We start from the raw sequence: 57,135 nt of genomic DNA, 5'->3' as shown, positions 1-57,135 counted from the left end.
GTCCGGTTCGACGGGGGGAAGGGGCGCGCTCAGGAGTCCTTGGGCTCCACCCGGGCGACCACCACGTGCGGGCGGCCCGGGTGCTCGGCGGTGAAGGCCCGGTACAGCGCCTCGTGGTCGCGGCCGTCCACCGTCGCGGTGGACCAGCCCTCGGCCGCGAAGCGCTGGGCGATGCCGCCCTGCCAGCCGTGCGTGGCCGAGGAGTTGTCGATCACCACGACGTGCAGCCGGTCCAGCCCGTACGCCCCGGCGAAGGCGACCGCCTCGTGGTTGGAGCCCTCGTCGAACTCGGCGTCGCCGACCAGCACCCACACCGCGGGCTCGGCCAGGCCCTGCGCCCGCAGCCCGAGCGCCGTGCCGACGCCCAGCGGCAGACCGTGCCCCAGCGAGCCGGAGGCGATCTCCACCCCGGGCACCAGCGTGCGGTCCGGGTGGTGCCCGAGCGGTGAGTCGTAGCCGCCGAAGCTCGGCAGCACCTCGGGGTCGAGGAAGCCCTTGGCCGCCAGCACCGCGTAGTACGCCATCGGGCCGTGCCCCTTGGAGAGCAGGAAACGGTCCCGGTCCTGCGCCTCGGCGGTGGCCGGGGTGACGTCGAGGACCCGGTCGTACAGCACCCAGAGCGCGTCCAGGGTGGAGGTGGCGGCGGGGCCGTGCTTCTCGTCGCCGGTCATCAGGCCCATCAGGGCCGGCAGGTCCTCGAAACGGGCCTGCGGACGGGCCTCGGTCACGGTTTCCGCGGTTGCGTTCGTCGTCATGGCCACGATCCTGCAACTTAAAGCCGACTTGAGGTCAAGCGGCTACAGTGGATGCCCATGACCGCCCTCACCGACGGCCGCCGCGCCCCCGGCCCGCACCACGGCGACCTGCTCACCATCGGCCAACTCGCCCACCGCAGCGGCCTCGCCGCCTCCGCGCTGCGCTACTACGAGAGCCTCGGCCTGATCCACGCCACCCGCACCACCGGCGGTCAACGCCGCTACACCCGCGGCACCCTGCGCCGGATCGCCTTCGTCCGCGCCGCCCAGCGGGTCGGCCTCTCCCTGGACGAGGCGAAGGTCGCCCTCGACCGCCTCCCCGAACGCCCCGCCCCCAGCGGCACCGAATGGGACCGGGTCGCCGAGTCCTGGCAGAGCCGGATCGACGAACAGATCGCCGAACTCGAACTGCTGAAGCGCAAGTTGTCCGGCTGCATCGGCTGCGGCTGCCTCTCACTGTCCCGCTGCGCCCTCTACAACGCCGGCGACCGCGCCGCCGAGGCCGGCCCCGGCGCCCGCTACCTGCTCACCCGCGACCCGGCCGAGGGGCCCGAACCCGTCTCCCCCGACGCCGACGACCTCGGAGCCGAGTGAGCGGGAAAACGGCTTGGCGCGGCGGCGCCGGCCCGCTTACCGTGCGCCCATGCTGCCCCTGGTGGAGACGGACGAGGAATGGGACGCGGTCGTCCCCGACGAATCGGTGATGCGCCCCGGCGCCGAGGCCCTCTGCGCCCGGCTCGGCGTCGGCGGCCTGCCGCTGGAGCGCTTCGCGGAGGGCTCCGTCCCGGTCTACGCGGTCGGCGACGCGCACGTCCTCAAGCTGTTCCCGGCCGCGAGCGCCGCGGACGGCCTGGTCGAGGAGCGCGTCCTCGACCGGCTGCGGGGCGCACTGCCGATCCCCACCCCCGAGCTCCGGGCCGCCGGCGCCTACGTCAACGGCTGGCGCTACGTGCTGATGTCCCGGCTGCCCGGCGAGGGCCTCGCACCCGCCTGGCCGCGCGTCCCGCAGCCCGACCGGGAGCGGATCGCCCACGACTGCGGCGAGGCGCTCGCCGCCCTGCACGCCCTCGACCCCGAGCCGCTCGCCGACGCCCTCGGCCCCGGCGACTGGTCCGCCTTCCTGGCCCGCCAGCAGGCCGGCGCCGTCGCCCGCCAGCGCGGACGCGGCCTGCCGGAGGCCTGGTCGGAGCAGATCCCCGACTTCCTGGCCACCGCCCCGCTCCCCCGGGCCCCCCGACGCGCCCTGCTGCACACCGAGTTCATGCGCGAGCACCTGCTCACCGACCCGGCCGACGGCTGGCGCCTCACCGGCCTGTTCGACTTCGAGCCCGCGATGATCGGCGACCCCGCCTACGACCTCGTCGCCGTCGGCCTCTTCACCACCCGCGCCGACCCCCACCTCCTCGGACACCTGCTGCGCGGCTACGGCCGCGACGTCGACCCCCGCCTGCTGATGGCGTACACCCTGCTCCACGTCTACAGCAATCTCCCCTGGTACCTGCGGGAGTTGAAGCCCTCGGCCGGCACCCTGGACGCCCTCGCCGAGGAGTGGTTCGGAGTCGTCTAGGGCCGGACCGAGAGCGCCCACAGACTGACGACTCCCCAGCCGATCACCGTGACCGCCGCGCACACCCACGCGACCACGGCCGCCCGGCGGCCGCACTCGGGGCCGCGGGCCCGCTGGAACCCGGCGATCAGGCCGGCGACCGCGGTGATCGGCAGGGCGAGGAAGGCCAGGTAGAGCGGCCAGGCCCCGGTCAGCAACAGGAACAGGACGCCGACCAGCGCGCACGGTACCGAGACCGCCGCGACCCCCATCCCGGCGGCCGCGCAGGCGACCCGGAAGTGCTTCCGGCTGCGGAAGAAGGGCGGTACGGCGCAGGCGGCGGCACAGAGCAGCCCGGCCGCGTACAGGGACACCCCGGCCGCGCCGTACCCGTCCAGCACGGCGACCACCGGCAGCAGGAAGGCCGCACCGCCCAGCCCGGACAGCCATCGGGCGCTCACCGGCACCGCTTCCACGGATCCCTCACCCCTCACATTTGAACGCGTTCGAACCTAGCACGCGGGAGCACCCCGACCGCAGGGCGTTCTTGATCGAAGCGTTACTCCGCACCCCTCAGCGACCCCCTCCGCCGCTGCGCGGAAGCACCCCTCCCCGGCCCGCGACGGGGGCGCCGCCGCACCCCCGACCGCCCCCGGACCACCCGTGCCCGCCCCCACCACCAGGGCCCCAACCTCCCTTCCCCCAGCGCCTCTTGGGGCGCGCGCAACGACCTCGCGGTCACCCGCCGGCCCGCCTACGCTCGACCGCATGAACCGCACCGTCCGCACCACCGAGGACGTCCTCGGCCTCCTCGACCGCCTCTTCCCGCCGACCGAACCCTTCTGGGACGGCTTCTACGCGGACCGGTCCGCCGACCGCCCCTTCTTCACCCCCGCACCGGACGAGAACCTGGTCTCCTACCTCGACCGGGGCCTGATCACCCCCGGCCGCGCCCTCGACCTCGGCTGCGGGCCCGGGCGGAACGCCCTCCACCTGGCGGCCGCCGGGTTCGAGGTGGACGCCGTCGACCTCTCCGCCACCGCCGTCGCCTGGGCCGAGGAGCGCGCCCGCGAGGCGGGCCTCGCCGCCGGGCCGCGCTTCCACCGGGCGGACATCTTCGAGGTCGAACTCCCGCACGCCCGCTACGACCTGGTCTACGACTCCGGCTGCCTGCACCACCTCCCGCCGCACCGCAGGATCAGCTACCTCGCGCTGCTCGACCGCGTCCTCGCGCCCGGCGGGCACTTCGCCGTCACCGCGTTCGCCGCCGGGGCGATGGGGTCCGAGCGGCCGGACGAGGAGCTGTACCGGCTCGGCGTCCTGGAGGGCGGACTGGCGTACTCGCCCGAGGAACTCCGCTCGCTGTTCCGCGAGCTGACCCCGCTGGAGCTCCGCCCGATGGCCGCCCAGGCTCCCGGCTCCGCGCTCTTCGGCCTCCCCTTCCTCCTCACAGCCCTCTTCCGGCGAACCGCCGCTCTTTAACCGGCCTCTCATCCGGCGCGCCTAGCCTCCGGCCCCATGAACGTCTCGCTGCTCGACGGCTGGTTCCCCTGGACGGTCCGGGCGGCGGCCCTGGCGCTCCTCCTGGTCACGGTGGCCCGGCGGGACCGCGCGTGGCGGGTCAGGTGGGGGCCGGTCGCGCTCGGGACGGCCCTGGTGGTCACCGCCGTCGCCGCCGGGGCGGTGGTGGCGCTGAGCGGGATCACCGACCCGATCCCGTACGGCGTGTGGCTGTGGAGCGGGGTCGCGGTCGCGGCGCTCTGCGTGCTCGGGTTCGGCTGGCGCGGCGCGCGGTGGTGGCGGCGGGCACTGGCGGCGCCGACCGTCCTGCTGGCGCTCTTCTGCGCGGCGAACAGCGTGAACATCGCCACCGGCTACTACCCGACCCTGGGGGACGCGGTCGGCGAGCTCGGCGGACAGCCGCTGCCGGACCAGATCACGCTCGCCGAACTCGCCTCCGTCCACGGGAAGACGAAGACCGGCCGCATCGTCCAGGTCGACATACCGGACACCGGCGGCGGCTTCCCCCACCGCCAGGAGCTGGTCTACCTGCCGCCCGCCTGGTTCCGCAGCCAGAACCGGCCCAAGCTCCCGGTGCTGGAGATGATCGGCGGCGAGTTCGCCGCACCGGACAACTGGATCCGCTCCGGCAACGCCGTGAAGACGGCCGACGCGTTCGCCGCCCAGCACAACGGCTTCGCGCCGATCCTGGTCTTCGTGGACGCCACCGGCGGCTTCCGGGTGGACACCGAGTGCGTGGACGGCCCGCACGGCCACGCCGAGTCCCACCTGGTCAAGGACGTCCCGCCGTTCGTCCAGAAGACCTTCAACGCCGCCACCGACCCGCACAAGTGGGGCGTGGCCGGCTGGTCGATGGGCGGCACCTGCGCCTTCGACCTCACCGTCGAACACCCGGGTGTGTTCACCCACTTCGGCGACTTCTCCGGCGACAAGGGCCCCTTCATCGGCGACAAGGACCACACCGTCCAGGAGCTGTACGGCGGCGACGCCGCGGCCTGGGCGGCCCACGACCCGCTGACCGTGCTCGCCCACCACCCCAAGTACCAGGGCGTCTCCGGCTTCTTCGGCCAGGGCGACGAGGAGCACGGCCAGATCGAGTCCGCCAAAGCCCTGGAGGCGGCCGCCCGGAAGGACGGCATCCGCACCGTCTCCGCCGTCGGCTCCGGCAAGCACACCTGGCAGACCGGCGCCGCGACCTTCGCCCAGGCCCTCCCCTGGCTCTCCCAGCAGCTCGGCGTGCCGGGCACCCGTCCCTAGACCCTCTCGGCGGCGTCCCGGCCGCGCCCGTCGAGGGGAAGCCTTGGTGTCCGCGTCCGCCCGTGCCCCGTCCGCCGCTGGGCCCGAGGGCGTCGTACGGGCCCGTAACACCGCACTCCAGCAGCGCGGATGCGCCGTCCCGAAGGGCGCACGAGGACGGCCGCGCGCCCAGGAGATCCCGGCGCGCCGTCATAGCTCCCGCCGCGCCCGCACACATGTTCGCCACCTGCGCCCTGCAACCGCGCGGGGCGCCCGAGCGTCCGCCGGAATCCCGCTTTGCTCCCGGCCGCCCCTTGGCATAGGTTTCGACCGCCGTCGACGCAGCACCGGCGCTGACCGCCCCTCAGACCCGAGGAGGGCGGCGGCGACCAGGAGCCGGACGGCAGCACGTCAACGGGGGAGGAACAGCCATGCCGAGCGCCCGCGACCACGGGTCGCCCGGGCGGCGGGGACGGACGGGCGGTACCGCGCACCCGCGGCCCGCGGCCGGAGCGCGCCCGACCCCGATCCACGCCACCGGACACTTGAGGAATCGTCAGTTGCGCAGCACCCGACTGGTCACCGCCACCGCCGCAGCCCTCGTCTGCCTGGGCGCCCTCAGCGCCTGCGGACCGGACGACAGCGGCCAGGACGCCGGCAAGACCGCCGCCCCCGCACCGTCCGCCACCGCGGCCGCTCCGGCCGGCACCGGATCCGGCGCCCCCGCCACCGGTGCCCCCAAGCCCGCCGGCACCGGCGGCGCCGACGCCGCCAAGGGCATCCCGGCCAAGGCCTGGATGGACACCAAGAGCATCCCGATGGACGAGACCTACCACTACCCGCCGCTGGCGGCCAACGCCAAGCCGGGCAGCGGTCCGGTCCAGTTCAAGGGCATGGAGCTGTGCCACGCCCCGATCGCCAAGGACGACGAGTACGCGTTCGCCGGCACCGCCTCCGCGAAGGCCTCGGTCGGCTTCGGCGGCGACCGCTGGACGGCCCAGCAGACCCTGCTCTTCGTCGGCGACCCGACCCACAGCAGCGGCACCAAGCAGACCACCAACATGGTCGACTCGCGGCTGACCGACGCGCTCAAGGGCTGCGCCAAGACCGCGCCCGGCGCGACCGTCAAGGTCAACAGCGCCGCGGACGCGCCGTACTTCGCCGCCGTCCTGACCGTTCCGCAGGCCGACGGCTCCACCGTCACCCTGCACGAGTACGCCGTCACCGACGGCGGGACGGTCAGCGAGCTGTCCGTCTGGGCCACCACCAAGGCCGGCGCCCAGCCCAAGGACGCCTGGAAGGCCCCCGAGGACAAGTACGTCGGCACCGGCATGACGGCGCCGATGTGCGAGGCCCTCCCGGGCTGCGGCTGATCCCGGGGCGCTCCGGGTGAGCGCCCGCACCCCACAGACGGCCGTCCGGCCCGTCCGGCACAGGGGACCGGACGGGCCGGACGGCTCCTGCACGCCCGCGCCCGGTGAACCGGCTTCACCGCGCGCGTGCGTCAGCCTGCGTCCGCGAGCGTAAGCCTGCGTCCGAGTGCGTCGGAGCGTCAGGTCGCCCGCGCACCGCGGGCGGCTACAGCCCCAGAACGCTGAGCGCCGTGGTCCAGTCGCCGGCGATCGCGGCGCGGGCGTCGTCCAGGCCGACCTGGCCGCGGCACACCGCGTTCTTGAGCTTGGTCTCGACGGAGTCCTTGCTCTGCGCAGGCTGGCTGCCGTAGCGCGGCTCGGGCCACAGGTTGGCCGGGTCGCGCGGGGCGCCGCCGAGCTCCAGCGGGACGAGGTGGTCCTCCTCGTAGTCCGCCGTGCTGGTGTCCGCGTAGCCGTACGCGGCGATCTGCCGGACCTTCAGCGGATTGGTGTAGCTGGTCGGCGGACGGACGGTGGCGGTCCAGCCGGAGACGCAGATGGTCTGCCCGATGGTGTCCTGGGTGACGTCCGGGTTGTACGCACCGGGGGTGCACGACGGATCGGGGAGCGGCAGGTAGTCCTGCGAACAACTCGCGGTGATCGCCGCGGACTTCGCGGTGACGTCGGTCGCCGGGGCGGCGGCCTGGGCGGTGCCGGTGGCCAGGCCGGCCGCGGCGAGGGTGGCCGCCGCCGCGACGACGGTCAGGCGCTGACGGAGCATCATGGGGAAGTTCTCCTGGGTCGGCCCGGTCGGTCACCGGGCGACTGTGCTCATGACACCACCGCGCACGCGACGACCGTCAGGCGCGGGACGTGAACGGTCGATGACTCCGCCTTCACAACCACCGCCCACCCGACCCCGGCCGCCCGCCGACCTCCTGACCCGCTCTCGGGGCGCCGCCGGTCAGACCGGATCCGTCCCGCCCGCCAGCAGCCGTGCCAGCAGCGCCGCCGGCCCCTCCGGGAGGCTGCCGTGCACCAGCTCGGTGCGGTGCACCAGCCGGGGCGCGGCGATCGGCGCGGACGCGACCCCGGGCGCCCCGGCCAGGACCGGCTCGGGCAGCAGCGTCAGCCCGTGCCCGGCGGCGACCAGGGCCAGCAGTCCGTGCAGATCGGTGCCCTGGTAGCGGGTGGCGGGCCGGAAGCCGTCGACCCCGGCGGCCGCGCGCAGCCGGGCCGCCGGCGGGGTGAGGTCGGGGGCGTCCAGCCAGCGGGCGGCGGAGAGGTCGGCGAGCGCGAGGCCGCCGCGGCCCGCCAGCGGGTGGCCGAGCGGCAGCGCGACGGCGACCGGCCGCTCGTCCACCGCGACGGTGCGCAGCGGACCGACGTCGGGCAGCGGCAGCGGGTCGCTGGGCGCGGCCAGTCCGTCGATCAGGGCGAGGTCGACCTCCCCGGTGGCGACCTGCGCGGGCAGCACGTCCTGGGCGAGCACCCGGACCACCGGTTCCACCCGCGGGTACGCCCGGCGCACCTCGCCGAGCGCGCGCCCCAAGTCCGCGCCGACCGCCAGTGGTGTGGCACCGAGAACCAGCCGGGCGCTCGGGGCGCCGACCAGGCGCGCGACGTCGGCGCGCGCCGCCTCCAGCCGGACCAGCAGGGGCGCCGCGTGCTCCAGCAGCCGCCGGCCGGCGTCGGTCGGGCCGACCGGACGGCGGACCAGCAGTGCCGTCCCGAGGTCCGCCTCCAGCGCGGCGATCTGCTGGGAGACGGCGGACTGGGTGTAGCCGAGCTCCCGCGCCGCGTCCGAGAAGGAGGCGACGCGGGCGACGGTGACGAAGGTGCGCAGCTGCTGGGGATCCACGGCGGTCATCAACCGATCTGATCGAGAGGTAAGAAATCATCGTTGGCGCTGATCTCGGGTGCGGGGTCAGGATAGCCGCATGACCTACCTGACCCCGCGGATCGCCCTGGTCGGCGACCGCTCCCCCGCCGTCCGCTCGCACGCCCGGATCCCCGGCCTGCTCGACGCCCTCGCCGAGCACGACCGGCTCGTCCTGGACGCCTACTGGATCCCGACCGAGGACGCCGAAGCCCCCGGCGCCCTGGCCGGCTTCGACGCGATCTGGCTGCTGCCCGGCAGCCCGTACCGCAGCGAGGCGGGCGCCCTGGCGGCCGTCCGGACCGCCCGCGAGCGCGGCATCCCCTTCCTCGGCACCTGCGCCGGGTTCCAGCACGCGGTGCTGGAGTACGCCCGCGAGGTCTGCGGCCTCGCCGACGCCGTCCACGCCGAGCAGGACCCGGACCGGGACGAGCAGGTGATCGCCCCGTTGAGCTGCTCACTGGTCGGCCACGAGGGCGCCGTCACCGTCACCCCGGGCACCCTCGCCGAGCGCGTCCTCGGCACCACCCGCACCCTGGAGCGCTACCACTGCGCGTACGGCCTCCACCCGGCCTACCTGGACCGGCTGCGCGCCGGCGGCCTGCGGTTCAGCGGCGCGGACGAGTCCGGCGAGGTGCGGATCCTGGAGCTGCCGGAGCACCCCTTCTTCCTCGCCTCGCTGTTCCAGCCCGAGCTGTCCGGCGACGGCACCCGGGCGCACGCCATGATCCGCGCGCTGGCCGCCGCCGCCGTGGCCCACGCCGAGGCCCACGCCGAGGCCCACGCACCGGCCGTCACCGTCTGACCGGCCGTCGCACCCCGGCCGCGGGCGCCGCCCCTCACATCGGCAGCGACCGCAGCCGCACCGGCCCCTCCGGCCACCCGGCCCCCGCCGTCAGCGGCACCCACATGGTGCACAGCGGCATCACCGCCAGCCGCCCCTCCGGCTGTTCCACCGTCACCTCCTCCACCACCTCGCGGAAGCCGAGGCCCCGGTAGAACGCGGCCAGCGGCGGACGGCAGAACAGCAGCGCGTGCCGGTGGCCGAGCGTGCGCGCGTGGTCCAGGGCGGTCCCGACCACGGCCTGCGCGAGGCCGCCGCCGCGCCGGTCGGGGGCGACGCAGACCCCACCGACGCCCATCACCACCAGGTCGGTGCCGCCCGCGGTGAGCGGCAGCGGCAGCAGCCCGGTGTGGGCGACCAGCCGTCCGTCGGCGGCCCGGATCCCGAAGTGGATCTCCTTGGGCAGGAAGGTCAGCCCGGTGTACCGGACCCCGTACGGGTCCTCCCCGGGGCCGAGGATCTCCTCCTGTTCGGCACGGGCGTACCGCGCCAGCCGCTCGACGACCAGCGGCCCGGCCGGGTGCTGCTCCGACTGAAAACGATCATCCATTCCGCCATGCTCTCCCCACCGGCGGCGTTTCGACAGCCCCTTCCCGGCCACTCGGAGCCTGCCCTGCCCGCCGGAAGGCGAGGCCCGGCGAGCCCCGCGGACACGCGGCGGGACGTCGGTGGATCCGACGTCCCGCCGCACACGACCGGGTCAGGAGGCGGCCGCGCGCTCCGCCAGCTCCGCCCACACCTCGTCGACCCGGGCCGACAGCTCCGCCAGCCCCCGGCCGTTGTCGATCACCAGGTCGGCGATCGCCAGCCGGTCCGCCCGCGAGGCCTGCGCGTCCATCCGGGCCCGGGCCTCCTCCTCGGCCATTCCGCGCAGCCGCACCAGCCGGTCCAGCCGCACCTCGTCGGCCGCGTCGACCACCACGATCAGGTCGAACAGCGGCGCCAGCCCGTTCTCGGCCAGCAGCGGCACGTCGTGCACCACCACCGCGTCGGGCGCGGCCGCCGCCTCCAGCTCGGCGGAGCGGGCCCGGACCAGCGGGTGGACGATCGCGTTCAGCGCCTTCAGCCGCTCCGGATCGGCGAACACGACGGCCCCGAGGGCCGGGCGGTCCAGCGTGCCGTCCTCCCGCAGCACCTCCGGGCCGAACTCGGCGACCACGGCCGCCAGGCCGTCCGTCCCGGGGGCCACCACCTCACGGGCGATCAGGTCGGAGTCCACGATCACCGCGCCGTGCGCGGCGAACAGCCGGGACACCTCGCTCTTGCCCGCGCCGATGCCACCCGTCAGTCCGATCTTCAGCATGGCGTCAGGCTACCGGCGCGCGACCGGGCCCGTCAGCACCGGTCGACGCCCGAGCCCCTCCATCGGTCGGCGCCCGGCCCGTCACCACCCGTCAGCCCAGGTCGAGGCTCTCGCGCTCGCCCAGCGTGTGCAGGGCGGCACCCCCCGGCCCCTCGGTGCCGACCAGCCGGGTGTGCACGGCGAGCCCGATCGGGCTGAGCACCGCGTCGTGCACCGGCACCGCCTGGCGCGGGCCCGCCTCGCGGACGTAGTCGACCAGCTCGGACACCTTGGTCCAGGGCGCGCCGATCGGCAGCAGCAGCGTCTCGACGGTGTGCGGCGGCACGGTCAGCGCGTCACCGGGGTGGAAGAGCCGGCCGTCGAAGAGGAAGCCGATGTTGCGCACCCGCGGGATGTCCGGGTGGATCACCGCGTGCCACTCGCCGTGCACCGAGACACCGAGCCCACCGGACCCGCCGAGCTCGAAGGCGTCCCCCTCCCCGACCACCGACACCCGCTGGGCGACGCCCTCCAGCTGGGCGGCGACAGCGCTGTTGGTCCACACCCGCAGCGCCGGGTCGGCCTCCAGCACGGCGCGCAGCCGGGACTCCTCGAAGTGGTCCATGTGCTCGTGGGTGATCAGGACGGCGTCCGCCCCGGCCAGGGCGGCGGGGTCGGTGAAGGCCCCGGGGTCGACGACGACGGTGGTGTCCCCGTGCTCGACGCGGACGCAGGCGTGACCGAACTTGGTGATTCGCATGCCGAAACCCTACAGCAAAGCTGTACAGCAATGCTGTAGGAATTCCGGATAGACTGCTCCCATGCCCAGCGAAGCCCCGCACCCCGACACCCTGGAACTCGCCGCCGACCTGCGCACCGCCCTCGGCGGACTGGTCCGCGCCCTGCGCGACGGCGACGACCTGCCGCCGAACCAGGCCGCGGTGCTCGGCCTGCTGGTCCGCGACGAGTGCTCCTACACCGTCGCCGAACTCGCCGACCGCCGGAACGTCCGGCACCAGTCGATGGCCCGCACCGTCGCCCTGATGGCCGAGGCCGGCCTGGTCGCCCAGCAGCCCCACCCCACCGACGGCCGCAAGCAGCTCGTCGCCGCCACCGGGGCCGGCCGCACCGCCCTGCTCGACCAGCGCGCCCGCCGCGAGCACCACATCGCCACCGCGATCGAGGCCCGGCTCACCCCCGTCGAACGGGACCGGCTCCGGGACGCCGTCGCCCTGCTAGACCGGCTGCGCTGAACCGACCAGGCCCGGGCCCACCGGCTCACCGGCGCCCGACTCGCGCACCGGCGCCCCGGCCACGGGCCCATGGCCTGCCGCCCCGGCCGCCGACTCGACCGCCGGCCGCTGCCCCGGGAGCACCGCCGCCCTGATCTCCGGCAGATCCACGTGCTCGCTCAGCCCGAACCGCTTGTGCAGCCGCTTGAGCGGCGCGGGCGCCCACCAGTTGAACTCGCCGAACAGGCTCATCGCGGCCGGCACCAGCAGACAGCGCACCAGGGTGGCGTCCACCGCCACGGCGACGGCCAGCGCGATGCCCATCTGCTTGACCATCAGCATGTCCCCGAGCGCGAACCCGGCGAAGACGATCACCATCAGCAGCGCCGCCGAGGTGATGATCCGACCGCTGCGCTGGACACCGAGCTCCACCGCCTTGGTACAGCTGTACCCGCGCGAGTGCAGCTCCTTGATCCGGGCGAGCAGGAACACCTCGTAGTCCATCGACAGCCCGAAGGCGAAGGCGAAGACCAGCACCGGGATGAAGGTCTCCAGCCCGCCGGTGGGACTGAACCCGAGGAGCCCGCTGAAGTACCCGTCCTGGAACACCAGGGTGAGCGCGCCGAGCGAGGCGCCCAGCGAGAGCAGGTTCATCAGCAGCGCCTTGACCGGCATCACCACCGAGCCGGTCATCAGGAACAGCAGCACCAGCGTCCCGGCCGCGACCAGTCCGAGCGCCCACGGCCCGCGCGACACCAGCTCGTCCTGGAAGTCCACGACCGAGGCCGCGCCGCCGGTGACGTAGGTCCTCAGTCCGCCGCGGTCCGCCCGCAGCTCCTCCACCACGTGCTTCGCCTGCCCGCCCTGCGGGTCCCCGTGCACCAGCACGTCGATCGTGGAGACGGCGTCGTTCACCGGGCTCACCGCCCGGACCCCGCTCACCCCGGGCAGTTTGGCGACCACCTCGTCCGCGTACGCCTGGGCGACCTGGGCCCCGCCCTCGACCACCACGGTGATCGGCGCGGCCGAGGCCTGCGGGAAGCGCTGGTCGACGGTCTCGGCGACCTGCCGCCCGGCCGAGGAGGCGGGCAGCACGGCCGCACCGGAGCTGCGCATCTCGGCGTGCAGGAACGGCGCCCCGGCCGCCATCAGCAGCGCCACGCAGGCGAGCGCGACCGCCACCGCCCGCTTGCGGACCCTCCGGACGGTCCGGCTGAAGAAGCCCTCGTCCGGTACGGGCGCGGCGGGCGCCTTGATCCGCGAGCCGGCGAAGCCGAGCAGGGCGGGGATCAGGGTCAGCGCGGCGGCGACGGCGATCACCACGACGCTCACCCCGGCCGCGGCCACCGCGCCGAGCACCGGGCTGGTGAAGACGAAGAGACCGGACAGCGCGACGGCCACGGTCAGTCCGGAGAAGGCCACGGTGCGGCCCGCGGTCGCCGCGGTGCGCTCGACGGCGGCGGCGATGTCAGCGCCGTGGCCGCGTTCCTCGCGGAAACGATTCACCATGAGCAGCGCGTAGTCGATCGAGAGGCCGAGCCCCAGCACCGTGGCGATCGGCAGCACGCTGGTGTCGATGTCCATGATCCGGCTGAACCCGAACATGGCCAGCAGCGCGCCGCCCACCGAGGCGACCGCCCCGATCACCGGCAGCGAGGCCGCCGCGAGCCCGCCGAAGACCAGCACCATGACGACCAGCGTGAGCGGCAGCGTCACCATCTCGCCGAAGCGGGTGTCCCGCTCGGTCTGCTTCTTGACCTCCTGCTGCAGCACCAGGTCCCCGCCGACGGTCACGTGCGCCCCGCCCGCGCCGTTCAGCGCGGTGAGCCGCTCGGTGACGGCGTCGGTCTGCGCCTGCGTGGAGGTGTCGGCCATCCGTACGGTGACCAGGCTCGCCGCGCCGTCGGCGGACCGCAGCGCGGCCGGCGCCGGGCCGGTGCCGTAGGCGTCGAGGGCGGAGGAGACCCCGGGCAGTCCGGCGATCTCGGCGGTGGCCTTCTCGACGGCGGCCTTGACCGCCGGATCGTCCACCGGCCTGCCGTCCACCACGGCGGTGACGGTGCCCTTGGCCGGGTCGGCCGCGGCGACCACCGCGCTGCCCCGGTCGGCCTCGGCGGAGGCGGAGGAGGCTCCGGCCACCGAGCCCTCGAAGACCCGGCCGCCGATCAGGACGCCGACGACCAGGACGACGGCCCAGAAGCCGAGCACCCAGCGACGGTGGCGGAAGCAGAACCGGCCGAGGGCCGCGAGCCGGCCGCCGACCACGGCGGCGGGGGCGTCAGCGGAGGAGGGGTTGCGCATGAAGGAGCCTTTCGGGCAGCTCCACTCAATGTAGGCGCAACCCGAACTTCGGCCTATAGAAGGGCAATGAGCCTCATCTCACATTTCCCTTCACATAAAGAACACATCAGTTGTAAGGCGCATAAATCAGCGCGGAAAACCAAATGGGCCCCATCCGGGAATTCCCGGATGGGGCCCACCTGCTAGCTATCGGCTAGCGGGAAGCGAGAGCCTCAGCTCTGGCCACCGGCCAGCTTCTCGCGCAGGGCGGCCAGGGCCTCGTCGGAGGCCAGGGCGCCGGAGCCCTCGTCGCTGGAGGACGAGTAGGAACCACCGGCGGCGGCGGCGACGGCGTCGCCACCCTCCTCGGCGGCCTGGGCGTCGGCCTCACGGCTCTTGATGACCTGGGCCTGGTGCTGCTCGAAGCGGGCCTGCGCCTCGGCGTACTGGCGCTCCCACTCCTCACGCTGCTTCTCGAAGCCGGGCAGCCAGTCGTTCGCCTCGGGGTCGAAGCCCTCCGGGTAGATGTAGTTGCCCTGGTCGTCGTACGAGGCGGCCATGCCGTACAGGGTCGGGTCGAACTCGACCTCGGCCGGGTTGGCACCCAGGGCCTCGTTGGCCTGCTTGAGCGACAGGCTGATGCGACGACGCTCCAGGTCGATGTCGATGACCTTGACGAAGATCTCGTCGCCGACCTGGACGACCTGCTCCGGGATCTCCACGTGGCGCTCGGCCAGCTCGGAGATGTGGACCAGACCCTCGATGCCCTCGTCCACGCGGACGAACGCACCGAACGGAACCAGCTTGGTGACCTTACCCGGGACGACCTGGCCGATCTGGTGGGTACGGGCGAACTGCTGCCACGGGTCCTCCTGGGTCGCCTTCAGCGACAGGGAGACGCGCTCGCGGTCCATGTCCACGTCGAGAACCTCGACGGTGACCTCCTGGCCGACCTCGACGACCTCGGACGGGTGGTCGATGTGCTTCCAGGACAGCTCGGAGACGTGCACCAGGCCGTCGACGCCACCCAGGTCCACGAAGGCACCGAAGTTGACGATCGAGGAGACGACGCCGGAGCGCACCTGGCCCTTCTGCAGGGTGGTGAGGAAGGTCTGGCGGACCTCGCTCTGGGTCTGCTCCAGCCAGGCACGGCGGGACAGGACCACGTTGTTGCGGTTCTTGTCCAGCTCGATGATCTTGGCCTCGAGCTCCTTGCCCACGTAGGGCTGGAGGTCGCGGACGCGGCGCATCTCGACGAGCGAGGCGGGGAGGAAGCCGCGGAGGCCGATGTCGAGGATGAGACCACCCTTGACGACCTCGATGACGGTACCGGTGACGATGCCGTCCTCTTCCTTGATCTTCTCGATCGTGCCCCAGGCACGCTCGTACTGAGCGCGCTTCTTGGACAGGATGAGACGACCCTCCTTGTCCTCCTTCTGGAGAACCAGGGCCTCGATGTTGTCACCGACGGCGACGACCTCGTGCGGGTCAACGTCGTGCTTGATCGAGAGCTCGCGGGACGGGATGACGCCCTCGGTCTTGTAACCGATGTCGAGGAGCACCTCGTCACGGTCGACCTTCACGATGACGCCCTCGACGATGTCGCCATCGTTGAAGTACTTGATGGTCTCGTCGATCGCGGCGAGGAACGCGTCCGCGTCGCCGATGTCGTTGACCGCGACCTGCGGGGTGGTGCTGAGGGAGGAGTCGGTGGGGCTCGTCATTAGGAAAAGGGCTCCGGTACGGACATGAAAGTCGTAGGTAATGCCACGCGGAGGGCCCGTATCGCTCCCACCGAAAGCCGGACAGCCAAGAACACGGCGCACCGGTGATCCCGTGAACAACGAGAACCGGCGTCCGTCTTGCGACCGTGGGGTCTTCGACAGATGCGAGCGCGACCTGCTCCGTCCGAGGCGCGCAGGCCCGCAGCGCAACTTGTAGCATACGGGGACGGCCAGGCACGGTCAACGCCAGAAGAGGCAAGACGGTGGAGCCCGGTACGGATCAGGCCATATCCTCCGATTGCGCACCTCTCGGTGGCGCCCGAAGGAGCCCTTCCCCGGATGCCACCGCCAGGATCCGGCCCCTCACGGGCCCGGTTCGCGGCAGCGGCGCTTCCGCACTCCATACCCTACGCGATGGGCATTGTCACCGTGGCCACCACCCCCCACCCGTCCCTGCACGATCTTGACACCTCCCCGGCGCAGGTCGAGGAGGAGGACGGCGACGACGCCGTGCGGCGCGAGGCCGGGGCCGGGGAGAGCAGCCGGGCCAGCCGGCACTGGTGGGACCGCAACGCCGACGAGTACCAGGACGAGCACGGCGAGTTCCTCGGCGACGACCGCTTCACCTGGTGCCCCGAGGGCCTCGACGAGGCCGACGCCCGCCTGCTCGGCGAGGTCGCCGGCAAGGACGTCCTGGAGCTCGGCGCCGGCGCCGCCCAGTGCTCGCGCTGGCTGGCCGGCCGCGGCGCCCGGCCCGTCGCCCTGGACATCTCCCACCGCCAGCTCCAGCACTCCCGCCGGATCGACCTCGGCCGCGGCACCCCGCCCGTCCCGGTGGTCCAGGCCGACGCAGCCGTGCTGCCCTTCGCCGACGGCTCCTTCGACCTCGCCTGCTCCGCCTACGGCGCCGTCCCGTTCAGCGCCGACACCGGGGCGCTGATGCGCGAGGTGCACCGGGTGCTGCGGCCCGGCGGGCGCTGGGTGTTCTCGGTGACCCACCCGATCCGCTGGGCCTTCCCCGACGAGCCCGGCGTCGAGGGCCTCACCGCGATGTCCTCCTACTTCGACCGCACCCCGTACGTCGAGGAGGACGAACAGGGCCGCGCCACCTACGTCGAGCACCACCGCACCCTCGGCGACCGGGTCCGCGAACTCGTCGCCGCGGGCTTCCGGCTGGTGGACCTGGTGGAGCCCGAGTGGCCCGCCGCGCTGGAGCAGGAGTGGGGCGGCTGGTCCCCGCTGCGGGGGCGGCTGATCCCCGGCACGGCGATCTTCGTCACCGAGCGGGGCTGAGCCGCTCCATGAACCCGGCCTGGCGCGACCTGCCCGTCCGCACCGCCCTGCCCGCGCTGCACGACGCGCTGGACGGGCCCGGCACCGCCGTCCTCGCCGCCCCGCCCGGCACCGGCAAGACCACGCTCGTCCCGCTCGCCCTGGCGGGGCTGCTCGATCCCGGGCGTCCGGTGCGGCGGGTGCTGGTCGCCGAGCCGCGCCGGCTCGCCGTCCGGGCCGCCGCCCGGCGGATGGCCTGGCTGCTCGGCGAGTCCGTGGGCGGCCGGGTCGGCTACACCGTGCGCGGGGACCGCCGGGTCGGCCCGGACACCGTGGTGGAGGTCGTCACCACCGGGGTGCTGCTCCAACGGCTGCAGCGCGACCAGGAGTTGCCCGGGGTGGACGTGGTCGTGCTGGACGAGTGCCACGAACGGCACCTGGACGCCGACACCGCGCTCGCCTTCCTGCTGGACGTCCGCGCCGCGCTGCGACCCGAGCTGCGGCTGGTCTGCGCCTCGGCCACCTCCGACACCGAGGCCTGGGCCGAACTCCTCGACGGTGCCCCGGTGGTGGAGGCGCACGGGGTCTCCCACCCGGTGGACGTGGTGTGGGCGCCGCCGCCGCGCGCCGTCCGCCCCGCGCACGGCACCCGGGTCGACCCGGCCCTGCTCGACCACGTGGCCGCGACCGTGCGGCGGGCCCTGGACGAGCGGGCGGGCGACGTGCTCTGCTTCCTCCCCGGCGTCGGCGAGATCACCCGGGTGGCGGGGCAGTTGGGCTCCGTCGGCGCCGAGGTCCTGCAGCTGCACGGCCGCGCCCCGCAGGCCGTACAGGACGCCGCGCTGTCCGTCGGGGAGGGCCGCCGGGTGGTGCTCGCCACCGCCGTCGCCGAGTCCTCGCTGACCGTGCCCGGCGTACGGGTCGTGGTCGACGCCGGGCTCGCCCGCGAACCCCGCACCGACCACGCCCGGGGACTGGCCGGACTGGTCACCGTCCGCGCCTCGCTGGCCGCCGCCCGCCAGCGCGCCGGACGGGCCGGGCGCGAGGCCCCCGGCACCGTCTACCGCTGCTGGAACGAGGCCGAGGACGCCCGCGCGACCCGCTTCCCCACCCCCGAGATCGCCCTCGCCGACCTCACCCCGTTCGCCCTCCAGGCCGCCTGCTGGGGCGACCCGGACGCCACCGGCCTCGCCCTGCCCGACCGGCCCCCGGCGGGGGCGATGGCCGCCGCCCGGCAGACCCTCCGGGCCCTCGGCGCGGTGGACGCCGACGGCCGGGCCACCCCGCGCGGCGTCCGCCTCGCCCGCACCGGACTGCACCCCCGGCTCGCCCGCGCCCTGGTCGACGGCGCTCCCGCCGTCGGTGCGCGGCGCGCGGCCGAGGTGGTCGCGCTGCTCTCCGAGGAGCCGCCGCGGGCGCTGGGCGACGACCTCGGCGCGGTCTGGCGCGGTGTGAAGGATTCCCGCGACCCCTACGCCGGACGCTGGCGCGAGGAGGTCCGCCGGCTGCAGCGCGCCGCCGGCGACGAACCCGCCACCGCCCTGCCCGACTCCACCGCCGTCGGTCTCGTCGTCGCCCTCGCCTTCCCGGAGCGGATCGCCCGCGCCCGCGTCGACAAGCCCGCCCCCGGCGAGCGCAGCCCCTACCTGATGGCCTCCGGCACCGCCGCCGAACTCGCCCCCGACACCCGGCTCGGCGCGCTGCCCTGGCTCGCCGTCGCGGTCGCCGACCGACCGGCCGGCTCCCCCTCCGCCCGCGTCCTGCACGCCGCGGCGCTGGACGAGGCCACCGCCCTGCTCGCCGGCGCACCACTGCTGACCGGGCGCGAAGAGGTCCACTGGGACACCCGGCGCGGCGACGTCGTCTCCCGCCGGGTCGACTCCCTCGGCGCCGTCGAACTCTCCGAGAAGCCCCTCGACCGCCCCGACCCCGCCCTCGTCCGGGCGGCCCTCCTCGAAGGCCTCGGCCGCGAGGGCGTGAGCACCCTCCTGACCTTCCCGTCCACCCTCCGCGAACGCCTGGCCTTCCTGCACACCGCCATCGGCGCTCCGTGGCCCGACGTCAGCGACGAGGCCCTCCTCGACCGCGCCGAGGAGTGGCTGGAACCCGAACTCTCCCGCGCCCGGCGCCGCGCCGACCTCGCCCGCATCGACACGACCGCCGCCCTCCAGCGCCTCCTCCCCTGGACGAGCGGCGAGGCGGGCCGCCTCGACGAACTCGCCCCCGAACGCATCACCGTCCCCAGCGGCTCGAAGATACGCGTCGACTACACCACCGAACGCCCGGTGCTGGCCGTCAAGTTGCAGGAGCTCTTCGGCTGGACGGCGACCCCCACCCTGGCCGGAGGCCGCGTCCCGCTGACCATCCACCTCCTCTCCCCCGCCGGCCGCCCCGCCGCCGTCACCGGCGACCTCGAGGGCTTCTGGCGCAACGGCTACCACGCCGTCCGCGCCGACCTCAGGGGCCGCTACCCCCGCCACCCCTGGCCCGAGGACCCGACCACGGCGGAACCCACCAAGCGCGCCAACGCGCGGAAGTGACGGGTGCTCAGGCTGTCAGCGCGGTGATGCTGGTCCAGTCCGGGTTCAGACCGCCCTCGGCCAGCTCGGCGAAGATCCCCTCGGTGTCGATCCGCCCGGTCGAGATCACCCCGTCGCCCGCACGGTAGAACAGCAACTCCCGCCCCACCGGCACGATGTGCGTCCAGGCCGGTGCCAGACCGCCCTCGGCCAGCTCGGCGAAGATCCCGTCCGTGTCGATCCGCCCGGTCGAGATCACCCCGTCGCCCGCACGGTAGAACAACAGCTCCCGCCCCACCGGCACGATGTGCGTCCAGGCCGGCGCCAGACCGCCCTCGGCCAGCTCGGCGAAGATGCCGGCGACGCTGAGGTTGCCCGTGGAAATCACCCCGTCACCGGCACGGTAGAACAGCAACTCCCGCCCCACCGGCACGATGCGCGTCCAGTTCGGGGCCAACTGGCCCTCGGCCAGCTCGGCGAAGATCCCGTCCGTGTCGATCCGCCCGGTCGAGATCACCCCGTCGCCCGCACGGTAGAACAGCAACTCCCGCCCCACCGGCACGATGTGCGTCCAGGCCGGTGCCAGACCGCCCTCGGCCAGCTCGGCGAAGATCCCGTTCGTGTCGATCCGCCCGGTCGAGATCACCCCGTCGCCCGCACGGTAGAACAACAGCTCCCGCCCCACCGGCACGATGTGCGTCCAGTTCGGGGCGAGCTTTCCGTCGGCCAAGTCGGCGAAGATGCCGTCAGTGCCGAGCCTTCCTGTCGCTATCAGGCCGTCGCCGGCCCGGTAGAAGAGCATTTCCCTGGACATGCGTCCTCCTCGGTCTCAGGGACCGGGACCGTCGCGTCTCGGGCACGCGCGGTCACCGTCGGGTCGATCCCGTGTCGACCAGCTCCCTCCACGCTACGCGCACGAACCTCCGGCTGTCACCGGTGCTTCGTCCAGTCCTCCGAGGCCTTTGAAGGGTCAACTTCGGTACCGGCCAGGCGATGACGCAGAGCTTCCACGGTGACGTTCAGCAGCCGCCCGCGTTCGCCGAGCCCGATCCCCCGGAGATCCACGGCGAGGAGGACGCCGACGAGGGCTTGGGCCGCACGCCGCGCTTGGTGGTCAGCTCGACCTTGACGCCGGCGGGGCCGAGCAGCGCGGTCAGGGCCTTCCGCAGGCGCTCCGCGTCGGTGCCGGCAGGCGGCTTCCAGTCCACCTGCTCGCCGGTGAAGTCGAACCGTCCGACGAGCGTCTCCTCGACCGGCACGGGATCGCCCTCGTAGGGCTCCGTGATGCTGCGCTCCAACCGAACGGCGGGCAGCCGCGTCAGCGGGCACCACTCATCGGGGCGCCCGCCCCGGACCAACCGGAAGCGCTCCGCCGCCTCGGGCGGAGCGAACTCGATCCGGTGGACGGTGCTCACTTCCGTCCAGGCCAGCAGCGGGACGGCGAGCAGGTACTCGACCCCCACGATCACCCCGACCACCGTGACGACGGTGCCCCCGCTCGCGTCGAGGAGCCACAGGAAGAACGCCGTCAGGAAGGTCGGCGCGAAGAGGACCACCGGCGCCATCAGCGCGTTCCTGACGGCCGTCAGGCAGTACCACAGCACAGTGCGCCGCGTGCCGCCGCCCGTGCGCAGGACGATGTCGGTCGAGGCGGGGCCGGTGCGCAGGAGGTCGTTCAGAGCCATGCCGGGAGCGTAGGACCGCCGGACGGGACCGACCAGAGTCCCGACGCGGTCAACCTGACCGACGCGCACGAGTTTTGACCCGAAATCAGATCGACGAGCCGGTCCCGGCCTCGGTGAGGATGACCTCCTGCCCGTTCGAGCCCGCCTGGGAGCGTGTCATCGGACACGAGCGGTACGTCGCCCGACCGGTCAGGCCGCACGGGAAGTCGGCCCCGCCGACTTCCCGTGCGGCCCGGGCACCGCCGGGCCGGCGGGCCTGATCGCTACGCGTCCGCCGCAGGAGAGGCCCACCAGGTCGAGGGCGACGCGACGGCGTAGCCCAGCGACTCGTAGAGCGGCCTGCCCAGTTTGGAGGCGGTGAGCGTGGCCGGCAGCTCCGCCAGGTGCGCGAGGGCGCCGAGCATGACGGCCCGGCCCACGCCGCGCGAGCGGAAGGCCGAGGAGGTGCTGATCCAGTAGTGGCTGCCGACGCCGTCGGCCAGGACGCTGACGCCGGCGCCCGCGGCCTCGCCGTCGATCGAGGCGATGAACACGTCCACGCCCGGCTGTTCGATCAGCGCCGTCGGGAAGAGCTCGCCGGGGCGGTGGGGCTGGAAGCCGTCCAGCTCGAAGCCCTCGATCACGACCCGCTCGGCCGCCTGGAGGTCCTCGGGCCGCTCCACCCGGATCACCTCCAGCGCCGGTTCCTCGACGGGCCCGGGCAGGCGCAGCATGACCGGCATCTGCCAGTTGCGCAGGCCCAGGTGGCTCAGGTCGGTCGCGCTGAACGGGTCCTCGACGTAGGCCGTCCCCTTGGCCCCGCGGACCAGCTCGCCCACCTCGGCCAGTTCGCCCGGGTCGAGGTCCGGCTCCTGGATCAGGACCCGCAGGCCCGCACGGTCGTCGCCGTCGACCGCGACGAATCCGCGGCGCCGGATCACCGTGTGGCCCCGGCTCAGGCCGGTCGCGGTCCAGAAGGCGGCGGAGTTGCGGGCCTGGCGCGTGGGCGCCTCGGCGAGCGAGACGGGCTGGTCGGTCGATGTGGCTCCTGTTGTCATTGGGCCTACGGTAGTACGACATTGACCCGTCGTAGGGGCCGGTTCCCCGCGATCCGGCCGGGCCGCCCGGGGCTGCGGACGACGGCGGGCCCGGACGCTCCACGCGTCCGGGCCCGCCGGGTACCGCACGCCGCGTCAGTGCGCGGCGGCCTCCCAGTTCGCGCCGACGCCGACCGAGACGTCCAGCGGGGCGCGCAGCGGGTAGGCGCCCGCCATCTGCTCGCGGACGACCGCCTCGACCCGCTCGCGCTCGCCGGGGGCCAGCTCCAGGACGATTTCGTCGTGGACCTGGAGCAGCATCCGCGAGGTGAGGCCGGCCGCGCGCAGCGCCTCGTCCACCCGGAGCATGGCGATCTTGACGATGTCGGCGGCCGAGCCCTGGATCGGGGCGTTGAGGGCCATCCGCTCGGCCATCTCGCGGCGCTGGCGGTTGTCGCTGTTGAGGTCCGGCAGGTAGCGGCGGCGGCCGAGCAGGGTCTCGGTGTACCCCGTCGCGCGGGCCTCGTCGACGACCCGGCGCAGGTAGTCCCGCACGCCGCCGAAGCGCTCGAAGTAGGTGTCCATCAGGCCCTGCGCCTCGGCCGGCTTGATGCCGAGCTGCTGGGAGAGCCCGTACGCGGACAGCCCGTACGCCAGGCCGTAGGACATCGCCTTGATCTTGCGGCGCATCTCGGCGTCCACGGCGGCGCCCGGGACCTCGAAGACCTGGGAGGCGACGGTGGTGTGCAGGTCCTCCCCGGAGGCGAAGGCCTCGATCAGCGCCTCGTCCTCGGAGAGGTGCGCCATGATCCGCAGTTCGATCTGCGAGTAGTCGGCGGTGAGCAGCGACTCGTAGCCCTCGCCGACGATGAAGGCGCGGCGGATGGCACGGCCCTCCTCGGTGCGGACCGGGATGTTCTGCAGGTTCGGGTCCTGCGAGGAGAGCCGGCCGGTGGCGGCGACCATCTGGTTGAAGGTGGTGTGGATCCGGCCCTGCGGCGAGACGGTCTTGAGCAGGCCCTCGACGGTGGTGCGCAGCTTGGCCTGGTCGCGGTGGCGCAGCAGGATGACCGGCAGCTCGTTGTCGGTCTGGGTGGCCAGCCAGGTCAGCGCGTCGGCGTCGGTGGTGTAGCCGGTCTTGATCTTCTTGGTCTTGGGGAGGGCGAGCTCGCCGAAGAGGATCTCCTGGAGCTGCTTGGGCGAGCCGAGGTTGAACTCGTGACCGGCGGCGGCGTGCGCCTCCTCGACGCAGCGCTGGATCTCGGCGGCGAACCGCGTCTCCAGCGTGGTGAGCCAGGGGCGGTCGGCGGCGATGCCGTAGCGCTCCATGCGGGCGAGCAGGGCGGCGATGGGCAGCTCCATGTCGCGCATCAGCTCGGTGGCGCCGACCTCGGCGAGCCGGGTGTCGAAGTGCGCGGCGAGGTCGAGCACGGCGCGGGCCTGGAGCATCAGCGCCTGGGCGTGCGCCGTCGGGTCCTCCTCCGGCGCGTCGAAGGCGAGTTGGCCGCTCTCGGCGGCGGGGGCCGGGGCGAGCGAGCGGGCCAGGTACTCCTCGGCGAGCACCTCCAGGGTGAAGGTGCGGCGGCCGGGCTTCTCCAGGTAGGCGGCGAGGGCGGTGTCGGCGACGACGCCCTCGACGGTCCAGCCGCGCTCGGCGAAGGCGCGCATGACCTGCTTGGCGATGTGCAGGGCCTTGGGGGCGGCCGGGTCGGCGAGCCAGTCGGCGAAGGCCCGCTCGTCCTCCTCGGCGAGCAGCGCCGGGTCGAACCAGGCCGCCGACTCCCCGGCGGCGAGCGCCACTTCGGTGACCTCGCCGGAGCCGAGCGCCCACTGGTAGACGGCGGCCAGCGCGACGGTGGTCTTGCCGTCGGAGGCGTGCTCGCGCAGCCAGGAGGCCAGCGTGCCCGGGTCGGTGAGCAGTTCGCCGTCGACCTCGACGCCGGGGGCGAGTTCGGCGGCCTCCTCCTCGCCGGCGGACGGGTCGATGCCGAAGACCCGGTCGCGGAAGTTGGCGTTGCGGAACTCCAGCGACTCCATCAGGGTGCCGACGGCGGCCTTGTCGAACGGCGTGCGGGCCAGGTCGGCGACGCCGAGCGGGAGTTCGACGTCGCGGACCAGCTCGGTCAGCACCCGGTTGCGCTTGACCGAGTCGAGGTGGTCGCGCAGCTTCTCGCCGATCTTGCCCTTCACCTCGTCGGCGCGGGAGACGAGTTCGTCGAAGGAGCCGAACTGGTTGACCCACTTGGCGGCCGTCTTCTCGCCGACGCCGGGGATGCCGGGCAGGTTGTCGGACGGGTCCCCGCGCAGCGCGGCGAGGTCCGGGTACTGGCGCGGGGTGACGCCGTACTTCTCGGTGACCTTCTCCGGGGTGAAGCGGGTGAGCTCGGAGACGCCCTTGGTCGGGTACAGGACGGTGACGTGGTCGGTGACCAGCTGCAGCGAGTCGCGGTCGCCGGTGACGATGTCGACGTCGTAGCCGGCCGCCTCGGCGGCGGTGGCCAGGGTGGCGATGATGTCGTCGGCCTCGAAGCCCTCGACCGTGAGCCGGGGGATGTTCATGGCGTCGAGCAGTTCGCCGATCAGGCCGACCTGGCTCCTGAACTCGTCCGGCGTCTTGGCCCGGTTGGCCTTGTAGTCGGGGAACTCGACGGAGCGGAACGTCTGCCGGGAGAGGTCGAAGGCGACGGCGAGGTGGGTGGGCTGCTCGTCGCGGACGGTGTTGGCGAGCATCGACGCGAAGCCGTAGACCGCGTTGGTGGGCTGCCCGGTGGAGGTGTTGAAGTTCTCCACGGGCAGGGCGTAGAAGGCCCGGTAGGCCATCGAGTGCCCGTCGAGCAGCATCAGCCGGGGCCGCGCACCGGCTCCGCCGCCACCCGTCGCGCCCTTGTCCGTACTCTGCGTAGCCACGTCAACGTCCGTTCCTGCCGATTCCACTTCCGGCCACCGATCCTATGGCCCGGCACCGACAAAAGGGGCGCCGCGCCGGTTCGGCGGCCGCTGCTACCTGCGAGTAGGACGGTCGTACGATCACAGGCGGCACATCCCCGAGCGGCAGGAGCTCCCCATGACCGATGCGGTCCCCGACACCGCCCCCGTCCTCGACGTCCCGCAGGAGGTGCTGGACCACTTCGCCAAGCTCGGCGTCACCCCCGAGACCTTCTCCGGCGGGCACCTCGGCGAGAAGCTCGGCATCCGGATCGTCGAGGCCTCCGGCGACCGCGTGGTCGGCACCATGCCGGTGGAGGGCAACCAGCAGCCGTACGGCCTGCTGCACGGCGGCGCGTCCGCGGCGCTGGCCGAGACGCTGGGCTCGATCGGCGCGATGCTGCACGCCGGCCCCGGCCGGTACGCGGTCGGCGTGGACCTCAACGCGACCCACCACCGCTCGGCGACCTCCGGGCTGGTCACCGGGGTGGCGACGGCCGTGTTCAAGGGCCGCACCGCCGCCACCTACGAGATCGCGATCACCGACGACACCGGCCGCCGGATCACCAGCTGCCGGCTGACCTGCATGCTGCGCGACCTCTAGGACGGGCCGGGCCGGACACGCTCCGGAGTCCGGCAGCGTCCGCCGGACCGCCCTAACGGGCCGACACCTGCGGCGAGTTCACAAGACGCCCCATCAAATCCCTTGTCCGCCCCCTTGTTTGACCACCGACCGCCCTGGGCAGGCGTTGGTCGAACAAGGGGGCGTTCGCATGCCCGGGCGCGCCGATGACATCCCGCGCCTGTAACGCTGCGTAACAGACAGGAAATCCACGCACCCGACACTTCCGGGGCCCTTCGCCACCCCGGGTTCACTTCACCGCGCCCGGATCGTCCGCAATACGGACGTGCAAGGCCGAAACCCGGGAATCGGACTCGGCTGTCCGATTATCGGCAACGCCAGCTGCAACCTGCATTTCTGGGCCTTACATCCTCCTACCAGCGGGTAAACACCCGAAAGCGGCGGATCGATCGAACCGAAACGACCACATGCTGAGACAACTGCTCCGTGTGCTCATAACAAGAGAATCACAGCATGCCCGCAGCACTGCCCGAGCCGCCCCACGACATCTAGAGTCACGGCCAGTCACCGCGCCAACCGTAGGGCCCGGCCCTCCGCGCACTCCGGCTCCCGCCACTCCGGCGCGGGCGCCTCCTGAACCGAAGGGGACCCTCGTGCGTCATCGTTCTGCCATTGTCGTGAGCATTGCCGTGATCGGCGCCCTCAGCCTCAGCGCCTGCGGCTCCCGCGGTGCGAAGACCGGCGACACCGCCGGCGGCAAGGACAACAGCGGCTCCACCACCGTCGTCATCGGCGTCGACGCCCCGCTCACCGGCGACCTCTCCGCCCTCGGCCTCGGCATCCGCAACTCCGTCGACCTCGCCGTCAAGAAGGCCAACGAGACCAACGAGGTCCCCGGCGTCAAGTTCGAGATCAAGGCCCTCGACGACACCGGCAAGCCCGCCCCCGGCCAGCAGAACGCCACCCAGCTGGTCGGCGACCCCAAGGTCCTCGGCGTGGTCGGCCCGCTCAACTCCAGCGTCGCGCAGTCGATGCAGCAGATCTTCGACGACGCCAACCTGGCCGAGATCTCCCCCGCCAACACCGGCGTCGCCCTCAGCCAGGGCGAGAAGTGGGCCAGCGGCGAGAAGAAGCGCCCCTTCAAGTCCTACTTCCGCACCGCCACCACCGACGCCATCCAGGGCCCGTTCGCCGCCCAGTTCCTCTACAACGACGCCAAGAAGACCAAGGTCTTCCTCATCGACGACCAGAAGACCTACGGCGCCGGCCTCGCCGCCACCTTCAAGGGCGAGTTCACCAAGCAGGGCGGCACCATCGTCGGCGAGGAGCACGTCAACCCCGACGACCGCGACTTCGCCGCCATCGTCACCAAGGTCAAGAGCTCCGGCGCCGAGGCCGTCTACTACGGCGGCGAGTACCCCGCCGCCGGACCGCTCTCCCTCCAGCTCAAGGACGCCGGCGTCAGCATCCCGCTGATGGGCGGCGACGGCATGCAGAGCGGCGACTACATCAAGCTCAACCCCAAGAGCCAGGGCGACTACGCCACCGCCGTCGGCCTGCCCGTCGAGACCCTCGACACCGCCAAGAAGTACATCGCCGACTACAAGGCGGCCGGCTACAAGGACGCCTACGAGACCTACGGCGGCTACTCCTACGACAGCGCCTGGGCCATCATCCAGGGCGTCAAGCAGGCCGTGAAGGACAACAACGGCAAGGTCCCGAACCGCGCCGCCGTCCGCGACGCCGTCCAGAAGGTCACCTTCGACGGCGTCACCGGCAAGGTCTCCTTCGACGAGTTCGGCGACACCACCAACAAGCAGCTCACCGTCTACGCCGTCAAGGACGGCAAGTGGGCCGTCGAGAAGTCCGGCACCTTCAAGGGCTGACCCTCCGTCAGCACCGGTCCGGCAGCACCACCACAGCGCGCGGGGGCGCCACGAGTGCCCCCGCGCGCCCCCACATCCACCACCCACGCGGACACCCCCGAACGCACTACGGAGGCCCAGCGGTGCACGACCTACCGCAGCAGCTGGCCAACGGCCTGATCCTCGGCGCCCTCTACGGGCTCGTCGCGATCGGCTACACGATGGTCTACGGCATCGTCCAGCTCATCAACTTCGCCCACGGCGAGATCGTCATGGTCGGCGGCTTCGGCGCCCTGACCGCCTACCTCGCCCTCCCCGGCGGCACCACCCTCTGGCTGGCCCTACCGCTGATGCTGATCGCCGGCGTCCTGGTCTCCACCCTCACCGCCGTCGCCGCCGAGCGGTTCGCCTACCGCCCCCTGCGCAACGCGCCCCGCCTCGCCCCGCTGATCACCGCGATCGGTCTGTCCATCCTCCTGCAGCAGCTGGTCTTCTCCTTCTACCCCGACGCCAAGAAGGCCCGGGTCTTCCCCAAGATCCCCGGCGACCCCTTCAGCCTCGGCTCCGTCTCCATCCAGCGCAGCGACCTCTTCCTGATCATCGCCGCCCCGCTGTGCATGCTCGCCCTCGGCTGGTTCGTCACCCGCACCCGCTCCGGCCGCGCCATGCAGGCCACCAGCCAGGACCCCGACACCGCCAAGCTCATGGGCATCGACACCGACCGCATCATCGTCATGGCCTTCGCCATCGGCGCCGCGTTCGCCGCCGTCGCCGCCGTCGCCTACGGCCTGCGCAGCGGCCAGATCGACTTCCGGATGGGCTTCATCCTCGGCCTCAAGGCCTTCACCGCCGCCGTCCTCGGCGGCATCGGCAACATCTACGGCGCCATGCTCGGCGGCCTGGCCCTCGGCCTCGCCGAAGCCCTCGCCACCGGCTACATCCAGCACCTGCCCGGCATGCACCTCTTCGGAGGCGGCGCCTGGAAGGACGTCTGGGCCTTCGTTCTCCTCATCCTCGTGCTCCTCGTCCGGCCCCAGGGCCTGCTCGGCGAGCGCGTCGCGGACAGGGCGTGACCACCATGACCACCACGACCACCGAGACCACCCCGGTCATCCCCCTGCCGGCCCGCGCCGCCGCCGCCCTCACCGGCCTCGGCGCGCTCGCCACCGCCGCCTCGGCCGCCATGTCCTGGACCTGGACCTCCGACTTCCCCGGCGACCTCACCTACTACGGCTCCCCGGCCGGCCTCCAGTGGCTCGCCCTCGCCGCCGGCCTCCTCACCCTCGTCCTGCTGCTCGCCGGCCAGGGCGTCCCCGGCCTGCGCTGGGCCGCCCCCTCCGGCAGCAACAACGCCGTCCTGTACGCCGCCACCGCCGCCCTCGCCGTCAGCGCCTACTCCGTCGCCTCCATCGCCGTCGAACTCGACGGCCTCGTCAACCTCGAACCCGGCGGCTGGGTCCTCGCCGCCGGCGGCCTGCTCACCGTCCTCGGCGCCCTCGGCCTCCCCCTCGACCGCCGCACCGCCGTCCCGCTGCGCATCGTCGACAAGCGGCTCTTCCTGCTCGTCCCGGCCGCCCCGCTGGTCTGGCTCGGCGCCCACGCCATCCCCGACGACAAGCCCGTCGCCCCCGTCATGACCGCCCTCGCCGGCGGCGTGGCCATCGCCACCGGCGCCGTCCTCCTCCTCCAGCTCGGCCACCTCGCCAACACCTGGCTGCGCCTCGGCACCGTCGAGCGCCCGCCGACCGCGCCGCGCGCCCTGCCCTCCTGGGTCGAGGTCCTGCTGATCGTCCTCGCCTTCGGGCTCGGCCTCTTCGCGATCACCTTCGGCATCGACACCGAGTACGGCGAACTCTTCATCTGCTACCTGCTGTTCGCCGCCCCCACCGTCGCCGCCCTCACCCGCTCCGGCCTGATCGCCCGGCTGCGCGCGCTGACCGTCAAGCACCGCCCGGTCACCACCGGCGCCGCCTTCGCCGCCGCCGCCAGCTTCCCCTTCACCCAGAGCAGCGACCAGTACACCTCGGTCGCCACCAACATCCTGATCTTCGCCACCGTCGCCCTCGGCCTCAACATCGTCGTCGGCCTGGCCGGCCTGCTCGACCTCGGGTACGTCGCCTTCCTCGGCGTCGGCGCCTACGCCGCCGCCCTGGTCTCCGGCTCCCCCGCCTCGCCCATCCACGTCCAGTTCCCGTTCTGGGCCGCGATGCTCACCGGCGCCGTCGTCTCCATGGTGTTCGGCGTCCTGATCGGCGCCCCCACCCTGCGGCTGCGCGGCGACTACCTCGCCATCGTCACCCTCGGCTTCGGCGAGATCTTCCGCATCACCATGCTCAACCTCAACGGCACCACCGGCCCCAAGGTCACCAACGGCTCCAACGGCATCCCGCGGATCCCCGACCTGGAGATCCTCGGCTTCAACCTCGGCAAGCCGCACACCGTCCTCGGCATCGAACTCGGCCGGTTCTCCAACTACTACCTGCTGATGCTCCTGGTCACCGCCCTGGTCGTCCTGGTCTTCGCCCGGGTCGGCAACTCCCGCATCGGCCGCGCCTGGGTCGCCATCCGCGAGGACGAGACCGCCGCCGAAGCCATGGGCATCAACGGCTTCCGCCTCAAGCTCCTCGCCTTCGCCCTCGGCGCCTGCCTCGCCGGCCTCGCCGGCACCGTCCAGGCCCACGTCAGCTACACCGTCACCCCCGACCAGTACACCTTCGCCGAGGCCCTCCCGCCCAACTCCGCCTTCCTGCTCGCCGCGGTCATCCTCGGCGGCATGGGCACCATCAGCGGACCGCTGGCCGGCGCCACCCTGCTCTTCCTCATCCCGAAGAAGCTCGAATTCCTCGCCGACTACCAGCTCCTCGCCTTCGGCATCGCCCTCATCGTCCTGATGCGCGTCCGCCCCGAGGGCCTCATCCCCAACCGCCGCCGGCAGCTGGAGTTCCACGAGGCCGCCATCCCGGCCCAGCCCACCGGCGAGCCGACCGCACTCACCAAGGCAGGGGCGTGACCGACCCGATGACCACCACCGCCACCCCCCTGCTCGAAGTCACCGGCGTCACCATGCGCTTCGGCGGCCTCACCGCCGTCAACGACGTCTCCCTCACCGTCGGCGAGGGCGAGATCATCGGCCTCATCGGCCCCAACGGCGCCGGCAAGACCACCTTCTTCAACTGCCTCACCGGCCTGTACGTCCCCACCGAGGGCTCCGTCCGCTACCGCGACGTCGTCCTGCCCCCCAAGCCCCACCTGGTCACCCAGGCCGGCATCGCCCGCACCTTCCAGAACATCCGGCTCTTCGCCAACATGACCGTCCTGGAGAACGTCCTCGTCGGCCGCCACACCCGCACCAAGGAAGGCATCTTCTCCGCCATCCTCCGCGGCCCCGGCTACCACCGCGCCGAAGCCGAGAGCCGCGAGAAGGCCATGGAACTCCTGCAGTTCACCGGCCTCGCCGAGAAGGCCGACCACCTCGCCCGCAACCTCCCGTACGGCGAGCAGCGCAAGCTCGAGATCGCCCGCGCCCTCGCCTCCGACCCCGGCCTGCTCCTCCTCGACGAGCCCACCGCCGGCATGAACCCCCAGGAGACCCGCGCCGCCGAGGAACTCGTCTTCGCCATCCGCGACCGGGGCATCTCCATCCTGGTCATCGAGCACGACATGCGCTTCATCTTCAACCTCTGCGACCGCACCGCCGTGCTCGTCCAGGGCCAGAAGATCGTCGAAGGCGACCGCGAAACCGTCCAGAACGACGAACGCGTCATCACCGCCTACCTCGGGGCCCCGCTCGAAGAAACCGCCCCCGCCCCCGCAACACCGGAGGACACCAAGTGACCGCGCTCCTCGAGGTCGAGGACCTCCGCGTCGCCTACGGCAAGATCGAAGCCGTCAAGGGCATCAGCTTCACCGTCGAACAGGGCGAGGTCACCACCCTCATCGGCACCAACGGCGCCGGCAAGACCACCACCCTGCGCACCCTCTCCGGCCTGCTCAAGCCCACCGCCGGCCGGATCACCTTCGACGGCCAGGACCTGAGCACCGTCCCCGCCCACAAGATCGTCTCGCTCGGCCTCGCCCACTCCCCCGAAGGCCGGCACATCTTCCCCCGCATGACCATCGAGGAGAACCTCCTCCTCGGCGCCTTCCTGCGCACCGACACCGCCGGCATCGCCGCCGACGTCGAACGCGCCTACACCCTGTTCCCCATCCTCGGCGAGCGCCGCAAGCAGGCCGCGGGCACCCTGTCGGGCGGCGAGCAGCAGATGCTCGCCATGGGCCGGGCACTGATGTCCCAGCCCAAGCTGCTCATGCTGGACGAGCCCTCGATGGGCCTGTCCCCGCTGATGATGCAGAAGATCATGGCGACCATCGTCGAGCTCAAGTCGACCGGCACCACCATCCTGCTCGTCGAGCAGAACGCCCAGGCGGCACTGTCGCTGTCCGACCGGGGCTACGTCATGGAGACCGGCCGCGTCGTCCTCTCCGGGACGGGTGCGGACCTGTTGCACGACGAGTCCGTCCGCAAGGCCTACCTCGGCGAGGACTGACCCCGAACACCCGAAGGGCCCGGCGGAAGCATCCGCCGGGCCCTTCGTCGTCGCGCTACTCGGACTTGCCCTCTTCCGCCTTCTTGCGGTCCTGGGCCTCGCCCTCCTCGATGACCGCCTCGGCCACCGCCGCCATCGTCATCCGCCGGTCCATCGAGGTCTTCTGGATCCACCGGAAGGCGGCCGGCTCGTTCAGCCCGAACTTGCTCTGCAGCACGCCCTTCGCCCGGTCCACCAGCTTCCGGGTCTCCAGCCGCTGGGTGAGATCCCCGATCTCCTTCTCCAGCGCCCGCATCTCGGTGTACCGCGACACGGCCATCTCGATCGCCGGCACCAGGTCGGACTTGGAGAACGGCTTCACGATGTACGCCATCGCCCCCGCGTCCCGCGCCCGGTCCACCAGCTCCCGCTGCGAGAACGCGGTCAGCATCAGCACGGGGGCCAGGTGCTTCTCGTGGATCTGCTCGGCGGCCGACAGCCCGTCCAGCACCGGCATCTTCACGTCGAAGATCGCCAGATCCGGCTTCAGCTCCTCCACGAGCTTCACCGCCGTCTCCCCGTCCCCGGCCTCGCCGACGACGGTGTACCCCTCCTCCTCCAGCATCTCCTTCAGATCGAGGCGGATCAGCGCCTCGTCCTCGGCGATCACGATCCGGGTGATCTGGGGCGTATCGGTCTCAAGCGGCTGGGCCTGCTCGTCGGCGGTGCTCACGGGGCTCCTCGTTCCGGCGGGGTACTGCATGCACGAGGGTACCTAGACACGGTATGTTTGGTTTCGCAGGGTCGGGGGGTAACCTTCGAATCTGTGGATGCCCCGGTAGCCCAGAGGTTAGAGGCACGGCGCTCAAACCGCCGACAGCGTGGGTTCGAATCCCACCCGGGGTACTTTTCCTTCGATTCAGAAGCCGTCTAGGACGATCCGGCGGCCGACGGGCTTCATCCGTTCGGGTGGCAACCACCTCATTCGCCCGCGCATTCAGCGCATGGTGTTCACGATCACCCGTATGGCAGTGCGATCCACTCGTGACCAAGCCGTCCTCCTGCTCCGTCGAGGCGTCCGCAACGCCGAGGTGGCCCGCCGACTCGGCGTTCCCACCGGAACGATCGGTGCATGGAAACACCATGACCGTGCCAAGCGCGGCAAACTCCCCGGCCGCAAGCGCTCCACCTGCCCGCACTGCTACGGCGACCGGTTGAACCGCTCCGCGTACGCCTACCTCCTGGGCCTCTACCTCGGCGACGGCCACATCCTGCTTCCCAACGACTACCGCCGGACCCAGAGTCTCCAGGTCACCTGCGACGAAAAGTGGCCAGGGATCATGGACTCCGTCGAGCAGGCCATGCGTCAGGTCCTCCCCAACAACACACCCTGCCGCGTTCGCCGAACCGGCTGTCGCGACGTCAAGGTCTACTCGAACCACCTGACCTGCCTCTTCCCGCAGCACGGCCCCGGCAAGAAGCACGAGCGCACCATAGCCCTGGAGCCCTGGCAGCAGGAGATCGTGGACGCCCACCCCTGGGAGTTCCTGCGCGGCCTGATCCACTCCGACGGCTGCCGCATCACCAACTGGGCGACCCGCACGGTCGGTGGTGTCACGAAGCGCTACGAGTACCCGCGGTACTTCTTCACCAACACCTCGGCCGACATCATCGGCCTCTTCACCGCCACCCTCGACGCCGTCGGCGTCCAGTGGAAGCACGCCTCACGGTCCAACGGCGGCTTCAACATCTCCGTCGCCCGCAAGGACTCCGTGGCCCTCATGGACGCCCACATCGGCCCGAAGTGCTGACGGCGGCGCGACCCCACCGGGGCCGCGCCGCGACCGGGGGGGTTCAGGCGTCCAACGTCCCCACGTGGTGGACGCGGACGAGGTTGGTGGAGCCGGCGAGGCCGGGCGGGGATCCGGCGGTGATGACGACGATGTCGCCCTTCTGGCAGCGGCCCAGCGACAGCAGCGCCGCGTCGACCTGTTCGACCATCTGGTCCGTCGTAGGGGCGAACGGGCCGAGGAAGGTCTCCACGCCCCAGGTGAGGGCGAGTTGGCTGCGGACGGCCGGTTCGTAGGTGAAGGCGAGCACCGGGATCGGCGAGCGGTAGCGGGTCAGCCGGCGTGCGGTGTCGCCGGACTGGGTGAAGGCGATCAGGTACTTGGCGTGCAGGAAGTCGCCGATCTCGGCGGCCGCGCGGGCGACGGCGCCGCCCTGGGTGCGCGGCTTGCTGCCGGCGGTGAGCGGGGGCAGGCCGGCGGCGAGGATGTCGTTCTCGGCGGCTTCGATGATCCGGCCCATGGTCCTGACCGTCTCGACGGGGTACTTGCCGACGGAGGTCTCCCCGGAGAGCATCACCGCGTCCGTCCCGTCGAGGACGGCGTTGGCGACGTCGGAGGCCTCGGCGCGGGTCGGCCGGGAGGCGTTGATCATCGAGTCGAGCATCTGGGTGGCGACGATGACCGGCTTGGCGTTGCGGCGGGCCAGCTTGATAGCGCGCTTCTGGACCAGCGGGACCTGTTCGAGGGGCATCTCCACGCCCAGGTCGCCGCGGGCCACCATGATGCCGTCGAAGGCGTCGACGACGGATTCGAGGTTCTCCACCGCCTGCGGCTTCTCGATCTTGGCGATCACGGGGACGAAGCGCCCCTCCTCCGCCATGATCCGGTGGACGTCCTCGATGTCGCGCCCGCTCCGCACGAAGGAGAGCGCGACGAGGTCGGCGCCGGTGCGCAGCGCCCACCGCAGGTCGGCGACGTCCTTGTCGCTGAGTGCGGGGACGGAGACGGCGACGCCGGGGAGGTTGAGGCCCTTGTGGTCGGAGACCAGGCCGCCTTCGATGACGAGGCACCGCACCCGGGGTCCGTCGACGTCGACGACTTCGAGGGTGACGCGGCCGTCGTCGACGAGGATGCGTTCGCCGCGGCTGACGTCGCCGGCGAGTCCGGAGTAGGTGGTGCCGCAGATGTCCTTGTCCCCCACGACGCCGTTGTCGGTGGAGATGGTGAACTCGTCGCCGCGTTCGAGGAGTACCGGCCCGTGGGCGAAGGTGTCGAGCCGGATCTTCGGGCCTTGGAGGTCGGCGAGGACTCCGACGCTGCGGCCGGTCTCGTCGGCGGCTTTGCGGACGCGGCGGTAGCGTTCCTCGTGTTCGGCGTGCGTGCCGTGGCTGAGGTTGAGTCGGGCGATGTCCATCCCGGCGTCGACCAGGGTCTTGATCTGGTCGTACGAGTCGGTGGCGGGCCCGAGGGTACAGACGATTTTTGCTCGGCGCATAGTGCTGAGACTAGGCATTACCGGCGCGTAACGACGAGGCGGGTCCGGTCCCCGGGATGACCTTTGCCGTAAGGCGAGTTGAACAATCTGACACATTCTCGGACCGGTGTGCGAGAGCCTTCCGCGCCCCCCCTCCCGCCGGTCCCGTTCGGGGGCCTCCGGAGGTCGGTCGATGCGATTCCGTGAAGGGGTGTTCACCCGTCGTTCATCGTGGCTTCCGCGTCCGCTCCCCGCCCGGCGGGACGCTCGTCACCCCCGGGTGACGAGCCGGGGATTCCGGGCAACCACCCGGACGACGTAGCGGTCGCGGCCGAAGTCGCGTACGAGGGGGAGGCGTTCGGCATGAAACGGGCTCTGGGGGTGGTGGCGGCGCTGGCGCTGTTGGGCGGGGTGGCCTTCGCGCTGATCCCCGACGGCACGAAGGACCCCGATCCGGTGACGGTCTCCGGCCTGATCGGTTCGGAGAAGCGTGATTTCTTCGACGACCCCGCCGTCAAAGCCGAGTTGAAGAAGAACGGCCTGGTGGTCCGGGCGGATTCGACCGGTTCCTGGACGATGAGCGAGCAGGCGAAGAGCACCCCGTCGCTGGACTTCGCCTTCCCCGCGAGTGCCGCGCCGGCCCGGGAGATCCAGCGCAACTGGCAGCTGAAGGACTCTCCGCTGGTGCCGTTCTACTCGCCGCTGGTGATCGTGACGCACGAGCCGGCGGCGCGGGTCCTGGCGCAGGGCAAGCTGGCGCAGGAGGACCCCACGAGCCACATGTGGACGTTCCGGATGGACGCGTACGCGGCCGCGCTGAAGGAGGGCCGGAAGTGGACCGACCTGCCGGGCGCCGCCGAGCGCCCGGAGCTGGCCGGGCCGCTGTTCGTGTCCACGACGGATCCGGAGACCTCGTCGTCGGGCGCGCTGTACCTGGCCCTGCTCTCCTACGTCGCGGGCAACGACCAGGTGGTGCAGGACGACGCCGGGGTCAACGCCGTACGGCCGCTGCTGGGCACCGCCAACCGTCTCCAGGGCATGCAGAAGATCAGCAGCGACGAGCCGTTCCGGGACTTCTTCGCGGGCGTCGGCACCATGGTCTTCGCCTACGAGTCGCAGGCCGCCGCGCTGCCGCTGCGGCACAAGGACACCGGCGACATGGTGGTGATGTACCCGGACACCACCATCCAGTCCGACCACACCCTGGTGGCCCGTACGGACAACGGCCGCAAGCTGGCCGACCTGCTGGAGAACGACCCGGTGCTGCGCGCCCTGGAGGCCGGGTACGGCCTGCGGCCGCAGGCCGACCAGGACGCCTTCTGGCGCCTGATGCAGGACAAGACGCCGAAGTTCGCGCGTGACCTGAGGACCGCGGGGTTCAAGCAGGCCACGCTGCCGTCGCTGGACAACCTCAACAAGCTGATCGACGCGGCGAAGGGCGGGACCCCGAAGTGAACCTCCGGACGAAGCGCCGCGGCGGGCTCACCGCCGCCCTGGCGGCCGTGCTGGCCGCGGTGACCGCCTGCACCTCCTCCGGCGGCGATGCCGGCCCGAAGCCGACCGACCCGCCCGCCGAGACCGCCCGGCCGGGCGTGCTGCGCGTCCTGGCGGGCAGTGAACTGCAGGACCTGGCACCGGTGCTGGAGGAGGCCCGGAAGGCCACCGGGGTGACGGTGCAGTTCGCCTGGACGGGCACCCTGGACGGCGCGGACGCGGTGTCCGCGGGCCGGGCCGACGGCAAGTACGACGCGGTCTGGTTCCCGTCCAACCAGTACCTGCGGCTGGACCCGGCCGGGAAGTCCAAGGTGCTGTCCGAGACCCCGGTGATGGTCTCACCGGTGGCGGTCGGGGTGCGTTCCTCGGTGCTCGGCGAGCTGGGTTGGGGGGACGGCTCGAAGGTCACCTGGGCGCAGGTCGGTGACGCGGCCGCGGCCGGCAGGCTGACGTACGGGATGGCCGATCCCTCGCGGTCCAACTCCGGCTTCTCGACGCTGGTGGCGGTCGCCGCGGCGTTCTCCAAGGCGGACGGGGCGCTGGCCGAGGCGGACGTGCAGAAGGCGGCGCCGCAGCTGAAGCAGTTCTTCACCGGCCAGAAGCTGACGTCCGGCTCCTCGGGCTGGCTGGCCCAGGCGTACTCCCGCTCGGAGTCGGGCCTGGTGGGCGCGCTGGTGAACTACGAGTCGGTGCTGCTGTCGCTGAACAAGACGCTGCCGCCGCAGCAGCAGCTGACGGTGGTGCGCCCGCTGGACGGGGTGGTGTCGGCGGACTATCCGCTGTCGCTGCTGTCCTCGGCGGCGCCGGACCAGCGCGACGCCTTCCAGCGGCTGACCTCGTACCTGCTCAAGGAGGACGTGCAGAAACGCATCTCCGAGACGACGCTGCGCCGCCCCGCGACGGTGGGCGTGGCCCCGGCCGCCGGGCTGCCGACGGACCGCCGCCGGGAGCTGCCGTTCCCGGGCACCCGGGCGGTCGCGGACGGCCTGCTGGCCTCGTACCAGAACGACCTGCGCCGCCCGTCCCGGACGGTGTACGTGCTGGACACCTCGGGCTCGATGGAGGGTTCGCGGATCGCGGCGCTGAAGAGCGCGCTGGGCCGGCTGACGGGGGCGGACGACACCCGCGGGGTGCGCCGCTTCCGCAACCGCGAGGAGGTCACCCTGGTGTCCTTCGCGTCCTCGGTGAAGTGGTCCAAGACGCACGTGGTGCCGGCCACCGGCAGCCAGCCCGGTCCGCAGCAGGAGCTGGCGGCGATCAACGCGGACGTGCAGTCGCTGGCGGCCTCGGGCGGCACGGCGGTGTACGGCTCGCTGGAGGAGGCGTACCGGGTGATCGAGCGCCAGCAGGCCGCGGCGAACGACGACCGGTTCACCTCGATCGTGCTGATGACGGACGGGGAGAGCAACTCCGGTCCGACGGACGGCGACTTCAAGCGCTTCCACGACGGGCTGCCGGCCTGGGAGAAGTCGATCCCGGTGTTCCCGATCAGGTTCGGCGAGGCGGCGGTGTCCCAGCTGCAGGGGATCGCGGACGTCACCGGCGGCAAGCTGTTCGACGGTTCGGGCTCGCTGGACGGGGCGTTCGAGGAGATCCGTGGCTACCAGTGAGGCCGAGGCCGGGTTCGGCCGCAGGGCCCTGCGGTACCTGGAGTCGGGCAAGAACCTGGTCGGCTGCGCGGGTGGCGCAATCGGCCTGGGGCTGCACTTCGCCGGGCTCGGCGGGGCCTGGTGGCCGGGCGTGGTGGCCGGGCTGTACGGGGCGGGTGCGCTGCTGACGCCCGGCCGCACGGCCGAGCCGGACCCGTCCCCGGCCCCTCCTCCGCCGCCGGCCCCGGAGCCCCCGGAGCCGCGGCCCGAGCTGGACCAGCTGGCCGCGTACCTGGACTCGGTGTCCCCGCCCCCCGCCGCCGGCGTGGACGCGCTGATGGCCGCGCTGCGCGAGGCCGGCCCGAGCCCGGTGGCGGAGCGGATCATCCGGCACCGGCTGCCGCTCGCGGTGGCCGGCTACCTGCGGGCGCGGGCCTGGCAGCCGTGGGCGGGGCCGGGCGCCCCGGATCCGGCGGAGGAACTGGGCCGGGAGGTCGGCCTGCTGGCCGCCGAACTGGCCTGACCCCGGGACGCGAGGCCGGCCGCCCGCCGCCGAACCGGCCTGCCCGGGGCGGAAGCCCAGGTCAGGCCGGTGGGCGACGACATAGCACCCCCGTCCCCGCCCGTCGCCGTCACGAACGAGTCGCCAAGATCTCACCTCTTGGACAGGTCCGGGGACTATCCAGCGACCCGGCCCGCACGGCAGACTTCTACGCGCGTCCTTCTACGCGCGTCGACGCGTGGACGCACGCCTGATCACGTAACCAAGTTGACGGACGATCTGCCGTCGCCCCCACTCGGAGAGTCATCCATGCCCCTGAACCGCCGTGACTTCGTCACCCGGTCCGCCGCCACCGCCGCCGGCGCCGCCCTGGCGAGCGGTGCCGCCGTGGCCGCCGCCCCCTCCGCCGCGGCCGCCGAGCCGGACACGGCGGCCGCCAAGGGCCAGCACAAGCCGCGCAAGCAGTCCTTCACCGTCATGGGCACCACCGACCTGCACGGCCGGGTGCTCAACTGGGACTACTTCACGGACGCCGAGTACGTCGACAAGGCGCACAACGCGGTCGGCCTCGCCAAGATCTCCACCCTGGCCAACCAGGTGCGCGAGGAGAAGGGCTGGAACCGCTGCCTGCTGATCGACTCCGGTGACATCATCCAGGGCACCCAGCTGACCTACTACTACGCCCGGATCGAGCCGATCGCCACCGACGGCGACACCGTGCCGGACCACCCGATGGCCGTCGCCATGAACCTCATGGAGTACGACGCCGCCGCGCTCGGCAACCACGAGTTCAACTACGGCATCCCGACCGTGAAGGCCTTCGAGGACCAGCTGGAGTTCCCGCTGCTCGGCGCCAACGCGCTGCACGCGAAGAACGAGAAGCCGGCCTTCCCGCCGTACGTGATCAAGGAGCTGCATCTCGGCGAGGGCAAGCCGCTGAAGGTCGGCATCCTGGGCCTCACCAACCCGGGCATCGCCATCTGGGACAAGGCCAACGTCAGCGGGAAGATGGTCTTCCCGGGCATCGTGGAGACCGCCGCGAAGTACGTGCCGCGGATGAAGGCGGCGGGCGCGGACGTCATCGTGGTCTCGGCGCACTCCGGCATCGACGAGGCGACCACCTACGGCGACCAGCTGCCCTGGCCCGAGGACGCCTCCGGCGAGATGGCGGAGACCGTCCCGGACATCGACGCGGTGCTGGTGGGCCACACCCACAAGGAGGTGCCGCAGCGGCTGATCGTCAACAAGAAGACCGGCAAGACCGTCGTGCTCTCCGAGCCGCTCTGCTGGGGCCAGCGCCTGAGCTGCTTCGACTTCGAGGTCGAGCTCGCCGACGGCGCCTGGAAGGTCACCTCGGTCTCCTCGCGGGTGCTGAACTCCAACACCGTGCCGGAGAACCCGGAGATCACCAACGCGATCACCGAGCAGCACAAGAAGGTCGTCGCGTACGTCAACCAGAACATCGGCACCAGCAAGATCGAGCTGTCGATCGCCGAGTCCCGCTTCAAGGCCACCCCGATCATCGACCTGATCGGCAGGGTCCAGGCCGACGCCGTCAAGGCCGCGCTGGCCGGCGGCCAGTACGCCAACCTGCCGGTGCTCGCCCAGGCCGCCCCGTTCAACCGCACCGCCGTGATCCCGGCCGGCCAGGTCAAGCTGCGCGACGCCGCGGGCCTCTACATCTACGAGAACACCCTGGAGGCCCGCATCCTGACGGGCGCCCAGCTCAAGGACTACCTGGAGTTCTCGGCGAAGTACTACAACCAGCTCGCCCCGGGCGCCCCGGTCGACAAGGACGCCCTGACCGGCGCCGAGGCCACCCCGGACTACAACTACGACTCGGTCTACGGCCTGAGCTACGACATCGACATCGCCCAGCCGAAGGGCCAGCGGATCATCAACCTGTCCTTCCAGGGCAAGCCGATCGACCCCGCCGCCCAGTTCGTCCTGGCCGTCAACAACTACCGCGCCAACGGCGGCGGCAACTTCCCGCACGTCGCCAAGGCCAAGCTGGTCTGGTCGAACTCCGACGAGATCCGCAACACCATGATCGCCTGGGTGAAGGCCAAGGGCGTCCTGGACCCGGCCGACTTCTTCACCGACTCCTGGCGCCTCGTCCGCGCCGGCCAGCCGGTCTTCTGACCCGCCCGACTCCCCCCGAGGCGCCGCCGGGCCCCCGCCCGGCGGCGCCTCGCCGCGTCCGGGGCGGTGGCATGATGGCCGCATGATCGAGTCCGATCACCGCGTCCTCGCGTACGCACGCACCCTGGCCCCGCCATCGGGCTGGAAGGTCGAAGTCTCCGGCCGCACGATCATCGTCACGGCGCCCCCACCGACCGATCACGCGGGTAATCTCCGGATCGTCCGACGGCAGTTCGACGCGCACCGTCCCCCAGAGCTGATGCCGAGCGAGAACACCGACCTCGCCTCCCCGACCGTCGGCAAGCTACGCAACCCCGACCTCACTTATGTTCCGCTCTCGGTCCTCGAATCCGGCGGCAACGAGGTGCCCGCCGAGCAGGCGGCCATCGCGGTGGAGATCGTCTCCCCGTCCAACCCGGAGAACGACCTGGTCGGCAAGGTCCGCGACTACCCGCTGATGGACATCCCGCTGTACCTGGTGATCGACCCGCGCACGGGCGGCATCACGCTCTACTCCGACCCCTCCCCCACCGGCTACCACCGGCAGTGGAACGGCAAGTTCGGCGACCGCGTCCCGGTTCCCGCCCCCTTCGACTTCGAGCTCACCACCGACACCCTGCTCCGCTATCCGGCCTGACTCGCTCTCCCCGCGAGACGATCGGACATCTGACGGAGACTGGAGGATATTCATCGGCTCGCCCGCTCTCCCTATCGTTGAGCACATCGAGAACGGCCCCACGGGGGGCCGGGGTTGACCGGAGTGGGAGTGAGTGCGATGCGTGCGATCGTTCAGCGCGAGGTCGGCGGGCCCGAGGTCCTGGAGGTCGCCGAGGTCGAGCGCCCCCGGCTGCGGAGCGGCGAGGTGCTGGTGCGGGTGAAGGCCGCCGGGGTCAACCCGGTGGACGTGGCGGTGCGGGCGGGCCTGTTCCCGCTGCTGGGCGAGCCGCCCTTCACGGTGGGCTGGGACGTCTCCGGGATCGTGGCGGAGGCCGCGCCGGACGCCCGGTACCGGGTGGGCGAGGAGGTGTACGGGATGCCGTTCTTCCCGCGGGCCGCGAACGCCTATGCCGAGTACGTGGCCGCGCCCTCGCACCAGCTGGCCCGCAAGCCCGCCTCGCTGGACCACACCGCGGCCGCCGCCCTGCCGCTCGCGGCGCTGACGGCCTGGCAGGGCCTGGTGGACGCGGCGAAGGTGGACGAGGGGCAGCGGGTGCTGATCCACCGGGCGGCGGGGGGCGTCGGCCACCTCGCCGTACAGATCGCCAAGGCCCGCGGCGCACACGTGATCGCGCTGGCCAGCGAGCCCAAGCACGCCTTCCTGAAGGAGATCGGCGCCGACGAGGTCATCGACTACCGCACCACCGACTACACGCGGGCGGTCCAGGAGGTCGACGTCGTCTTCGACTCCTCCTCCGAGAACACCCGCGCGCTCGAGGTGCTGAAGCCGGGTGGCGTCCTGGTGAGCATCATGGAGCACCGCGACCGGGAGCTCGCCGCCGCGGTCGAGGCCGCCGGCCGTCGCTTCGCGGGCGTCTCGGTCGAGCCGGACCACCCCGCGCTGGAAGCGATCGCCGCCCTGGTGGACGAGGGCCGGATCCGCCCGCACGTCGCGCGGGCCTTCCCGCTGGCCGAGGCCGGCCGGGCGCACGAGCTGGTCGGCTCCGGTACCGTCCAGGGCAAGGTCGTCCTCACCGTCGACTGAGGACCGAGGACCGAGAGACAGACCGAAGGCACCCAAGGGGGACGGGCGTTGGACATCCTGACCGAGGCGCTGGGCTCGATGCGGACGGCGTACCCGTCCTCCGTCCGCACCGAGGGCCGCGCGCCCTGGGCACTGCGCCTGCCCCCGGTGCTCGGCGCCGGCTTCCACGTGGTGCTGTACGGGACCTGCTGGCTGATCCCGCTGGGCTCGGGCCCCGAACCCGCGCGGCAGGGGCCGATGGCGCTCAGCCCGGGCGACGTCGTCTTCCTGCGGGACGGCCGGGGCCACGTCCTGGCCGACCACCCCGACACGCCCCCGGTGGACGCCCGGCAGTGCGTGAAGGACTCCGCCCCGCCGATCGGCACCGTGTCGCTGGGCGGCGACGGCGCCCGCACCAGCCTGCTGTGCGGCAACTACCACCTGGACCAGGGCCGTCCGCACCCGATGGTCCGCCAGCTGCCGGCCCTGATCCACCTGCCGACCCGGCACGGTCGCCACCCCGAACTGGCCGCCGCCGTGCAGCTGTTGGGCTCCGAGCTGGAGAACCCCCGGATCGGCTCCACCGGTATCGTCCCGGCGCTGATCGACTCGCTGCTGCTGTACATCCTGCGGGCCTGGTTCGAGGACCAGCCCGCCGCGACGGCGGCCGGCTGGGCGGCGGCGCTCCGGGACGCCGCCGTGGCCCCGGCCCTGGTGGCGATCCACGAGGCGCCGGCCACCCCGTGGACGGTGGAGTCGCTGGCCGACCGGGCGGGCCTGTCCCGGGCCGCCTTCGCCCGCCGCTTCACCACGATGGTGGGCGAGCCGCCGATGGCGTACCTGACCCGCTGGCGGATGACCACGGCGGCCCGGCTGCTGCGCGAGTCGGAGGCGCCGCTGACCTCGGTCGCGGCGCAGACCGGCTACGGCTCCGAGTACGCCTTCGCGAAGGCGTTCAAGCGGGAGTTCGGCCAGGCCCCCGGCGGCTACCGCCGGGAGGCCCGCGCCGCCTGAACGTCCGCCGCCTGAGCGTCCCCCACCGGCAAGGGGATCAGAACGGGAACGCCGCCCGCCCGTGCTGCACCGAGATCCACTTCAGCGTGGTGAAGGCGTCCACGGTGGACTCCCCGTTGAGCCGCCCGACGCCGGAGTTCTTCTCCCCGCCGAACGGCACCCCCGGCTCGTCCGCGATGGTCCCGCCGTTGACGTGGATCATGCCGGTCTCGATCCGCTGGGCGAGCCGCACCCCGCGCTCGACGTCCGCGGTGTGCACCGCCCCGCTGAGCCCGAACGGCGTGGCGTTGGCGAGCCGTACGGCCTCCTCCTCGCCGTCGAAGGGCACCACCAGCACCACCGGGCCGAACAGTTCACGCTGCAGGATCGGCGCGTCCTCGGCGAGGCCGGTGAGCACGGTGGGCGCCATCAGGCTGCCGGTGGTGGTGCCGCGCAGCAGCGCGGTGGCACCGGCGGCGACCGCCTGGTCGACCTGGGTGGTGAGGGCGTCGGCCTGGACGGAGTTGATCAGCGGGCCGATGTGGGTGGCCGGGTCCTTCGGGTCGCCGACGGTGAGCGAGGCGATCTTGGCGACGAACTTCTCGGTGAACTCGGCCTCGACGCTCCGGTCCACCAGCACGCGGTTGGCGGACATGCAGACCTGGCCCTGGTGGACGAAGCGGCTGAACACGGCCGCGTCCACGGCGTAGTCGAGGTCGGCGTCGTCCAGCACGATCAGCGCGCTGTTGCCGCCGAGCTCCAGGACCGACCGCTTGAAGTGCGCGGCGGCGACGGTGCCGACGTGCCGGCCGACCTTGTCGGAGCCGGTGAAGGAGATCACCTTGGGCACCGGGTGCTCGATGAAGCTGTCGCCGATCTCGGCGATGTCGGTGATCACCACGTTCAGCACGCCGGGCGGCAGGCCGGCGTCCTCGAAGATCTTCGCGATCAGGCCGCCGCCGACCACCGGGGTCTCCTGGTGCGGCTTGAGGACCACGCCGTTGCCGAGGGCGAGCGCCGGGGCGACCGCCTTGAGCGCCAGGAACAGCGGGAAGTTGAACGGGCTGATCACGCCGACCACGCCGACCGGGAGCCGGTAGAGCCGGTTCTCCTTGCCGGGGGCGGGCGAGGGCAGCAGTCGGCCCTCGGCGGCCACCGCCAGGTGCAGGCACTCCCGCAGCACGTCCTTGACCAGGGAGAGTTCGAAGCCCGCCTTCAGCGCGGTGCCGCCCAGCTCGGCCGTGATCGCCGCGACGATCTGCGGCTCGCGCTCCTCGAACAGGCGCAGCGCGCGCTCGAAGACCAGCCGCCGCCGGTAGGGGTTGGTGGCGGCCCACCCCTTCTGGGCGTGCTCGGCGGCGCGGTAGGCGCGGTCGACCTCGTCGACGGTGGCGACGGTGATGGTGGCGAGTTTCTCGCCGGTGTAGGGGTCGACGTCGACGATGTCCCAGGAGCCGCTGCCGCTGCACCACTCGCCGTCGATGTACTGCAGCGCCAACTCGGAGAAGTACGACATCTGATCCCTCTCATGCACCGACCTGATGAGATGTCATCGTACTGATGTGTCACAGCTCCTGGCGCACCGCGTGCAGCAGTTCGCGGGTCCGCCGCGGGTCCAGGCTGTCGGCGACCAGGTCGGCCATGGCGTGCCGGTACTCGGCGACCTCGGCGGGCTTGTCCAGGTAGAGCGCGGTGGTGAACTGCTCCAGGTAGACGACGTCGGAGAGCTCCGGCTCGGCGAAGCCCAGCACGGTGAAGGCGCCGCTCTCGGCGGACAGCCCGGCGTTGCCGAGGGGCAGCACCTGCAGCCGCACGTTGGGCAGTTCGCCGAGTTCCAGCAGCCGGTCCAGCTGGCCGCGCATCAGCCCGGGCCCGCCCCAGGGGCGGCGCAGCGCGGCCTCGTCCAGCACGGCGACCAACTGCGGCGCGCGCTCGCCGGTGAGCACCGCCTGGCGCTTGAGCCGTACGTCGACCCGGCGCTCGATCTCCTCGGCGCCGTGGTCGTGGCAGCCGGCGGTGACGACGGCCCGGGCGTAGTCGGCGGTCTGCAGCAGCCCGTGGACGAACTGGACCTCGTAGCTGTGGATCTCGGTGGCGGCCTCCTCCAGCCCGAGGTAGTTCTGGAACCAGCCGGGGAGTACGTCGCCGTACTCGTGCCACCAGGAGTTGGCGTTGGCGTCGCGGACGAGCCCGAGGACCGTGGCGCGCTCCTGCTCGGCCTCGACGCCGTAGAGGGTGAGCAGATCGGCGACGTCGCGCTCCTTGAAGCCGACCCGGCCGAGTTCCATGCGGCTGATCTTGGACTCCGAGGCGCGGATCGAGTATCCGGCCTCCTCCCGGCTGACGCCCCTGGCCTCCCGGAGCTTGCGCAGCTGGGTTCCGAGCAGCAGACGTCGAACCGTCGCGCCTCCGCCTGCCTGAGTCGTGCCCATCGAAGTCACCCTCCGCACTCGCGCAGCCCCCCGGCCGTCGGCGGCAGTCTGCCACCTGGCACCGACGAACAACAGCCCGTCCCGCGACGGTTTCCAGCCGCTGTGAGAAGCCTGTGATTCCGCTGGGAACCGACCCTCGGCACACGAACCGCGAAACCCGATGCCCCCGGCCCACCCCGCTCGCGCGCGGCTCCCCCACGCCCGCCTTCCGTGGCGGGAAACACCCCTCCCCGCACGGCCCCGGACCGACCCCCTCCCCGGACGGGCTCCGAAGCCGACCCCCGCCCCTCGCGCCCCTCCCCGAGCGCGACGACACACCACCCCCCGACCAATCCCCCACTCCCCGGCAACCCCCGGAAAACGCGACGGCGCCCGCCCTCCAACTGGTCGGGGAAGAGGGCAGGCGCCAGGAGACCGCGTTGGCCCGGCGACGCTGGCGGGGGCAGCGGGTTGAGCTCCCGGCGATGCGGCGCCGGGGGTTCGGGGTGGGCCGGTCGGACCGTCAGACCACCAGGGGGCGGTCCGTGGGTCGGATCGGGGCGGGAAGCGGGGTCTTGCCGCCCAGGTACTTGTCCACCGCGGCGGCGGCCGAACGGCCTTCCGCGATGGCCCAGACGATCAGCGACTGGCCTCGGCCGGCGTCTCCGCAGACGTACACGCCATCGACATTGGTGGCGAACCGGCCGTCGCGGGCAATGTTACCCCGCGCGTCGAGGTCGACTCCCAGCTGCTCGACGAGCCCGTTCTTCACGTCCGTGCCGGTGAAGCCCATGGCCAGGGTGACCAGCTGGGCCGGGATGGCGCGCTCGGTGCCCGGTACCGGCTCGAACCGGCCGTCCTTGAACTCCACCTCGACCAGGTGCAGTTCCTGGACGTTGCCGTCCTCGTCGCCGGTGAAGCGGGTGGTGTTGACGGAGTAGATCCGCTCGCCGCCCTCCTCGTGGGCGGAGGTGACCTTGTAGGTCATCGGCATGGTGGGCCACGGCTGGTGTCCGGGCCGCTCCTCGCCGGGCCGCGGCATGATCTCCAGCTGGGTCACCGAGAGGGCGCCCTGCCGGTGGGCGGTGCCGACGCAGTCCGCGCCGGTGTCGCCGCCGCCGATGACCACGACGTGCTTGCCCTTGGCGCTGATCGGGGCTTCGACGTAGTCGCCCTCCTGCACCTTGTTGGCCAGCGGCAGGTACTCCATGGCCTGGTGGATGCCGTTGAGCTCGCGCCCGGGCACCGGCAGGTCGCGGGCGGTGGTGGCGCCGGCCGCGACGACGACGGCGTCGAAGCGCTCGCGCAGCTGCTGCCCGGTGATGTCCTCGCCGACGTGCACGCCGGTGCGGAACCGGGTGCCCTCCGCCCGCATCTGCTCGATGCGGCGGTTGATGTGGCGCTTCTCCATCTTGAACTCGGGGATGCCGTAGCGCAGCAGTCCGCCGATGCGGTCGGCCCGCTCGTACACCACGACGGTGTGTCCGGCGCGGGTGAGCTGCTGGGCGACCGCGAGGCCGGCCGGGCCGGAGCCGACGACGGCGACGGTCTTGCCGGAGAGGCGCTCGGGCACCTGCGGGGTGACGCCGCCGCGGTCCCAGGCCTTGTCGATGATGGTGACCTCGACGTTCTTGATGGTCACCGCGTCCTGGTTGATGCCGAGGACGCACGCGGACTCGCACGGCGCCGGGCACAGGCGGCCCGTGAACTCCGGGAAGTTGTTGGTGGCGTGCAGCCGCTCGATCGCGCCGGCCCAGTCGTCCCGGTAGGCGAGGTCGTTCCACTCGGGGATGAGGTTCCCGAGCGGGCAGCCGTTGTGGCAGAACGGGATGCCGCAGTCCATGCAGCGGCCGGCCTGCTTGGTGATGATCGGCAGGAGGCTGCGCTCGACGTAGACCTCGTTCCAGTCCTTGATCCGGACGTCGACCGGGCGGCGCTCCGCCAGCTGCTTGGGCGTGGTCAGGAAGCCCTTGGGGTCAGCCATTAGCCGCCTCCATCATCTTGCGAGTGGTCTCGGTCTCGGAGAGGCCATCGCGCTCAGCGGCGTCCTTGGCGGCGAGCACTGCCTTGTAGTCGGTCGGCATGATCTTGGAGAAGCGGGAGACCCCGCTGCCCCAGTCGGCCAGGAGTTCGGCGGCCACGGTGGAGCCGGTCTCCTCGTAGTGCTGCTGCACGGTCTCGCGCAGCCAGTCGCGGTCGGCGGCGGTGGGGGCTTCGATGCCCACCATGCCGTCGTTGACGTTGGCGGGGCGCAGGTCGAGGACGTACGCGATGCCGCCGGACATGCCGGCCGCGAGGTTGCGTCCGGTCTCGCCGAGGATGACGACCCGGCCGCCGGTCATGTACTCCAGGCCGTGGTCACCGACGCCCTCGACGACCAGGGTGGCGCCGGAGTTGCGGACGGCGAAGCGCTCGCCGGCCTTGCCGCGCAGGTGGATCCGGCCGGAGGTGGCGCCGTAGCCGATGGTGTTGCCGGCGATGACGTGGTTCTGGGCGTCGTTGCCGATGGCCGCGGCCTCGCGGGCGGGGCGGACGACCACGACGCCGCCGGAGAGGCCCTTGCCGACGTAGTCGTTGGCGTCGCCCTCCAGCCGCAGGGTGATCCCCTTCGGCACGAAGGCGCCGAAGGACTGGCCGGCCGAGCCGGTGAAGGTGACGTCGATGGTCCCCTCCGGCAGGCCTTCGCCGCGGTACCGCTTGGTCACCTCGTGGCCGAGCATGGTGCCGACCGTGCGGTTGACGTTGCGGATCGGCAGCTGGATCCGGACGGCCTCGCCGCGCACCAGGGCGTCCTCGGCCAGCTCGATCAGCTGGTTGTCGAGGGCCTTGTCGAGCGCGTGGTCCTGGGTGGTGGTGCAGTGGCGCGCGGCGCCCTCGGGCAGCTCCGGCACGTGGAAGAGCGGGGCCAGGTCGAGCCCGGCGGCCTTCCAGTGGTCGATCGCGGCCTGCGGGTTGATGTGCTCGGCGTGGCCGACGGCCTCCTCGATCGAGCGGAAGCCCAGCGAGGCCAGGATCTCCCGGACCTCCTCGGCGATGAACTCGAAGAAGTTGACGACGAATTCGGGCTTGCCGGAGAAGCGGTCGCGCAGCACCGGGTTCTGGGTGGCGACGCCGACCGGGCAGGTGTCCAGGTGGCAGACGCGCATCATGATGCAGCCGGAGACGACCAGCGGGGCGGTCGCGAAGCCGAACTCCTCGGCGCCGAGCAGCGCGGCGATGACGACGTCGCGGCCGGTCTTCAGCTGCCCGTCGGTCTGCACCACGATGCGGTCGCGCAGCCCGTTCAGCAGCAGCGTCTGCTGGGTCTCGGCGAGGCCGAGCTCCCAGGGGCCGCCGGCGTGCTTGAGCGAGGTGAGCGGCGAGGCACCGGTGCCACCGTCGTGGCCGGAGACCAGCACCACGTCCGCGTGCGCCTTGGACACACCCGCCGCGACCGTCCCGACGCCGACCTCGGAGACCAGCTTCACGTGGATGCGGGCCGCCGGGTTGGCGTTCTTGAGGTCGTGGATCAGCTGCGCCAGGTCCTCGATCGAGTAGATGTCGTGGTGCGGCGGCGGGGAGATCAGGCCGACGCCCGGGGTGGAGTGCCGGGTCTTGGCGACCCAGGGGTACACCTTGTGGCCGGGCAGCTGGCCGCCCTCGCCGGGCTTGGCGCCCTGGGCCATCTTGATCTGGATGTCGTCCGCGTTGACCAGGTACTCGGAGGTGACGCCGAAGCGGCCGGAGGCGACCTGCTTGATCGCCGAGCGGCGCTCCGGGTCGTACAGGCGGTCCGGGTCCTCGCCGCCCTCGCCGGTGTTGGACTTGCCGCCGAGGCGGTTCATCGCGATGGCGAGGGTCTCGTGGGCCTCGCGCGAGATCGAGCCGTACGACATGGCGCCGGTGGAGAAGCGCTTGACGATCTCGGAGACCGGCTCGACCTCCTCGACCGGGATCGCCTCGCGGCCGAGGCCGTCCAGCTGGAAGAGGCCGCGCAGGGTCATCAGGCGGGCGGACTGCTCGTTCACCCGGTCCGTGTACTGCTTGAAGATGTCGTACCGGCGGTTGCGGGTGGCGTGCTGCAGCCGGAAGACGGTGTCCGGGTCGAACAGGTGCGGCTCGCCCTCGCGGCGCCACTGGTACTCGCCACCGATCTCCAGCGCGCGGTGCGCGGCGGGGATGCCGGAGGCGGGGTAGGCCTTGGCGTGCCGGGCGGCGGTCTCCTTGGCGATCTCGTCCAGGCCGATGCCGCCGAGCTTGCTGGTGGTGCCGGCGAAGTAGCCGTCGACCAGGTCCTGCGACAGCCCGATGGCCTCGAAGACCTGGGCGCCGCGGTAGGAGGCGACGGTCGAGATGCCCATCTTGGACATGACCTTGAGCACGCCCTTGCCGAGCGCCTTGATCAGGTTCTTGATGGCCCTCTCGGGCTCGACGCCCTGGATGAAGACGCCCTGCGCGACGAGGTCCTCGACCGACTCCATGGCCAGGTACGGGTTGACAGCGCCGGCGCCGTAACCGATCAGCAGCGCGACGTGGTGCACCTCGCGGACGTCGCCCGCCTCGACCAGCAGCGACACCTGGGTGCGCTGCTTGGTGCGGATCAGGTGGTGGTGGATCGCGGAGGTGAGCAGCAGCGAGGGGATCGGGGCGTGCTCGGCGTCCGAGTGCCGGTCCGACAGGACGATGATCCGCGCGCCGTCGGCGATCGCGGCGTCGGCCTCGGCGGCGATCTCCGCCAGCCGGGAGGCCAGGCCGTCCCCACCGGAGGAGACCTTGTACAGGCCGGACAGCGTGACGGCCTTCAGGCCGGGCTGGTCCCCGTCGGCGTTGATGTGGACGAGCTTGGCCAGCTCGTCGTTGTCGATCACCGGGAAGGTGATGCCGACCGAGCGGCAGGAGGCGGACTCGGCGGCCAGCAGGTTGCCCTCGGGGCCGAGGTTGGAGAGCAGCGAGGTGACGAGCTCCTCGCGGATGGCGTCCAGCGGCGGGTTGGTGACCTGCGCGAAGAGCTGCACGAAGTAGTCGAACAGCAGGCGCGGCTTCTCGCTGAGCGCGGCGATCGGCGAGTCGGTGCCCATCGAACCGAGCGCCTCGGCACCGGTCCTGGCCATCGGCGCCAGGATGACCCGCAGCTCCTCCTCGGTGTAGCCGAAGGTCTGCTGGCGACGGGTGACGGAGGCGTGGGTGTGCGCGATGTGCTCGCGCTCGGGGAGCTTGGCCAGCTGGATCTGCCCGGCGCCGACCCACTCCTCGTAGGGGTGCTCGGCGGCGAGGGCGGACTTGATCTCCTCGTCGTCGACGATGCGGCCCTCGGCGGTGTCGATCAGGAACATCCGGCCGGGCTGCAGGCGGCCCTTCCTGGCGACCTTCTCCTGGTCGAGGTCGAGCACGCCGACCTCGGAGGAGAGCACGACCAGGCCGTCCTCGGTGATCCAGTACCGGGCCGGGCGCAGGCCGTTGCGGTCGAGCACGGCGCCGATCTGGGTGCCGTCGGTGAAGGTGACGCAGGCCGGGCCGTCCCACGGCTCCATGAGGTTGGAGTGGTACTGGTAGAACGCGCGGCGGGCCGGGTCCATGGTGGCGTGGTTCTCCCACGCCTCCGGGATCATCATCAGCACCGAGTGCGGCAGCGAGCGGCCGCCGAGGTGGAGCAGCTCCAGGACCTCGTCGAACGAGGCCGAGTCCGAGTGGTCCGGCGTGCAGATCGGGAAGATCCGCTCCAGACCCCGCCCGTTCCTGTTGGCCGGGATCAGGTCCGTGGCCAGCTGCGACTCCCGCGCCCGCATCCAGTTCCGGTTGCCCTTGACCGTGTTGATCTCGCCGTTGTGCGCGACGAAGCGGTACGGGTGGGCGAGCGGCCAGCTCGGGAAGGTGTTGGTGGAGAACCGCGAGTGCACCAGGCCGATCGCGGACGCGTAGCTGCGGTCCGACAGGTCGGGGAAGAAGGGCTCCAGCTGGCCGGTGGTCAGCATGCCCTTGTAGACGATGGTGCGGGCGGACAGCGAGGGGAAGTACACCCCGGCCTCGCGCTCGGCCCGCTTGCGCACCACGAACGCGACCCGGTCCAGCCCGATGCCGGCCAGTCCCTCCCGCGCCAGGAAGACCTGCCGGAACCGCGGCATCACCGACCGCGCGGTGGCCCCGAGCAGGTCGGGGGTGACCGGGACGTCGCGCCAGCCGAGGACGGTCAGGTCCTCCTCGGCGGCGATGGCCTCGATCTGCGCGACGGCGGCGGCATCCGCCTCGTCCTCGTCCGGCAGGAAGGCGATGCCCACCGCGTAGGCCCCGGCCTCCGGGAGTTCGAAGGAGACCTTCCCGCGCAGGAAGGCGTCCGGGATCTGGGTCAGGATGCCCGCGCCGTCACCGGAGTCCGGCTCGGCGCCGGTGGCGCCCCGGTGCTCCAGGTTGCGCAGGACGGTCAGCGCCTGCTCGACGATGGTGTGGTCGGCGATGCCGGTCAGCGTGGCGACGAAACCGACGCCACAGGCGTCGTGCTCGTTTCGCGGGTCGTACAGGCCCTGAGCAGCAGGTCGCGCATCCGGCACGAGCCCGTACGGCCGGGGGGCCTGGGGCTCGTTGGCGGAGTGCATGGATGCAGACAGCATCGGCTCTCCCGTCGTCGTCTTTCGGCAAGTTGGTGCAAGTAGGGACGACGTTGGCCCTGATGCGATGGTGCGGTTTCGTGCAAGTTACATGATGCCCAGGATCCCGAGAAGCGGAATATCCCGTCCACATGGCGGGACGAGGCGCAGGTCAGGGGGTGTGGGAAGAAGGACGTGCCACAGTGCACGTCCCGACGATTGTGCCCAACCACCCACGGCCTGAAACAGGGGCGAAACCGGATCGCCACACACGCCGATCATGGCGGCCTGCGAATCCATTCCGGGAGCCCGCCCGCGGATGCGAATCCGCGGCTTCGAGGCCCGGATGCTGAGACTAGGCCAGGCATGACACGACGCCCATGTGTGAAACGTCACGCATTGGCCAGCATAATCATGCACAGTTCTGGGTCATCCCACATGCCCTCCGATCAGCCACCCCAGCAGGTAGGTCACCCCGGCCGCGGCCCCGCCCAGCACCAGCTGCCGCAGCCCGCTGAACCACCAGCTGCGCGCCGTCACCCGGGCCACCACGGCGCCGCACAGGAACAGCCCGGCGGCGGCCAGCACCAGCGCGGGCAGCAGCGAGGTCGCGCCCAGCAGGTACGGCAGCAGCGGCAGCAGCGCGCCGAGCGCGAAGCACAGGAACGACGAACCGGCCGCGACCAGCGGCGAGGGCAGGTCCGTGGGGTCGACGCCCAACTCCTCGCGGGCGTGCACCTCCAGCGCCAGCTCCGGGTCGGCGGACAGCTGCCGGGCCACCTCGTGCGCGAGCTCCGGGTCCACCCCCCGCGACACGTACAGCTGCGCCAGCTCGGCCAGCTCGCCGTGCGGGTTGCGGCTCAGCTCCAGCCGCTCGGCCTCGATCTCGGCCTGCACCAGCTCCCGCTGCGAGGCCACCGAGGTGTACTCTCCCGCCGCCATCGAGCAGGCCCCGGCCGCCAGGCCCGCCAGCCCGGTGAGGATCACCGTCCCGTTGGAGACCGCACCGCCGACCACCCCGGTCATCAGCGCGAAGTTGGACACCAGCCCGTCCACCGCGCCGAACACGGCCGGGCGCAGCCAGCCCCCGTTGACGTCCCGGTGGTGGCCGGCCGCGGGTATCCGGGGCTGGTGTCCGGCGTCCGCCTCCAGCGTGATCACACTCATCGTCTCTTCCCCTCCGTCGTGGTTCGTCCGCCTTGACCGTAGCCCCCTTGACCTGGGCATTTCCAGCAAAGTAAGGCTGTCCGAACACGGCTGGGGCCACCCTTCGCAAACCTCGCGAAGGGTGGCCCCAGCCGGAAAAAGCCCCAGGTCAGATCGGGTTCTTGACGTCCTTGTCGGCAACCACCGCATCCGCCTTCTCGTCCGAAGGCCGGGACGGCTTCTCCTCGCCGTCCCCCGTCTCCTCCTCGTGCGCGGCCGGATCGATGCTCGCCGGATCCTCCCGCCCGGGCCGCTTCTTCCCGACGACCACCAGGTACGCCACCGCACCCAGGAACACCACGATGGAGGTCCAGTCGTTCAACCGCAGGCCGAAGTAGACGTGCGCCGGGTCCGTCCGCAGCCACTCGGTCCAGAACCGGCCGACCGTGTACGCGGCCACGTACAGCGCGAAGGCCCGGCCGTGGCCCAGCGTGAACTTCCGGTCCGCCCAGATCACCAGCAGCGCGACGAGCACGCACCACAGCGACTCGTACAGGAAGGTCGGGTGGAACACGCCGTCCACGACGGTGCCGTCCGGCAGCACCTTGTGGATCTTCAGGCCCCACGGCAGCGTGGTGTCCCGGCCGTACAGCTCCTGGTTGAAGTAGTTGCCCCAGCGGCCGATCGCCTGGGCGAGCGCGATGCCCGGCGCGATGGCGTCGGCGTAGGCGGGCAGCGGAACGCCCCGGCGGCGGGCGCCGATCCAGGCGCCGACCGCGCCCAGCGCGATCGCGCCCCAGATCCCGAGGCCGCCCTCCCAGATCTTGAAGGCGTTCCAGGGGTTCCTGCCCTCACCGAAGTACAGCTGGTGGTCGGTGATCACGTGGTACAGGCGGCCGCCGAGCAGGCCGAACGGCACGGCCCACACGGCGATGTCGCCGACCGTGTGCTTGGCACCGCCCCGGGCGACCCAGCGCTTGCTGCCGAGCCAGACGGCGACGACGACACCGAGGATGATGCAGAAGGCGTAGGCGCGCAGCGGGACCGGTCCGAGGTACAGGACGCCCCGCGACGGGCTGGGAATGTAGGCGATATCCATGGCGGTTCCGACGCTACAGGGTCGACGCGTCCCGCCGGACACCCCCGGGGTCACAGAAACCGAACAACAGCGGACGCCGCCCCCTCCGGACGGGGAGGGAGCGGCGTCCGGGTCCGGGGCTCAGCCGGCGTTCGGCGACGGGTTGTTGGACTCCGAGGCGGTGCTGGTCGGCGCCGGCGTCTGCCCGTGCGAGCCCGCCGTACCGGGCTGCTTGCCCTGGTTCGCGGCGTCCACCCACTTCGCCAGGTTCTCCGGGGTGATCTCCTCGTTGCCGTTCTTCGGGTAGATCGGCTGGCCGTTGAGCAGCACGGTCGGGGTGGACTTGTAGCTGGACTTGTCGAAGTCCTGCTGCACCGAGGACACCCATCCGCCGTACTTGTTGTCGTTGACGCAGGCCTCGAACTCGGGGGTGTCGAGACCGTTGACCTGCTTCGACAGGTTGATCAGCACGGCCTTGTTGCCGAAGGCGTCGTTGGTCTCCTCCGGCTGGTTCCGGTAGAGCACGTCGTGGAAGTCCCGGAAGTGCCCGGCGTCCTGGGCGCAGGCCAGCGCGTTGGCGCCGGCCTTGGAGCCCTTGCCCGGCACGGCCCGGTCGATGAACGACACGATGTGGTAGTTGGTGTAGATCTTGCCGGCGTCTTCCAGCTGGTCGACGGTCGGCGAGAACTCCCGCTCGAAGCTGCCGCAGGCGGGGCAGCGCGGGTCCTCGTACACGGTCAGCACGGACGGCGCGTTGCCCGCCCCGACCGGGATGACCAGGTTCTTGTCGCCGATGGTCCCGGCCGGGGCGGCGGTCGGGGTCTCCGGCTTGGAGCGCTCGTTCTGCACCACGACACCGGCGATCACGGCGGCGGCGATCACCACGAGCACGACGCCCCCGACGATCAGCTTCTTCCTGCGCTTGGACGAGGCCTCCTCGGCCGCCCGTTGCTCCAGCATCCGCTCGCGGGCGGTGCGCTTGCCTTCTCGGTTCTTCTCGCTCATTGCCTTGACATCCATCGGGGGCCTTCGTCGGGTGCGGGGATGGGGTACGACGGTCAGCCGGCCAGCCAGCCGTCCACCGAGAACCGGGTACGGGGCCGCCACAGCAGCCACCCGGACAGCAACAGGAACCCGGTGTCGCGCAGGATCTCCTGCAGGTACTCGGTCTTGGACTCGTCGACGTGCCCGCCGCCACCGAAGCAGCCGCAGTCGATCGAGATGCCGCGCGCCCAGGCCGAGGCGATCCCGGCGATGAACACGAGCAGCAGCACCGCGGACACCCCGGCGACCAGCCGGACACCGAGCCCGATCACCAACAGCAGCGCGAGCGCCAGCTCCAGGAACGGCAAGCCGTAACCGATCGGCTTGACCAGGCCCTCGGGCAGGATCTCGTAGGCACGCACGGCCTGGGCGGCCTCCGCCGGATCGGACACCTTCGCCAACCCGGCCCACCCCCACACCACCGCCAGCCCGAGCCGGACGACCGTGCTCAGCCACTCACTCCAGACCGGCACCGGCCGCCCCGCCGTCGGCGTGGGCGCGGAGCCACCGGGCCGCGCGGCCATCAGGGAACCCCCCTCGGGAAACTCGTTCACTCCCTGATGAACCGTAGGGGATGAAGGCCGGTTCCTCCGTATTCAGGAATTAAGCCGGATGAGTGACATTCAGCCCGAATGATCCGAACACGTGCCCCTCACCGACACCCCGACATCCGCCCCGGATCGAACAACTCCGGCCGCCCCTCGTGCTGCGCGTCCCACCTCGCCGCCTCCGCACACGCGACCGCCTCCCGCTCCGCCCGCTCCGCCCCCCGCTTGGCCAACGCCTGCCCCACCTCCGCATGCGCCCCGACCGCAGCCCCCAACGCCAGCGCGGCCGCCGCCGCCCGCAACAGAACGGCCAGATGAAGACCCCGCACCGGCTCACCCCTTCACTAGCCCCGCAACCCCCGCGCACGTCGTTCGTGCACTCGTCCCTCCACTCAACGCCCGTCAACCCCGCCTGATGCGTGTCGCCACCCCTCTTCACCCATTCGGGGCCACCCCCGAGTCAACCCACCACCATCACCCACCCCCAACACCCCACCCACCCCCAACACCCCACCCACCTCCCTCCCCCCCCTCCTCACCCGCCCCAGCGAGAGGGACGCGCTGCGGAAGGGGCGGCGCAGGGGGTGGCCCGGAGAGGGGCGTTGCGGGTGATTTTCAGACTGCCAACGGCGCCCAACCCC

The 57,135-nt window shown here is 72.1% G+C and carries 46 protein-coding genes and 1 tRNA gene; 24 read left to right on the top strand and 23 right to left on the bottom strand.

The window, feature by feature from the left end:
* Positions 1–29: 29 nt before the first annotated feature.
* Positions 30–755 (bottom strand): transketolase, encoded by a 726-nt coding sequence (locus ACIRD3_RS35425; RefSeq protein ID WP_402224859.1) that lies wholly within the window; start codon positions 753–755, stop codon positions 30–32.
* A 57-nt stretch (positions 756–812) separates the two neighbouring features.
* Between ACIRD3_RS35425 and soxR the strand changes: the two genes are divergently transcribed.
* Both soxR and ACIRD3_RS35415 read left to right on the top strand, forming a co-directional pair.
* Positions 813–1,349, top strand: coding sequence for a redox-sensitive transcriptional activator SoxR (gene soxR, locus ACIRD3_RS35420; protein ID WP_402224857.1), 537 nt, complete (start codon positions 813–815; stop codon positions 1,347–1,349).
* Positions 1,350–1,398: 49 nt separating this feature from the next.
* On the top strand, positions 1,399–2,322 hold the full coding sequence (locus tag ACIRD3_RS35415; RefSeq protein WP_402224855.1) for a phosphotransferase family protein: 924 nt from the start codon (positions 1,399–1,401) through the stop codon (positions 2,320–2,322).
* On the opposite strand, the gene ACIRD3_RS35410 is transcribed toward ACIRD3_RS35415, so the two are convergent.
* Positions 2,319–2,762, bottom strand: coding sequence for a hypothetical protein (locus ACIRD3_RS35410; RefSeq protein WP_402224852.1), 444 nt, complete (start codon positions 2,760–2,762; stop codon positions 2,319–2,321). The two genes, ACIRD3_RS35415 and ACIRD3_RS35410, sit on opposite strands and share 4 nt — an antisense overlap.
* Positions 2,763–3,069: 307 nt before the next feature.
* Here ACIRD3_RS35410 and ACIRD3_RS35405 point away from each other — a divergent pair, with 307 nt between their 5' ends.
* The 3 genes from ACIRD3_RS35405 to ACIRD3_RS35395 all read left to right on the top strand — a co-directional run bounded on the left by ACIRD3_RS35405 (position 3,070) and on the right by ACIRD3_RS35395 (position 6,431).
* A complete protein-coding gene (locus ACIRD3_RS35405; protein ID WP_402224850.1) occupies positions 3,070–3,783 on the top strand; it encodes a class I SAM-dependent methyltransferase in 714 nt (237 codons plus the stop codon).
* 36 nt (positions 3,784–3,819) lie between these two features.
* Positions 3,820–5,079 carry an alpha/beta hydrolase gene (locus ACIRD3_RS35400; protein WP_402224849.1) on the top strand — a complete coding sequence of 420 codons (1,260 nt, stop codon included), beginning with the start codon at positions 3,820–3,822 and terminating at the stop codon, positions 5,077–5,079.
* A gap of 539 nt (positions 5,080–5,618) precedes the next feature.
* Positions 5,619–6,431 carry a hypothetical protein gene (locus tag ACIRD3_RS35395; protein WP_402224847.1) on the top strand — a complete coding sequence of 271 codons (813 nt, stop codon included), beginning with the start codon at positions 5,619–5,621 and terminating at the stop codon, positions 6,429–6,431.
* Between the two features lie 205 nt (positions 6,432–6,636).
* Here the strand turns inward: ACIRD3_RS35395 and ACIRD3_RS35390 are convergent, their stop codons facing one another.
* Both ACIRD3_RS35390 and ACIRD3_RS35385 read right to left on the bottom strand, forming a co-directional pair.
* On the bottom strand, positions 6,637–7,194 hold the full coding sequence (locus tag ACIRD3_RS35390) for a hypothetical protein (protein ID WP_402224844.1): 558 nt from the start codon (positions 7,192–7,194) through the stop codon (positions 6,637–6,639).
* 180 nt (positions 7,195–7,374) lie between these two features.
* The gene (locus tag ACIRD3_RS35385; RefSeq protein ID WP_402224841.1) at positions 7,375–8,280 is read right to left on the bottom strand and encodes a LysR family transcriptional regulator; all 906 of its coding nucleotides are present in this window, start codon (positions 8,278–8,280) and stop codon (positions 7,375–7,377) included.
* A 70-nt stretch (positions 8,281–8,350) separates the two neighbouring features.
* Here ACIRD3_RS35385 and ACIRD3_RS35380 point away from each other — a divergent pair, with 70 nt between their 5' ends.
* The gene (locus ACIRD3_RS35380) at positions 8,351–9,094 is read left to right on the top strand and encodes a hypothetical protein (RefSeq protein WP_402224838.1); all 744 of its coding nucleotides are present in this window, start codon (positions 8,351–8,353) and stop codon (positions 9,092–9,094) included.
* 34 nt (positions 9,095–9,128) lie between these two features.
* On the opposite strand, the gene ACIRD3_RS35375 is transcribed toward ACIRD3_RS35380, so the two are convergent.
* The 3 genes from ACIRD3_RS35375 to ACIRD3_RS35365 all read right to left on the bottom strand — a co-directional run bounded on the left by ACIRD3_RS35375 (position 9,129) and on the right by ACIRD3_RS35365 (position 11,175).
* Positions 9,129–9,683, bottom strand: coding sequence for a GNAT family N-acetyltransferase (locus ACIRD3_RS35375; RefSeq protein WP_402224836.1), 555 nt, complete (start codon positions 9,681–9,683; stop codon positions 9,129–9,131).
* 150 nt (positions 9,684–9,833) lie between these two features.
* A complete protein-coding gene (coaE, locus tag ACIRD3_RS35370) occupies positions 9,834–10,436 on the bottom strand; it encodes a dephospho-CoA kinase (RefSeq protein WP_402224833.1) in 603 nt (200 codons plus the stop codon).
* Between the two features lie 91 nt (positions 10,437–10,527).
* Complete coding sequence (locus ACIRD3_RS35365) at positions 10,528–11,175, bottom strand: MBL fold metallo-hydrolase (RefSeq protein ID WP_402224831.1); 648 nt, start codon at positions 11,173–11,175, stop codon at positions 10,528–10,530.
* Positions 11,176–11,236: 61 nt separating this feature from the next.
* Here ACIRD3_RS35365 and ACIRD3_RS35360 point away from each other — a divergent pair, with 61 nt between their 5' ends.
* Complete coding sequence (locus ACIRD3_RS35360) at positions 11,237–11,668, top strand: MarR family winged helix-turn-helix transcriptional regulator (RefSeq protein ID WP_402224828.1); 432 nt, start codon at positions 11,237–11,239, stop codon at positions 11,666–11,668.
* Here ACIRD3_RS35360 and ACIRD3_RS35355 read toward each other — a convergent pair.
* Together ACIRD3_RS35355 and rpsA are read right to left on the bottom strand one after the other, a co-directional pair.
* Complete coding sequence (locus ACIRD3_RS35355) at positions 11,651–13,948, bottom strand: MMPL family transporter (protein ID WP_402224827.1); 2,298 nt, start codon at positions 13,946–13,948, stop codon at positions 11,651–11,653. The two genes, ACIRD3_RS35360 and ACIRD3_RS35355, sit on opposite strands and share 18 nt — an antisense overlap.
* Positions 13,949–14,160: 212 nt before the next feature.
* Positions 14,161–15,651: a 30S ribosomal protein S1 gene (gene rpsA, locus ACIRD3_RS35350; RefSeq protein ID WP_402224825.1), complete on the bottom strand. Its 1,491-nt coding sequence runs from the start codon at positions 15,649–15,651 to the stop codon at positions 14,161–14,163.
* 414 nt (positions 15,652–16,065) lie between these two features.
* Between rpsA and ACIRD3_RS35345 the strand changes: the two genes are divergently transcribed.
* Entirely contained in the window at positions 16,066–16,944 is an 879-nt protein-coding gene (locus ACIRD3_RS35345; protein ID WP_402224823.1) for a class I SAM-dependent methyltransferase, read from the top strand.
* An 8-nt stretch (positions 16,945–16,952) separates the two neighbouring features.
* The gene (gene hrpB, locus ACIRD3_RS35340) at positions 16,953–19,463 is read left to right on the top strand and encodes an ATP-dependent helicase HrpB (RefSeq protein WP_402224820.1); all 2,511 of its coding nucleotides are present in this window, start codon (positions 16,953–16,955) and stop codon (positions 19,461–19,463) included.
* Between the two features lie 7 nt (positions 19,464–19,470).
* Here the strand turns inward: hrpB and ACIRD3_RS35335 are convergent, their stop codons facing one another.
* From ACIRD3_RS35335 to polA, 4 genes are all read right to left on the bottom strand, one after another.
* Positions 19,471–20,256: a hypothetical protein gene (locus ACIRD3_RS35335; protein WP_402224817.1), complete on the bottom strand. Its 786-nt coding sequence runs from the start codon at positions 20,254–20,256 to the stop codon at positions 19,471–19,473.
* Between the two features lie 205 nt (positions 20,257–20,461).
* The gene (locus tag ACIRD3_RS35330; RefSeq protein ID WP_402224815.1) at positions 20,462–21,127 is read right to left on the bottom strand and encodes a hypothetical protein; all 666 of its coding nucleotides are present in this window, start codon (positions 21,125–21,127) and stop codon (positions 20,462–20,464) included.
* A gap of 263 nt (positions 21,128–21,390) precedes the next feature.
* Positions 21,391–22,164 (bottom strand): GNAT family N-acetyltransferase, encoded by a 774-nt coding sequence (locus ACIRD3_RS35325; protein WP_402224812.1) that lies wholly within the window; start codon positions 22,162–22,164, stop codon positions 21,391–21,393.
* A 135-nt stretch (positions 22,165–22,299) separates the two neighbouring features.
* Positions 22,300–24,984: a DNA polymerase I gene (gene polA / locus ACIRD3_RS35320; RefSeq protein ID WP_402224892.1), complete on the bottom strand. Its 2,685-nt coding sequence runs from the start codon at positions 24,982–24,984 to the stop codon at positions 22,300–22,302.
* A 223-nt stretch (positions 24,985–25,207) separates the two neighbouring features.
* Here polA and ACIRD3_RS35315 point away from each other — a divergent pair, with 223 nt between their 5' ends.
* The 6 genes from ACIRD3_RS35315 to ACIRD3_RS35290 all read left to right on the top strand — a co-directional run bounded on the left by ACIRD3_RS35315 (position 25,208) and on the right by ACIRD3_RS35290 (position 32,063).
* A complete protein-coding gene (locus tag ACIRD3_RS35315; RefSeq protein ID WP_402224810.1) occupies positions 25,208–25,672 on the top strand; it encodes a PaaI family thioesterase in 465 nt (154 codons plus the stop codon).
* Between the two features lie 632 nt (positions 25,673–26,304).
* Entirely contained in the window at positions 26,305–27,537 is a 1,233-nt protein-coding gene (locus ACIRD3_RS35310) for a branched-chain amino acid ABC transporter substrate-binding protein (protein WP_402224807.1), read from the top strand.
* A 122-nt stretch (positions 27,538–27,659) separates the two neighbouring features.
* On the top strand, positions 27,660–28,589 hold the full coding sequence (locus ACIRD3_RS35305; RefSeq protein WP_402224804.1) for a branched-chain amino acid ABC transporter permease: 930 nt from the start codon (positions 27,660–27,662) through the stop codon (positions 28,587–28,589).
* 5 nt (positions 28,590–28,594) lie between these two features.
* The gene (locus ACIRD3_RS35300; protein ID WP_402224889.1) at positions 28,595–30,526 is read left to right on the top strand and encodes a branched-chain amino acid ABC transporter permease; all 1,932 of its coding nucleotides are present in this window, start codon (positions 28,595–28,597) and stop codon (positions 30,524–30,526) included.
* Positions 30,527–30,534: 8 nt separating this feature from the next.
* A complete protein-coding gene (locus ACIRD3_RS35295) occupies positions 30,535–31,350 on the top strand; it encodes an ABC transporter ATP-binding protein (protein WP_402224886.1) in 816 nt (271 codons plus the stop codon).
* Positions 31,347–32,063, top strand: coding sequence for an ABC transporter ATP-binding protein (locus tag ACIRD3_RS35290; RefSeq protein WP_402224802.1), 717 nt, complete (start codon positions 31,347–31,349; stop codon positions 32,061–32,063). Before ACIRD3_RS35295 ends, ACIRD3_RS35290 begins: the two co-directional genes overlap by 4 nt.
* A 55-nt stretch (positions 32,064–32,118) precedes the next feature.
* Here ACIRD3_RS35290 and ACIRD3_RS35285 read toward each other — a convergent pair whose 3' ends face one another.
* On the bottom strand, positions 32,119–32,775 hold the full coding sequence (locus ACIRD3_RS35285; protein WP_402224799.1) for an ANTAR domain-containing response regulator: 657 nt from the start codon (positions 32,773–32,775) through the stop codon (positions 32,119–32,121).
* A gap of 99 nt (positions 32,776–32,874) precedes the next feature.
* Here ACIRD3_RS35285 and ACIRD3_RS35280 point away from each other — a divergent pair.
* Positions 32,875–32,948 (top strand) — tRNA-Leu (locus tag ACIRD3_RS35280).
* 119 nt (positions 32,949–33,067) lie between these two features.
* Entirely contained in the window at positions 33,068–33,853 is a 786-nt protein-coding gene (locus ACIRD3_RS35275; protein ID WP_402224796.1) for a helix-turn-helix domain-containing protein, read from the top strand.
* Between the two features lie 43 nt (positions 33,854–33,896).
* Here the strand turns inward: ACIRD3_RS35275 and pyk are convergent, their stop codons facing one another.
* Entirely contained in the window at positions 33,897–35,327 is a 1,431-nt protein-coding gene (gene pyk / locus ACIRD3_RS35270) for a pyruvate kinase (protein WP_402224794.1), read from the bottom strand.
* A gap of 342 nt (positions 35,328–35,669) precedes the next feature.
* On the opposite strand from pyk, the gene ACIRD3_RS35265 reads away from it, so the two are divergent.
* The 7 genes from ACIRD3_RS35265 (at position 35,670) to ACIRD3_RS35235 (ending at position 43,728) form a co-directional block, all read left to right on the top strand.
* A complete protein-coding gene (locus tag ACIRD3_RS35265; RefSeq protein ID WP_402224791.1) occupies positions 35,670–36,761 on the top strand; it encodes a hypothetical protein in 1,092 nt (363 codons plus the stop codon).
* The gene (locus ACIRD3_RS35260; protein ID WP_402224789.1) at positions 36,758–38,410 is read left to right on the top strand and encodes a VWA domain-containing protein; all 1,653 of its coding nucleotides are present in this window, start codon (positions 36,758–36,760) and stop codon (positions 38,408–38,410) included. The genes ACIRD3_RS35265 and ACIRD3_RS35260 overlap by 4 nt, the downstream gene beginning before the upstream one ends.
* Positions 38,397–38,912 carry a hypothetical protein gene (locus ACIRD3_RS35255; RefSeq protein WP_402224787.1) on the top strand — a complete coding sequence of 172 codons (516 nt, stop codon included), beginning with the start codon at positions 38,397–38,399 and terminating at the stop codon, positions 38,910–38,912. Before ACIRD3_RS35260 ends, ACIRD3_RS35255 begins: the two co-directional genes overlap by 14 nt.
* 288 nt (positions 38,913–39,200) lie before the next feature.
* Positions 39,201–41,033 carry a bifunctional metallophosphatase/5'-nucleotidase gene (locus ACIRD3_RS35250; RefSeq protein ID WP_402224785.1) on the top strand — a complete coding sequence of 611 codons (1,833 nt, stop codon included), beginning with the start codon at positions 39,201–39,203 and terminating at the stop codon, positions 41,031–41,033.
* An 82-nt stretch (positions 41,034–41,115) separates the two neighbouring features.
* Positions 41,116–41,670, top strand: a complete 555-nt coding sequence (locus tag ACIRD3_RS35245) for a Uma2 family endonuclease (RefSeq protein ID WP_402224783.1) — start codon at positions 41,116–41,118, stop codon at positions 41,668–41,670.
* Positions 41,671–41,808: 138 nt separating this feature from the next.
* Positions 41,809–42,735, top strand: coding sequence for an NADP-dependent oxidoreductase (locus ACIRD3_RS35240; protein ID WP_402224780.1), 927 nt, complete (start codon positions 41,809–41,811; stop codon positions 42,733–42,735).
* Between the two features lie 48 nt (positions 42,736–42,783).
* Complete coding sequence (locus ACIRD3_RS35235; RefSeq protein WP_402224777.1) at positions 42,784–43,728, top strand: AraC family transcriptional regulator; 945 nt, start codon at positions 42,784–42,786, stop codon at positions 43,726–43,728.
* A gap of 37 nt (positions 43,729–43,765) precedes the next feature.
* Here the strand turns inward: ACIRD3_RS35235 and ACIRD3_RS35230 are convergent, their stop codons facing one another.
* The 8 genes from ACIRD3_RS35230 to ACIRD3_RS35195 all read right to left on the bottom strand — a co-directional run bounded on the left by ACIRD3_RS35230 (position 43,766) and on the right by ACIRD3_RS35195 (position 56,470).
* Positions 43,766–45,223: an aldehyde dehydrogenase family protein gene (locus ACIRD3_RS35230; protein WP_402224883.1), complete on the bottom strand. Its 1,458-nt coding sequence runs from the start codon at positions 45,221–45,223 to the stop codon at positions 43,766–43,768.
* Positions 45,224–45,272: 49 nt separating this feature from the next.
* Positions 45,273–46,139 (bottom strand): helix-turn-helix domain-containing protein, encoded by an 867-nt coding sequence (locus ACIRD3_RS35225; protein ID WP_402224775.1) that lies wholly within the window; start codon positions 46,137–46,139, stop codon positions 45,273–45,275.
* Between the two features lie 502 nt (positions 46,140–46,641).
* Complete coding sequence (locus ACIRD3_RS35220) at positions 46,642–48,102, bottom strand: glutamate synthase subunit beta (RefSeq protein ID WP_402224774.1); 1,461 nt, start codon at positions 48,100–48,102, stop codon at positions 46,642–46,644.
* A complete protein-coding gene (gene gltB / locus ACIRD3_RS35215; RefSeq protein WP_402224880.1) occupies positions 48,095–52,687 on the bottom strand; it encodes a glutamate synthase large subunit in 4,593 nt (1,530 codons plus the stop codon). The genes ACIRD3_RS35220 and gltB overlap by 8 nt, the downstream gene beginning before the upstream one ends.
* A gap of 420 nt (positions 52,688–53,107) precedes the next feature.
* Positions 53,108–53,845 carry a VIT1/CCC1 transporter family protein gene (locus ACIRD3_RS35210; protein WP_402224771.1) on the bottom strand — a complete coding sequence of 246 codons (738 nt, stop codon included), beginning with the start codon at positions 53,843–53,845 and terminating at the stop codon, positions 53,108–53,110.
* A gap of 148 nt (positions 53,846–53,993) precedes the next feature.
* Complete coding sequence (gene lgt, locus ACIRD3_RS35205) at positions 53,994–54,923, bottom strand: prolipoprotein diacylglyceryl transferase (RefSeq protein ID WP_402224769.1); 930 nt, start codon at positions 54,921–54,923, stop codon at positions 53,994–53,996.
* A gap of 120 nt (positions 54,924–55,043) precedes the next feature.
* On the bottom strand, positions 55,044–55,907 hold the full coding sequence (locus ACIRD3_RS35200) for a DsbA family protein (RefSeq protein WP_402224768.1): 864 nt from the start codon (positions 55,905–55,907) through the stop codon (positions 55,044–55,046).
* A gap of 53 nt (positions 55,908–55,960) precedes the next feature.
* Positions 55,961–56,470, bottom strand: coding sequence for a MauE/DoxX family redox-associated membrane protein (locus ACIRD3_RS35195; protein WP_402224765.1), 510 nt, complete (start codon positions 56,468–56,470; stop codon positions 55,961–55,963).
* Positions 56,471–57,135: the final 665 nt, after the last annotated feature.

The sequence above is a fragment of the Kitasatospora sp. NPDC093550 genome (assembly GCF_044764985.1).
Taxonomy (GTDB): domain Bacteria; phylum Actinomycetota; class Actinomycetes; order Streptomycetales; family Streptomycetaceae; genus Kitasatospora.
This window is presented reverse-complemented; position numbering and strand designations above follow the sequence as displayed.

What these genes read in the sequence shown, in the direction of transcription:
- ACIRD3_RS35425 (WP_402224859.1), bottom strand. Translation starts at nt 755, where the DNA reads ATGACGACGAACGCAACCGCGGAAACCGTGACCGAGGCCCGTCCGCAG.
- soxR (WP_402224857.1), top strand. Translation starts at nt 813, where the DNA reads ATGACCGCCCTCACCGACGGCCGCCGCGCCCCCGGCCCGCACCACGGC.
- ACIRD3_RS35415 (WP_402224855.1), top strand. Translation starts at nt 1,399, where the DNA reads ATGCTGCCCCTGGTGGAGACGGACGAGGAATGGGACGCGGTCGTCCCC.
- ACIRD3_RS35405 (WP_402224850.1), top strand. Translation starts at nt 3,070, where the DNA reads ATGAACCGCACCGTCCGCACCACCGAGGACGTCCTCGGCCTCCTCGAC.
- ACIRD3_RS35400 (WP_402224849.1), top strand. Translation starts at nt 3,820, where the DNA reads ATGAACGTCTCGCTGCTCGACGGCTGGTTCCCCTGGACGGTCCGGGCG.
- ACIRD3_RS35390 (WP_402224844.1), bottom strand. Translation starts at nt 7,194, where the DNA reads ATGATGCTCCGTCAGCGCCTGACCGTCGTCGCGGCGGCGGCCACCCTC.
- ACIRD3_RS35385 (WP_402224841.1), bottom strand. Translation starts at nt 8,280, where the DNA reads ATGACCGCCGTGGATCCCCAGCAGCTGCGCACCTTCGTCACCGTCGCC.
- ACIRD3_RS35380 (WP_402224838.1), top strand. Translation starts at nt 8,351, where the DNA reads ATGACCTACCTGACCCCGCGGATCGCCCTGGTCGGCGACCGCTCCCCC.
- ACIRD3_RS35375 (WP_402224836.1), bottom strand. Translation starts at nt 9,683, where the DNA reads ATGGATGATCGTTTTCAGTCGGAGCAGCACCCGGCCGGGCCGCTGGTC.
- coaE (WP_402224833.1), bottom strand. Translation starts at nt 10,436, where the DNA reads ATGCTGAAGATCGGACTGACGGGTGGCATCGGCGCGGGCAAGAGCGAG.
- ACIRD3_RS35365 (WP_402224831.1), bottom strand. Translation starts at nt 11,175, where the DNA reads ATGCGAATCACCAAGTTCGGTCACGCCTGCGTCCGCGTCGAGCACGGG.
- ACIRD3_RS35360 (WP_402224828.1), top strand. Translation starts at nt 11,237, where the DNA reads ATGCCCAGCGAAGCCCCGCACCCCGACACCCTGGAACTCGCCGCCGAC.
- ACIRD3_RS35355 (WP_402224827.1), bottom strand. Translation starts at nt 13,948, where the DNA reads ATGCGCAACCCCTCCTCCGCTGACGCCCCCGCCGCCGTGGTCGGCGGC.
- rpsA (WP_402224825.1), bottom strand. Translation starts at nt 15,651, where the DNA reads ATGACGAGCCCCACCGACTCCTCCCTCAGCACCACCCCGCAGGTCGCG.
- ACIRD3_RS35345 (WP_402224823.1), top strand. Translation starts at nt 16,066, where the DNA reads ATGGGCATTGTCACCGTGGCCACCACCCCCCACCCGTCCCTGCACGAT.
- hrpB (WP_402224820.1), top strand. Translation starts at nt 16,953, where the DNA reads ATGAACCCGGCCTGGCGCGACCTGCCCGTCCGCACCGCCCTGCCCGCG.
- ACIRD3_RS35335 (WP_402224817.1), bottom strand. Translation starts at nt 20,256, where the DNA reads ATGTCCAGGGAAATGCTCTTCTACCGGGCCGGCGACGGCCTGATAGCG.
- ACIRD3_RS35330 (WP_402224815.1), bottom strand. Translation starts at nt 21,127, where the DNA reads ATGGCTCTGAACGACCTCCTGCGCACCGGCCCCGCCTCGACCGACATC.
- ACIRD3_RS35325 (WP_402224812.1), bottom strand. Translation starts at nt 22,164, where the DNA reads ATGACAACAGGAGCCACATCGACCGACCAGCCCGTCTCGCTCGCCGAG.
- polA (WP_402224892.1), bottom strand. Translation starts at nt 24,984, where the DNA reads ATGCTGCTCGACGGGCACTCGATGGCCTACCGGGCCTTCTACGCCCTG.
- ACIRD3_RS35315 (WP_402224810.1), top strand. Translation starts at nt 25,208, where the DNA reads ATGACCGATGCGGTCCCCGACACCGCCCCCGTCCTCGACGTCCCGCAG.
- ACIRD3_RS35300 (WP_402224889.1), top strand. Translation starts at nt 28,595, where the DNA reads ATGACCACCACGACCACCGAGACCACCCCGGTCATCCCCCTGCCGGCC.
- ACIRD3_RS35295 (WP_402224886.1), top strand. Translation starts at nt 30,535, where the DNA reads ATGACCACCACCGCCACCCCCCTGCTCGAAGTCACCGGCGTCACCATG.
- ACIRD3_RS35275 (WP_402224796.1), top strand. Translation starts at nt 33,068, where the DNA reads ATGGCAGTGCGATCCACTCGTGACCAAGCCGTCCTCCTGCTCCGTCGA.
- pyk (WP_402224794.1), bottom strand. Translation starts at nt 35,327, where the DNA reads ATGCGCCGAGCAAAAATCGTCTGTACCCTCGGGCCCGCCACCGACTCG.
- ACIRD3_RS35265 (WP_402224791.1), top strand. Translation starts at nt 35,670, where the DNA reads ATGAAACGGGCTCTGGGGGTGGTGGCGGCGCTGGCGCTGTTGGGCGGG.
- ACIRD3_RS35250 (WP_402224785.1), top strand. Translation starts at nt 39,201, where the DNA reads ATGCCCCTGAACCGCCGTGACTTCGTCACCCGGTCCGCCGCCACCGCC.
- ACIRD3_RS35245 (WP_402224783.1), top strand. Translation starts at nt 41,116, where the DNA reads ATGATCGAGTCCGATCACCGCGTCCTCGCGTACGCACGCACCCTGGCC.
- ACIRD3_RS35240 (WP_402224780.1), top strand. Translation starts at nt 41,809, where the DNA reads ATGCGTGCGATCGTTCAGCGCGAGGTCGGCGGGCCCGAGGTCCTGGAG.
- ACIRD3_RS35230 (WP_402224883.1), bottom strand. Translation starts at nt 45,223, where the DNA reads ATGTCGTACTTCTCCGAGTTGGCGCTGCAGTACATCGACGGCGAGTGG.
- ACIRD3_RS35225 (WP_402224775.1), bottom strand. Translation starts at nt 46,139, where the DNA reads ATGGGCACGACTCAGGCAGGCGGAGGCGCGACGGTTCGACGTCTGCTG.
- ACIRD3_RS35220 (WP_402224774.1), bottom strand. Translation starts at nt 48,102, where the DNA reads ATGGCTGACCCCAAGGGCTTCCTGACCACGCCCAAGCAGCTGGCGGAG.
- gltB (WP_402224880.1), bottom strand. Translation starts at nt 52,687, where the DNA reads ATGCACTCCGCCAACGAGCCCCAGGCCCCCCGGCCGTACGGGCTCGTG.
- ACIRD3_RS35210 (WP_402224771.1), bottom strand. Translation starts at nt 53,845, where the DNA reads ATGAGTGTGATCACGCTGGAGGCGGACGCCGGACACCAGCCCCGGATA.
- lgt (WP_402224769.1), bottom strand. Translation starts at nt 54,923, where the DNA reads ATGGATATCGCCTACATTCCCAGCCCGTCGCGGGGCGTCCTGTACCTC.
- ACIRD3_RS35200 (WP_402224768.1), bottom strand. Translation starts at nt 55,907, where the DNA reads ATGAGCGAGAAGAACCGAGAAGGCAAGCGCACCGCCCGCGAGCGGATG.
- ACIRD3_RS35195 (WP_402224765.1), bottom strand. Translation starts at nt 56,470, where the DNA reads ATGGCCGCGCGGCCCGGTGGCTCCGCGCCCACGCCGACGGCGGGGCGG.